We start from the raw sequence: 56,085 nt of genomic DNA, 5'->3' as shown, positions 1-56,085 counted from the left end.
GGTTCGTGCCCTTCGCGCTTCGCCTCGATGAGCTGTTCCACGGCCTCGGTGTACTGGTCGGTGAACTCTTCGCCTTCGAGGTCGTCGCGGGTCAGGCGGTCGATCAGGAGCTCCGCTTCGGCGATCTCCTCGTCGGTGAGCTCCACCGCGCCGGGCGCCAGCGCGGACGGGTCGCGGATCTCGTCGTCCCACCGCATCGCATGCAGCACGATCACGCCGTCACGGACCCGCAGCAGGCCCAGGCGTTCGCGTCCGCTCCAGGCGAACCTGGCGACCGCCACCTTCGACGACCGCTCGAGCGCCTGCGCCAAGAGCTTGTACGGCTCCGCCGCGACCTGCCCGTCCGGCTGCAGGTAGTACCCGTCCCCCACCCGGATCGGGTCGATGCTCTCCGCCGGCATGAACGCCACCAGCTCGATAGCCTTCGCCGTCGGCAGCGGCATCTCTTGCAGCTCCTCGTCGAGCACCGGGACGATCGTGTCCTTGGACAGCTCGCAGCCCTTCCCGATTTCGCTCTGTGCGACCTCGCGGTCCTCCAGCGAGCAGTACTTCCGGACGCGGACGCGGGCCATGTCGGCGAGGTGAACCTGGTGGAATCGGACGCTGTGATCCTCAGTGGCGCTCACAACGTGGATGGTCGTGGACGTTGGAGTAGGAGCCGTCCTGGATGTAGACCGGGGCGGCGCTGACGTCCGGCATCCGCCGGGCGAGGCGGGTCCAGTCCTCGTCGGTCATGGTGCCGGAGCGCATGTGGTGCAGCGCGACGCGGGCTTCGGCGGACAGGATCCGCATGCCGATCTCGTTGCGGTCGGCTTCGAGAGAGAACACGGCGCTGGGCAGGGCGTTTTTGATGCTGGCCGAGCGGACGAAGTCGAGAGCGAGGGTGGACTTGCCCATGGCGGGGCGGGCGGCGATGACGATCAGCTGGCCGGGGTGGAGGCCTCCGGTGAGGGAGTCCAGGTCGGTGAAGCCGGTGGGTACCCCGGGCAGGCTCGCGTTGCGGCCGCCGGTCGCCTCGATCCAGTCGAGGGTGTCCTCCATGACGTCGCCGAGCGGGCTGGCCGGCGGGAGCAGGGGGCGCCGGGTCGTGGCGGCGAAGATCTCCGCCTGTGCCTCGTCGGCGATGCGCTCTACGGCGTCCGGGTCGGCGTCGGATGCCAGGTTCTCGATGTGGATCGCGGCGATCTTGGTGCGGCGCAGCATGGCCACGTTCTGCACCCGGTCGGCGTTGATCTGCCAACTCCGCGCAGATGAAGGCCCGTTGACGAGGTCGGTGACGTAGGCGGATCCGCCGCACTTGTCGAGGCTGCCCTGCTGGGTGAGGCGAGCGGCCACGGCGAGCGGGTCGGTGGTCTCGCCCCGCCCGTACAGGTCGAGGATCGTCGTGTAGATCAGATCGTGGGCGGGCCGGTAGAAGTCATGCCCGTGGAGGGTGTCGACGAGGTCAGCGATCGCGTCCTGGGACAGCAGCATCGCCCTCAACACCCCCTTCTCCGCTTCGAGATCGTGCGGGTGGTGCAGTGCGGCGTCGTTGTCGTCGCTGGTCACCCCGGTCCCCTCTCCCCATGTTCATTTCCCAGGTCCCGCTCGGTCCCGCTCGCTGCGGCGCGCGGCATCGGATCAGCCTAACCACGGCCCGGCCCGCATGATCACGATTTCGGCCTGCTTACCCCCGGAGGCTGAACTGCTCAGGTTCACAGGGGAGTTGACGCGCCTTCCGGTTCAGAGCCGCCTCGATGGCGCGATCGGGCCGCACTGCCGTCGGCTCCAGCGGTGTGTGTGGGCTGTGCGGCGTCGGGGGTGGCGGCAGGACCGTGGAAGAGGCCCGCTTCACCACGCGGATATGGCGCACAGTGCCCGCACCGAGCACGTCGTTGAGCCTCTGCGTGAGACGGTCCGCCAGGAGCCGGGTCTGGGTCAGCCAGGCCTCCGTGGCGCTGGCCAGGGTGAGCGTCCCGGTCTCGGAGTCGAAGGCGGTGGGGATCACGTGCTTGGCCAGGGGGCCGGCCCCCAAATGCCGGTCCGGCAACGGCGAGGCCTCGGACACCGAACGCCAGGCTGGCAGCAGCGAGGTCCCGGACGCGGAGAACAGGTCGAGCAAGGCTTGCGCGAGGAGGACCGGCGGGGTCCGTCCCCGTACGCGCCGGCGGCGGCTGGCAGGGGCGCGCTCGGTGAAGCGGCCACGCCGGGCGTCCTCACGAGCCCGGCGCAGGGCCAGTACCGCCAGATCAACGCGTGCCTCGCTGTCCGGGCGCTGCTGGTCGTTCAAAGTAGAGTGTCCAGCGGAAGCCGTGGCGGGGGCCGGTCGTGCCAACGGTGATCCCGGCATGGGGACTGAGAACCCATCGATCCCTACGAGCAGGTCGTGGGGTAACTGCGCGAGGCGGCTGAGAAATTATCGAAGAGTTCGTTCATCATCGGCGACGGTGCGCTGGGGTCCCGGCGCTGGAGCACGGTGGCCGATCCGCGGGGGCGACCTGTTCGGGGTCCGCGTGTGGCTGCATCGGCTGTCGGATGAACAAATCCGGGATCGGTGGAGGTGGTACGCCCCGGTTCTGGTGGAGTCGGGCTGCTGGACAGTTGACTCCCCATCAGCCCCGGAACGGTTCGGCATTCCGTTCGTCCTGCACATAGGGGCCGCGTGGGAACACCTGCCACAGGAACTTGGCTTCGGCTCGGGCATGACTTGCTGGCGCCGGTTGGCTGAGAGGACCGAAGCGGGTGCGTGGTCCCGGCTGCACCAGGTCATCACCACCCTGGAGCCCTTCGGACTGGGCCTGTCGAGCTGAAGCGGAAGACGAAAGCGTGCGGGCTCAAGGGGCTCCATCGCAGTGAGGCCCGCCGGGGCGACGCCCATACTCATGAACCGCTCCGGGTCTGACGGAGGCGGTTACCGTGTGTGTTTCGGACAGGCGGAGGCGCTGATCGCCTCAGGTACCGGAGGTCGGTTCATGCAGGTCGACAGGCCCGGGCAGGCGGGCGGCCTCCTGGCGGAGATGTGTGCCGCGGTGCAGGAGCGGCTGGTACCACTGGCTGCGGAGATCGCGGACGCCATCGTGGCCGAGACTCCCCACTATGCGGCGGGGCTGCCGACGCACACCGATCTGCAGGTGACGGTGCGGGAGTTCGCGGGTGCCGAGCTGGAGGCGATCGCCGTCGGGCGGGGCGCGGTGGCGGCCGAGCTGGCGGCGGCCCGCGAACACGGGGCACGGCGCGCCCGCCAGGGGACGGCCGTCGAAGACGTGATCACCGGCTTCTACGTCGGCTACCGCGCACTGTGGCGTGAGCTGGTCGCTCTGGCGCAGGGACCCGCGGCAGCCGAGGCGCTGCTGGTGGGGGCCGAGACCTCGATGGCGTGGATGCTGGAGATCACCACCGCGCTGTCCACCGGCCATCACGACGCGCGGGTGGGACGAGACGCCCTGCTGGCCGGCGGGCGGCTGCGGCTGCTGAACCTGGCGAGCGGGACGGGTGAGGGAACGGGAGGCGGGGACGCACGGGAGCTGCGGAGCGCGGCGGAGCAGGCCGGGTTCGATCCCGGCGGCGAGTTCCGGGCCTGGGTGGCCCCGACGGTGCAAGGGCCGGGGGAACCACCGAAGTTGCAGGAAGGCAAGGTGGCACGGGTGCAGGCACGCCTCGATCTCCTGCCCGGGACGTACGCGGTCGGGCAGGAGCCGGGGGCCGTACTGGTCCTCGTACAGGGCGGGAACCTTGATCCAGTTGCAGGCGTGCTCGGTGAGCAGGGGTTGGCCTGTGCGGCCGCCGGGCTGGCCCGGACCGGTCGCTACGCGGCACGGGAGAGCCTGCAGGACGCTCGGGCGGCGGCCGCCGTGGCGCGGGGGCGGCCCGGGCGGTGGACGTTCGCGGAGTTGTGGCCGTTGGCGCTGGCCGACGAGTCGGGTGAGCGGCTGGAGCCGCTGATCGGACCGGTTGTCGCGGTGGCTCGTAGTCATCCCCACCTGGCCGAGGCGGTCCGGGCCTTCGCCGATCACGGGTTCACGGTGAGTTCCGCCGCCCGGGCGCTGAGCGTCCATCCCAACACGCTGTCGTACCGGCTGGAACGGTGGCAGGAGCTGACCGGCGTGGAGGTGCGGACCGTCGCGGGTCTCGTGGCCTCCCGTACCGCGGTGGAGCTGGTCGGCGCAGCTGCTGAGGATGACCACCGCCGACTGGAGGACGGCAACACCGGCTCGACGAAATCACGGAATCCCACGGCCTAGATTCGGGGATCCACCGATGGCCGGGCGCGGGCGGGCGGCGGCAGTCTGTGAGTGCGCGGCACGGGACCGCCGCGCCACCCTCTCCGAGCCATTCCCGTCCGGGAGCCCTTTCGTCTGCCGGAACCGCGGGACCCTTTCCCCTCCGCCAGGGAGCCGCCATGCCCACAGACCGTCCGCCGTCGCAGCCGGCCACATTGTGCGCCGCGTTCCAGCACACCCTCACCCAGGTCGACCAGACCGCTCCGGCACTGCGCACCAGCGGCGGAGGCACGACCTTCTCCTGGGACGAGTACGGCGACACCGTACGGCGACTGGCCGCGGGCCTCGCCGCGTACGGCATACGGCGGGGCGACACCGTAGCTCTGATGACGGCCAACCGGACCGAGGCGACCCTGTGCGACGTGGCCGCCCTGCACCTGGGAGCCGCGGCGTTCTCCGTCTACGCGACGCTGACGCCCGATCAGATCACCCACATCCTGGACGGCGCACGGCCCCGGCTCGTGGTGTGTGAGCCCGGCTTCATGGCCGCGCTCACGGCGGCGGGTGCTGACCTCACCGACCTCGTGGTCCTGGACTCCGGTGCGCCCGGCGCCCGTTCCTGGTCCGCCCTGCTGGCGGCGGGGGACGCGAACACCGGCTTCGACTTCGAGGTGGTCTGGCGCGCGGTCGACCCCGACGACCTGGCCACCCTGATCTACACCTCAGGTACCACCGGCCCCTCCAAGGGCGTGGAGCTGACCCACCGCCAGCTCCTCGCGCAGGTGGACGCGGTGCCCACGATGTGGCCCATGGACGCCACGGACAGCATCATCTCCTTCCTGCCCACCGCCCACATCGCCGACCGCCTGTTCAGCCTGTACATCCCGCTCTCGCGCGGCGTCGAGGTCACGTTCCTGGCCGACATGCGCGCCGTGGCCGGCGCGCTGCGGGAGACGCGGCCGACGGTGTTCGGGGCCGTCCCCCGGGTCTACGAGAAACTCAAGGCCGCGGTGGAAGCGATGCTCGCGGCCGAGGCCGACCAGGCGCGCCGTGAGCAGACCGGGCAGGCCCTCCGGCTGGGGCATCGGATCGTCGCCATGCGCCAGCGCGGCGAGAGAGTCGCTGCCTCCGATCTTGCGGCGTATGCCGAGGCCGACGCGGCCGTGCTCGCCCCGATCCGGAGGCTGCTCGGACTGGACCGGGTCCGCTGGGCGGGGTGCGGCGCGGCGCCGGTCGCCCCGCAGGTCCTGGAGTTCTTCCTGGCCCTCGGCGTGGAGATCTGCGAGGGCTGGGGGATGTCCGAGGTGGCCGGCATGGGCTTCCTCACTCCGCCGGGCGAGCAGCGCCTGGGGGCGGTGGGCCGGGCGGTGCCGGGCCTGGAGGCGCGGCTCGCTCCTGACGGGGAACTGCAGGTGCGCGGACCGATGGTGATGCGCGGCTACCGGGGACTGCCCGATCAGACCCGCGAGGCGCTCTCGCCGGACGGCTGGCTGAGCACCGGTGACATCGCCGAGATCGACGACGACAGCTACGTACGGATCGTCGACCGGAAGAAGGAACTGCTGATCAACGCGGCCGGCAAGAACATGTCCCCGGTCGCCATCGAACTCGCCGTCCGCTCCGCCGATCCGCTGATCGGCCCGATGGTGGCCCTGGCCGACGGCCGCCCGTACACCACCGCCCTGATCACCCTCGACCCCGACACGGCCCGCAGCATCGCTCCCGGGCTCGGACTCGCCGATGCCGCCCCGGACGTTCTGGCCGCCGATCCGCGGATCCTGGCCCGCGTCGCCGACGCCGTCGACGTCGGCAACAAGCGCCTCTCACGAGTGGAGCAGATCAAACGGCACGTCGTGCTGCCGTACTTCTGGGAGGCCGGCGGTGACGAACTGACCCCCACCGTCAAGATCCGCCGCCGGAACGTGAGCGCCAAGTACTCGGCCTTCATCGACGAGTTGTACGCGGCGGAGATGACGGAGCCCGCTCGCGGGCAGGCCGACGGAGAGTGACACCCGTGAGCGCATCACCGCGCGGCGTCCGCCTTGATGCGCTCCAGGGCGTCGTTGAAACCGTCGGTGGTGACGCTCGATCCGGCGAGGCGGTCGAGGTGGATGTCATCGATGTGCTTGCCGGCGACGACGCTGGGGACGGCTTTCGCGAAGCGCTTTTGGTACCAGCGTGAGACGAAGCCCTTGGCGTGGGGTGTGACGCTGACGTCGGAGACGACGCCCTCGGTCAGGGTGAGGAAGACGGTGATGTGGGAGGGGAGGCTGCCGTACCAGCCGGTGGCACTGTATTCGCCGTTTTGATACATGGGGTTCCTGTTCGGACGTACTGATGGTGCGTTGCTGGGAATGGTCTGCCGGTCAGGTGAAGAGTTCGCCGACGAAGTCGGGGGAAGCCTCGACGCGGCCGTCCGATCTCACCCGGACGTAGGTGAAGCGGTGGGCGGCGGCGAGGCGGTGGGGCTCGATGAAGAACAGGGCGGTCGCCAGGGCGTCGGCCACGGCCGCGTCGTCGGCGATGGCCCAGGTGGCGAGGACGTCACCGGTCGGCAGGCCGGTGCGGCCGTCGAGGACGTGGTGCAGGCCGGGTCCCCAGGCGCGCCGGTTGGTGGCGGAGGCGCACAGGGACTGCCGGTGCAGCTGGGCGACGCCGATCACACGGTCGGGGGCGAGGGGGTGTTCCAGCCCCACACGGAGCAGGTCCGAGCCGCTGTGGCGCAGGTCGCCGCCGGCATCGATGACGAACCGGCCGGTGCCGGCGTCCCGCAGCAGCCCGGCCACGATATCGACGAGGTGGCCCTTGCCCGCGGCACCGACGTCGATCACCAGGGGGCGGTCGGTCGTGAGCGTGGTGCCGTCTCGGACGACGTCGGCATGCCATGACGGGCGGGTGCGGGCGTGCCGGGCACGGACGGGGGCCGGCGCGGGGGTGAGGGTGTAGGTGCTGTCGTAACCGAGGAGTTCGAGGTCGCGGCCGACGAGGGGGTCGACGGCGCCGTCGGTGAGGTCGGCGAGACGGTCGTAGAGGTCGAACAGGGAGCGGCTGTCCTCGGGGAAGGTGAACCGGCCACCGGTGGGGGCGGCGGCGATGAGTGAGACGAGCGAGTCGGGCCGGAACCGGGAGTACACGGCGTCGAAGTCCTCGATACGACGGCGCAGGCTGCGCCGCAGATCGGTGTCGAGGGGGGTGTCTGTCTCGATGCGCCAGTGCGTTCCGATGGCGTCGAAGGCGAACGTCGGTCGGCTGTCGTGCCCGAGCGGGGTCGGGCTTGTACCGCGGCCGGTGTGGATCACGGGTTTTCACCTCCGTCGTGGGTGCCGGGCGTGCGATGGGAGGGGAATCCACGCCCTCTTTCGTCGCACCTGCCAGCCTGGTCGCCACGCTCACCGCGTGGCAGGCCGTGCTGTACCGGGCAGCGGTGTTCCGTGCTGTGACACGGCACCCCTGAGGCCTCGAAGGAAGACCGGTCCTGACACCAGCGGCAACTGCCGTCAGCGGTGAGCACCTGCCGCAACGCAAAGGACGCGCCTCGAACGAGGTGAACGCCCTGTCAGGCTGCCCGGGCCGGTCGGCTGCATGGTCCTGTTGACCGTCGCGGATCTCGTCCGGGTTCCGGTGGTACCACGACAGCAGCTGCTGCGGTCCGTATGAGGTGTCGTGGCCTGCGTGCTCGGCTGCCCGCCGGCTGTTCTTCCGGCCCGTCGGGCCGAGCAGGCCGCGCGCGCAGTCCCGCATCCGCCGCCCCGGCTCGACACGGCTGAACCGCCCTCCCACCCGCAGCGGCAACGACTTCGAGTCGGCATCACCCTGACGAACCGTCAAGCAGCCGGAGCACGAAACGGCTCCTTCAGCGTGGCCGTTGATCACATGACGGCATCACCGTCAGCAACGCACGGAGCGTGCATGGTGCTTGAGGACGTGCAGAGCCCTCCCGAGTGCCGTAGGCAGCCACGAAGAGGTCGGCGGGCCGACCGATCACCTTGCCTGTCGGACCCGTCCAGCGACAGGCCGTGCTGTGCCACGGAACGATATGCCGCGGAGTGACAGGGCACCCCACCCAGCCGCACCCGACCTGTACCGTCCACCTCTGTAGTTGAGCGGCGGTTCCTCAACGGCCGTTCTACGCGCGATGACTGGCGTCCCGCACCGCCCTTCCCCACCCCCCACTCCATGGAGGAATGCCGGATGCTCATCCTCACGAAGTCCCGCCACAGATTCACCACCGCGCTCACCGCGCTCGGCCTGCTGCTCGGGGCTGCCGCGATCCAGACGTCCAACGCGTCCCCGGCCCATGCGGTGCCCCCGTACCGCGTCCTGTTCGACAACGCTCACGCCGAGACGGCCGGCAACGCCGACTGGATCATCTCCACCAGCCAGCCGAACCCGCTGAACCAGGACTCCTCCCCGTCCACCGAGAGGGACTGGACCGGCGCCCTCTCCTCCTGGGGTGTGGCCTTGCAGCAGACCGGCGACTACCCCACGCTGAACACGCTGCCTTCGGGCTCCAGGCTGACGTACGGCGGTTCGGCCGCGACCGACCTGTCCAACTTCGACACGCTGGTGCTGCCCGAACCCAACACCCTCTTCACTGCCGCCGAGAAGACGGCGATCATGACGTTCGTGCGGAACGGCGGCGGCCTGTTCATGATCTCCGACCACACCGGGGCCGACCGCAACAACGACGGCTACGACGCGGTCGAGATCCTCAACGACCTGATGACGAACAACAGCGTCGACTCCACCGACCCGTTCGGTTTCTCCATCGACTCGCTGAACATCAGCTCCGGCTATCCCGCGGCGATCAGCGACAGCACCAACCCGGTCCTGCACGGCCCCTTCGGCACCGTCACCAGGAGCCTCATCGCCAACGGCACGACCGCCACGCTCCGGCCCGCCGACAACTCCGCCGTCAGGGGCCTGCTCTACCGCTCCGGTTACTCCGGCAACACCGGCGCCTTCTTCGCGACCAGCACCTTCGGCAGCGGCAAGGTCGCTTTCTGGGGCGACAGCTCGCCGATCGACGACGGCACCGGCCAGTCCGGCAACACCCTGTACGACGGCTGGAACGACACCGGCGCCACCAACGCCGCGCTCGCCCTCAACGCCACCGAGTGGCTCTCTTCGTAAGCAGGTCGGGCAGGTGAACGGCCGAGCCCGCGTCCCACCGTGCATGCGCACACCAGGGGCGCGGGCTCAGGACTGTCCAGTCGGCGCCAAGCGTGGATGAACCTGATTCTGTCGGCTTGGTCGCCGCCGCAGCCTTCGGCGTGCCGGCCGACCCGACGGCCTTGGGGCAACGAAGGGGGCGGTCGCGAGTCGGGCGGTGGCGCGCAGCCCGGCAAGGACGACGCCAAGGGGGACGGTCGACCGGCGGCAGGGCAGTGGCGGCGGAAACCGCCAGGCCGGAGGGAATGCGCACGAGGACGGCTGGGGGCGGTCGCACACGGAGCATGAAATGTTGTGCACATGTCATATCTTTGTGTACATGTCATATCTCCGTTACGCACCACCAGTCCGCCGGAAACGCGGCGGCGACAGGATTCGCCTTGGCTTTCCCGCCAACGTTCCCTCACCGCAAGGGAGTTCCCATGTCCCGATTGGGCAGCGCCTTCCTGTCGCGCAGTATCTACGCGCGTCAACGGCTCGGCTTCATAGCCGCGCTCTCCGCACTCATCGCCCTGATCGGCCTCTTCGGCCCGGCCACCCAAGCCCAGGCCGCGCTCCCCACACCGGTCAGCGCCGCCACCGCCCGCACCTACCTCGCCTCCCTCACCACCGCGACCGAGGTCAGGACCGGCTACGACCGGGACCTGTTCCCGACCTGGATCACCATCAGCGGCACCTGCAACACCCGTGAGTACATCCTCATGCGGGACGGTACGAACGTCGTCACCAACTCCGCCTGCACCGCCACCAGCGGCTCCTGGTACTCCCCCTACGACGGCGCCACCTGGACCGCCGCCTTCGACGTCGACATCGACCACCTGGTGCCGCTCGCGGAGGCCTGGGACTCCGGTGCCCGCAACTGGACCACCGCGCAGCGTCAGGCCTTCGCCAACGACGTGACCCGCCCGCAGCTCCTCGCCGTCACGGACAACGTGAACCAGGCCAAGGGCGACCAGGACCCGGCGACCTGGATGCCGTCCCTCACCTCGTATCGCTGCACGTACGTCCGCGCCTGGGTGCAGGTGAAGTACTACTACAACCTGTCGGTCGACACCGCCGAGAGGTCCGCGCTCACCAGTTACCTGGCCAACTGCTGACCGCCCCGCTCCCCCCCCCTCGCGGTGAGGGGCGCAGCGAAGGCCCTTGATACCGCCGAGGAACAACCCTGCCTTCCCTCCGTCCGTCCGTAGTCTTACGAACCGCGACTGCGACCGTGCCGGAGGGGAGGCGCACCCTTATACGCTCCGGGGCGTCGGGTTCGCCGCCCCGGAGGCCCCTCGACCGACACCACCTCGCCGTCCGCGGGGCCACTGTCATCACCGTCAGTGCCCTCGCTCCGGACGCAACAGCACCCCCACCGTGTCGACGACCAGCGCCACACCGCACGGAGGCACCACATGTCCGCGCGCTTCACCACTCACGCGGCTTGACGGACAGCAACAGGAATCACCGTGTCCGGCCGTAATACTCACAGCGTGGCAGGCCGCGCTGTACCGGGCAGCGGTGTTCCGTGCTGTGACACGGCGCCCCACGGACCCGCCATGCAGGTCAGGGCGGGGTGAGACTGAACGGTATGACGAACGAGCAGCAGAGCGGCGGCGGGGGTACCGAGCTGGGGCGCTTCCTGCGGGCACGCCGCGCCCAGGTGACCCCCGCGCAGGCGGGCCTGCCACCCGGTGCCGGCCTGCGCCGCACGCCTGGCCTGCGTCGGGAGGAGCTGGCCACGCTGGCCGGGATGAGCATCGACTACTACGCCCGTCTGGAGCGCGGCAAGGAGATGCGCCCCAGTCCTGCCATCGTCGATGCCCTGGCCCGCGTTCTCCTGCTGGAGGAGGACGAGCGCGAGCACCTGCACAGCCTGGTCGTACACGCCGCCCGAACCGCGTCCGGAGCCGCCTCGGAGGGCCCGTCGGTCCCCGTCAGCCGGACGGTGCCGGTGCCGTCCGGGGCGCTCATGCTGCTGGAGAGCATGCGGCCCAACCCCGCGGCGGTGGTCGGCCGCACCAATGACGTGCTGGCCTGGAACCCGGCCGCACCGCAGCTGCTCGTCGGGATGGAGGACTGGCCGGCGAAGCAGCGCAACTACACCCGCTACCTCTTCCTCCAGCCTGCCGCTCGCGACCTCTACGACGACTGGGACAACCAGGTCCGCGGCTGCATAGCCCAGCTGCGCGCGCTGGCCGGTACCGACCCCGACGCGCCCGACCTGGCCCGGATCGTCGGTGAACTCCTCCTGAAGAGCCCGGAGTTCGCCCGCCTGTGGGAGCGCTACGACGTGAAGGGGCACTCCCGCGGGCTCAAGACCGTCCATCACCCGGAGGTCGGCGACCTCACCCTCGGTCACCAGTCCATGCAGCTGGAGGGCACGCCCGGCCACCGCGTCCTCATGTTCTTCGCCGAGCCGGGAACTCCCGACCACGACGCGGTCGTCCTCCTGGATCTGCTCGGGCAAGAGCGCGTCCCGAAGGGCACGGCCCCTGGCGGCGGGCCGTCGGCATCCTCCTCGGACGAAGCCGGATCAGCCCTCTGACCTGCACCGCAGACACTTGGGGTGCCCTGTCACACCACGGCTCCGGACTCCACGCCACGGCAGGGCCTGCCACTCGGAGACCGGGACGACGAGGCTGATGGCCTACCGGCGACGCCGGTAGCTATCCGTCCGTCGGTGTCCCCGGCACAGACGGACGAGTGACGGGGACCGGACCGTGGGCGCGCGCACGTCCGGGAACCCCGCACTACGCCGGCCAAGCCACGCACCACAGAGAACCTGGAACGAAGAGGACCTGCACATGGAACGAGTGACTTTCCAGAACAAGGGCAACACGGTAGTCGGCAACCTGTTCAGGCCCGCCGGCTTCGAGCAGGGCACGAAGTACCCCGCGATCGTGGTGACCCACCCGTTCGGCGCCGTCAAGGAGCAGGTCTCCACGACCTACGCGAAGCTGCTGGCCGAACAGGGCTTCGTCACCCTGGTCTTCGACGCCTCTTACCAGGGCGAGAGCGGTGGCGAGCCGCACTTCTCGGAGTTCCCCTCGGCGCGTACCGAGGACATCCGCCGCGCGGTGGACTTCCTCAGCAACCGCTCCGAAGTGGACCCGGAGCGCATCGGCGCGCTGGGCATCTGCGCGGGCGGCGGCTACACGGTCAACGTGTCGCAGACCGAGCTGCGCATCAAGGCCGTCGCCGGCGTGAGCACCTTCAACATCGGCTCCGCGCGCCGGGACGGCGTCGGCCCGCTCGGCAAGCAGTCGGCGGAGTACCGCACCGACCTGCTCAAGCGGTCGGGCCAGGCCCGCACGCGCGAGGAGGCCGGCGGGGAGGTCGAGATGTTCTCCCTGATCGCCGACAACCCCAGGTTCGACATGAACGACCTGTCGACGATCCCGATGATGTACCAGGAGGGGTACAAGTACTACTCCGAGATCGACCCCAACCCCCGGTTCATGGGGACGTTCGCCCTCTCCAGCCTGAGCCAGCAGATGGCGTTCTTCCCGTTCGAGGGCATCGAGCTGATCTCCCCGCGCCCGCTGCTGCTGATCGCCGGCTCCGAGGCCGACACCCTCTACATGAGCGAGGACGCGATCGGGAGGGCGCAGGAGCCGAAGGAACTCTTCGTCCTTGACGGCGCCAGCCACATCGACCTGTACTGGAACCCCGAGTACGTCCCGCAGGTCGCCGAGAAGCTCACCGCGTTCTTCGCGAAGCACCTGTGACCGTCTGACGTATGCGAGAAGGAGTGGGGCATTCGCCCCACTCCTTCTGTCGTTGTCCGGGCAGTCGGTCCGGTGCTAGCGGGCGATGACCTCGCGCACGCCGACCAGTCGGCCGGGCTTGTCGTCGATGAAGGCGGCGCCGCCGTCGAGGTGCAGGGCCTCAGCGCTCGCCTGGAGCGCGGCGGTGGTCGCCGTCGCTCCCCAACGGCCTGTCGTCACAAGCTCGTTGACCGTGTTGACGCCCGCCACGATCTCGGCGGGGGTGAAGTTGCAGTGCCCGGCCCGGTCGACGAACGCCTGCCGGAGCAGCGCGCTGTCACCGGCTGCCTTGATGCGGGCGCGGAAGACGTTCTCGTGCTCGGCGGGCACGATCTCGTCGACGTTGTTGTGGATGTCGAGCAAGGGGACGACCAGACCCTGGCCAGTGGTCGAGGTCCGCCGCACGTGCGCGAGGGCCTGCGGGTCAGCTTTGACGTGTGCGTTGCGGGTGAGCGTGGCCAGGTCCTGGTGGAGATCGAGGCCTGTAGCCCGGTAGGTCCTGCGGACCTCGTCGGCGTGGGTGGACTCCTTCAGCAGCGCGGCGTAGTCGACGCCAGCATTCCAGGAGATGTTGCCGCCGGCCGACTGTTCGATCGCGTAGCGGGCGGTGGTGAAGAACGGGAGCAGCGAGGGGAAGTAGCCGAGCGGCGCGCCGGCGTCCGTCCATCCGGGAAGGTTGAGGTAGGCGGCGGCGAGAGTGAGCCGTGCGCGGCCCTCGGGGGTCTCCTGGGCGACGGTGACGACGTCGCCAAGCTCGGCGGCGACCTGGGCGGGCTGCGTGGAGCCGGTGAAGCCGACCATGTCGTGTTCGTTACCGGGTTCCAGCAGGGTGGCGATGGTGTACTGGCCGTCGAGCTGATAGTTGGCCACGTCGATACCGCCGCCGACGAGGCCGCAGACGTTGAGTGCGCCGTCGATGCGTCCGGCGCCGTCCCGGGCGATCTGGGAGTTGATCAGACCGCCCCATGGACTGGCCGACGGAGATGACACGGCCGGCGTGGCCGACGTTGCTCTGGAAGGCCGCCAGGGTGGCGAACTGGTCGCGCTCGGCGTCGTTGAGCGCCCACAGCGAACCGTTCGGGTTGTACGAGGAGCCGACGAGCGCGTAGCCCTCGTCGAGGAGGGCCTGGTTGGAGCCGTTGGGCGCGTCGCGGGGTTCGAGGTGTCCGAACCCGTGGCTGTAGAGCAGGACGGTGCCGTTCCACTGCTCGGGGACGTCGGCGATCCAGGTCGCCCCGTCGTCGAGGGTGCCGGTGTAGTGGCCGCTGGGGGCAGCCGACGTGGTGGCCTCGGCCGCGGTGGGGAGAGTCGCGGCCAGCACGAGTGCTGTAACGGCGAGGACGAGCCCCCGCCTGGACAGGTGTGCCGTGCGCTTGGATGGTGCTCCGTTTGTTTCTGAGGGTGGTTCCTTGCGGGCAGGTGGTCTGCGGGCCGGGAGGGGGTCCGGCGGTCACGCGGACCCGCGGCCTGCCGGGATGCGGCCGCGTGGCACCGGGTGATGGATGGGACCGGTGCCGTGGGTCAGGGGCAGGCCGGTGCCGTGGTTCGTGTGGGCGATGATCTCCGCGGTGATGGAGATGGCCGTCTCCTCGGGGGTGTGCGCGCCGAGGTCGAGGCCGATCGGGGAGCGCAGACGGGCGAGCCGGGCCTCCGGTACGCCGGCGTCGCGCAGTGCGCCGAGGCGGTGGTCGTGGGTACGGCGTGAGCCCATGGCGCCGATGTAGCCCACCGGGAGGCCGAGGGCGAGTCGTAACAGGGGAACGTCGAACTTGGCATCGTGGGTGAGGACGCAGACGGCGGTGCGGACGTCGACCTCGGTGCTGGACAGATACCGGTGGGGCCAGTCGACGACCACCTCGTCGGCGTACGGGAAGCGGGCGTCGGTGGCGAAGACGGGGCGGGCATCGCAGACGGTGACGTGGTAGCCGAGGAAGCTTCCGGCCCGGCTGAGCGCGGCGGCGAAGTCGACGGCGCCGAAGATCAGCATGCGGGGACGGGGCGCACGGGTGTGGACGAGGACAGCTGAGCTCTGCGGGCAGCCGGCGCCGTCGCCTCCGATCTCGACACGGGCCGTGCGGCCCGCTCGGAGCAGTGCGCGGGCCTGTGCGGCCACGGTCCGGTCCTCGTCCGGGCTGCCGCCCAGGGAGCCGTCGAACGCCCCATGCTCAACAAGCAGGGTGCGGCCGAGGAGTTCGCCGGGACCATCCACGACGTGGGCCACGGCGACCGGCCGTCGCTGCGCCACCGCTTCGAGGGCTGAAGTGAGATGCGGCTGGGCGAGGGGATCGACGCGTTGCACGAGGACGTCGATCTCGCCGCCGCAGGTCAGCCCGACGGCGAAGGCGTCGTCGTCGGAGTAGCCGAACCGGGCCCGTTCGGGGGCGCCATCCTCGGCGAGCACCTGCGTGCACAGGTCGTGGACGGCTCCCTCCACGCACCCTCCGGAGATGCTGCCGACGACCGTGCCCGCTGCGTCCACGGCCAGCGCGGTGCCGGGCGGCAGCGGCGCGCTGCCGCTGACCTGGACCACCGTGGCCAGAGCGAAGGAGCGTCCTGCACGGCACCAGTCGTACAGCGTGTCCGCGATGTTCAGCATGGCCGGGTCTCCGTGGGGGTGAGGAACTGGGCATGGGGCGCCGCCGGACGGTCCGAGGGTGGGGGGCGGTGGCAGCAGAGCAGGGTGTCGGTGGTGACGGGCAGGTGGCGGGCACAGGGGCGAGCGGCGTGGCAGACGGCATGGACCGGGGGGCGAAGCCCACGGTCCGGCTCGCCTTCTCCCGAGAAGGTCATTCCTCGCCCCTGGTCGCGGGCCTGGCGATCAGGCCCGCGACCAGGGCACGTGCGCGAGGTATGCGCCGGACGGGAATTCAGTGCGTATACGTGTCCGCGCAGCGGTAGTTACCGGCGTCTGCCGTGTCGCCCCGCCCGGTGTACCGGGCGACGAGCGGGTACGCGCACAGCAGCCGCGTCGCGGTCACCTTGTTGGTGCTGGGGTCGGTGAGCTCAGCGGGGAGGGTCTTCGGCGCCTTGCCGTGCTCGACCCAGTTCACGACGGCCGCCAGTGGATCGCTGGGCGCGGGCCCGGCTCCGCTGACGCAGTGCTCGGCGCCAGGGGCGAGGAAGAGGCGCGCGAAGGAGTTCGTCGCCGCGGCTCCGCCGGTGGTCTGCTGGACACGCTGGTAGTAGTCGACCGTGCCCTGGGGGAAGATCAGCGGGTCGGCGAGCCCGTGCCAGAGCACGATCTTGCCGCCGCTCTTCCTGAACGCGGACAGGTCCGGATCGTCGCTGGCGAGCGTGGAGCCGAACTCCTTGACGCTCTGGGCGAAGAGCTGGTTGAACCGGTCGTAGGTGAGCGTGTGCCAGTCCCAGTCCGGGTTGCGCTGGAGCCACGATCCCAGATAGGTGGTGGCGAGTGGCATCGGCCGACCGGTGGCGGCATCGCCGGTGGTGGTGACTACGCCCAGGTAGGAGAGGGCGGCGCCCTTCTCCAGCCCGTACCAGAGGAATCGGCCGTGCGACCGCGGTCCCTCAAGGATCTTGCTCATGACGTCGGTGTCCGTGCGTGTGATCGTGCCGCACGCCGTCTGGACCCCGATGAGCCGCTTCGGGTTCCAGTGGCACGCGTCGGGGTCGCCGATCACGCCGTCGGTGACACCGTCGAGGCTGTCGCACGCCTTGACCACGGCATCCTTGAACGCCTGTTGTTTGCAGGTCGGCAGGAGGTCGTGGCTCTCCTTCATGACCAGTTGGGGCCAGATCAGCGCGGGAATGAACCGGGTCAGGTTGGTGGCCGGCGCGCCGGAGGCGATCCCGTCGTAGTCGTCCGGGTACCGCTGGGCCTCCACGAGCCCCATACGGCCGCCGTTGGAACAGCCGTTGAAGTAGGAGTAGGCGGGCTTCTCGGCGTAGTACGCGCGGGTGACGGTCTTGCCGGTGACCGTCATGTCGTGGATGCCGACGGAGGCGAAGTTGTCCAACAGCGGGTGGTTGAGGGTCCGGTCGACGTTCAGTGCGAAGCTGCCGTCGAGCCACGAGTTGTCGTGGCCGCAGTTGGTGGATGCGGAGGCGTAGCCATTGGTCAGGGCGGTGGCCATGAGGCCGTAGTTGATGCCGCAGGCGAATCCGCCGCCCCCGACGCCCTGGAATCGTCCGTTCCACCGGTCGGGCAGCCACATCTTGAGGGTGATGTGGTCGTTCGCCGAGTCGGTCTGGGTGAGCGTGACGTCGCAGTAGGAGGGCAGGCCGGTGAACGGGCCGCCGAACTGGGACTCGACGCCGGCCGCGGGCGCGAACTTCCCGGTCGCGTTGGCCTGTGCGCTGGTGACGGTCACCTGGTCGATGTGGAGGGAGGCTCGCAGGGCGTCGGTGGAACAGGCGACCGGGCCCGCGGCGGGCTCGGCCGAGGGCTGGGTGGCTCCTGCCGCACCGCTCAGGGATGCGACGAGCGCCAGGGCGGCCGGCAGACCGTGGCGTCTCCTCCAGGGTCCTATTTTGATCATGTTTTCCTCGCGGGTGATGTGTTGATGAGGGGGCCGCCTGCCGGGATTCCAGGAGGCGGGGTCGAGCGGATGGCCGTCGGTGTGACGGGTGCGTCGCGCAGGCCGGGTCGCCGGGCCCCCTACGGGGCTCAGAGCAGCGCGTCTGCGGTGATGGGCAGGTCGCGGACACGGCGGCCGGTGGCGTGGAAGACCGCGTTGGCGAGGGCCGGTGCCACCCCGACCAGCACGACCTCGCCGAGGCCCTTGACGCCGATCGGGTCGGCCTCGCGGTCCTCCCCTTCGAGGTAGATCGCCCTGAGGTCGGGCACGTCGGCGTTGACCGGGACCAGGTAGTCCGCCAGGTTCGCGTTCACGATGCGGCCGTCGCGGTGGTCGGTGACGGTGTGCTCCAGCAGGGCCTGGCCGATGCCGCCGACCATGCCGCCCAGGGCCTGGCTGTCGGCCAGCTTGGGGCTGATCACCCGTCCCACGTCGTAGACGCCGAGCATCCGCCGTACCCGGACGAGGCCGAGCCGGGCGTCGACGGCGACCTCGGCGAACACGGCGGCGTAGGCGTCGATGGTGAGCCGCGACTGTGCCGGGGTGTAGGACCCGAGGACTTCCATGCTGTCGCGGTCGTTGCGGGCCAGCAGCCGTTCGTAGGTGTCCCCGCGCGACGGATCGCCGCTCACGTACAGACGGCCGCCCTGTACGACGACGGTGTCGGCGTCGGCGCCGTAGAGCGGCGACTGCGCATCCCCGACGGCGAGTTGGATCGCCTGCTGGCGCAGCCGGTCGCAGCCGTCCTGGACGGCGGAGCCGACGCTGGCCATGGTCAGGGAGCCGCCGTGCAGCGGGGCGGTGGGCATGACGGAGTCGCCGAGCCGGAAGGTGACCCGGCGCACGGGCAGGCCGAGGGCGTCGGCGGCGACCTGGGTCATGGAGGTGTAGGTGCCGGGGCCCATGTCGCTGGTCGCGGACTGGACCAGGGCGGTGCCGTCGGCGTTCAGGCGGACCGATGCCTGGGCCGCCGCGCGCAGGGTGTGGTAGACGCCGGCGGCCATGCCGGTGCCGATCAGCCAGTCGCCGTCGCGGGTGGAGCGGGGGGCCGGGTCACGGCCGCTCCAGCCGAACTCGCGGGCGCCGGTGGCGTAGCACTCGCGCAGCCGCCGGGTGGAGAACGCCTGTCCGTTGGACGGGTCCGTCGCCGGTTCGTTGCGCAGGCGCAGTTCGATCGGGTCGATGCCGAGTTCGTGGGCGAGTTCGTCCATGGCCGACTCGACGGCGAAGGCGGCGGTGGCGAAGCCGGGGCCGCGCATGGCCACCGGAGTGTTCACGTCCAGCGGCACGGTCCGGTACGTCTGGCTGACGTTGGGCGTGCCGTAGAGGACCTGGCCCAGCGGCAGGACGCCCCGCTCCGCGAAGGTCTCGTAGGCCGAGGTCTCGGAGCGCAGGTCGCGGACCGTGGCGCTCACGCGTCCGGCGAGGTCGCTGCCCAGCTGGATGCCGTATTCGTAGGCGGGCCGGTATCCGGCCCCGAAGTACTGCTGTCTGCGGGTCAGGGCGAGCTTGACCGGCCGCCCGGTCTCGCGGGCGGCCAGGGCGGCGACGGTGACGTGCGGCCAGGTCCGCAGACCGCTGCCGAACCCGCCGCCGACGAACGGGGAGATGACCCGCACGGATGCCAGTGGAATCCCGAAGACGGCGGCGAGTTCGGTCTGGGTGCCGCCGATGACCCACTGGGTCTTGTCCCAGACGGTCAGCCGGTCGCCGTCCCATTGGGCAGTGGTGGCGTGCGGCTCCATCGGGTTGTGGTGGTTGCGGGCGAGCCGGTAGGTCATCTCCAGGCGTACGGCTGCGGAGGCCAGGGCCGTCTGCGCGTCGCCGCGCGTGTAGGTCGTGGGGGTGTTCGTCGGGACGCTGTGGTCGCTCAGGTCGGTGGACGGCTCCTGGGCGTCATAGGTGACCTCGACCAGGCTCGCCGCGTGCTGCGCGGCCTCCAGCGTGGTGGCCACGGTGACGGCGACGGGCTGGCCGTGGAAGAGGACCTGGTCGTCCTGGAAGACCCGCAGCCTTCTGCCCGGCGGGTTGTTCGACCCGGCGTTGTCCCGGTACGGCAGGGTCGGTGCGTTGAGGTGGGTGATCACCGTCAAGACGCCGGGCTGGGCCTCGGCGGCGGTCGTGTCGATGCCGGTGATCCGCCCGACGGCGATGCTGCTGTCGACGATGACTGCGTGGATTACGCCTGTGATGTCGTGGTCCACGGCGTAGTCGGCCCGGCCGGTGACCTTCAGGCGTCCGTCGACCCGCGACAGCGGGGCGCCGACGGCGGCTTGCGGCTGGGGGCTCATGCGCTGCCTCCTACGATGCGCAGCTGGCGTTCGACGGTCCGTTTGAGCAACTCGACCTTGAAGCCGTTGTATTGGAGGGGCCGAGCACCCTCGGCCGCCTGCTCGGCCGCCGCTGCCCACAGGGCGTCCGAGGGGCGTTCGCCGATGAGGTGCGCCTCGACCCGCGGCAGTTTCCAGGGCACGGTGCCCACTCCTCCGGCGGCGACCTTCGCCTCGCGGATCACTCCGCCGCGGATGTGCAGCGCGACGGCGGCGGAGGTGAGGGCGAACTCGTAGGACTGCCGGTCACGGACCTTGAGGTAGCCCGACTGGAGCGGACGGGCGTGGGCCGGGATCTCGACGGCGGTGATCAACTCTCCCTGCTGCAGGACCTGTTCACGGTTCGGTGTGCTGCCCGGCTGCAGCAGGAAGTCGGCGAAGGCGACGCCGCGCTCCCGCCCGTCCGGGCCCAGCAGGCGCACGGTCGCCTCCAGGGCCGCGAAGGCGACGGCCACGTCCGAGGGGTGGGTGGCCACACAGGCGTCGGAGGTACCCAGGATCGCGTGGCCGCGGTTGAAGCCCTCCAGCGCGGCACAACCGGAGCCCGGCTCACGCTTGTTGCAGGCGGCGGTCACGTCCCGGAAGTAGGTGCAGCGGGTGCGCTGCATGATGTTGCCGCCGATGGTGGCCATGTTCCGCAGCTGGGCCGAGGCGCTCAGTTCCAGTGCCTGTGAGATCACCGGGTAGGTGGTGCGCACCTTCGGGTGCGCGGCGGCCTCGCCCATCCGCACCAGCGCGCCGATCCGCAGCCCTCCGCGCTCGGTGACCGTGACCTGGCGCAGCGGCAGGGCGCTGATGTCGACCAGCGAGCCGGGGCGTTCGACCGTCTCCCGCATCAGATCGACAAGAGTCGTGCCGCCGGCGAGGTACCGTCCGCCGCTGCGGCCCGCGTCGAGGGCTTCGCGGGTGTCGGCGGCCTTCGTGTACGAGAAAGGATGCACCGGCCCTCACATCCCGCCCGCGGCGGCCTGCTCGACCGCCCGCACGATCTTGACGTAGCAGCCGCAGCGGCAGATGTTGCCGCTCATCCACTCCCGGATCTCCTCGGCGGAGCCGGTGTGACCCTCCTGGATGCAGGCGACGCCGGACATGATCTGGCCCGGGGTGCAGAAGCCGCACTGGAAGGCGTCCTGCTCGACGAACGCCTCCTGCAACGGGTGCAGCCGGCCACCCCGGTCCAGGCCCTCGATCGTGGTGACCTGTGCGCCGTCGAGGCGGACCGCGAGCGTCAGGCAGGAGTTGACCCGGCGGCCGTCCACCAGGACCGTGCATGCTCCGCACGCCCCGGCGTTGCAGCCCTTCTTCGAGCCGGTGAGCCCGAGGTGTTCACGCAGCAGGTCGAGGAGCGAGGTGCGGTTGTCGATCGTGACGGTGTGCCGCGTGCCGTTGACGGTCACCGTGACCCGGCTGCTGGGCGGTCCGTCGGCGGCAGCCGCCTCCGTGGCACCCAGCGGGGCCGGGCCCGCGAGCACACCGCCTGCCACCACGGCGCCGCCGACGGCGGTGGACGCCGCGATGAACGCACGGCGTGAGGGCGCCGACAACGTCTCCGAGGGGGGCGGAACCAGTGACTCCGGAAGTTCGGTAGACATGCCCACTCTCTCTTGCTGCTGGGGGGGAAGGATGGGGTGCTACTCGCGGTGCGGGGTGTGTCAGCCGGCGGCTTCGCCCTTGATCTGCTGGAGCGCGGCGTTGAACCCGTCGGGAGTCAGGCTCGAACCGGCGACGTGGTCCAGATGCACGTCGTCGATCTTCTTGCCGACGACGAGTCGCGGGACCACGTCGGCGAAACGTTCCTGGTAGTCGCGCGAGGTCGAATCCGTCGCGTGCGGGGTGACCTCGACCGCCGTGATCGCTCCGTCGTCGAGGGTGAGGGACACCGTGATGCTCGACGGGCCGCTCCCGTACTGCCCGGTCGCGCGGTAGTCGCCGTTCTCGTACGCCGGACGCCTGCTCGTAGCCGTACTGCTGCTGTCCGGGTCCGGGTCCGGGTCCGTGTTCGTGTTCGTGTTCGTGCAGCCGACGACGGCTGCGGACACGGAGATCCCCAGCATGGCCGCGGTCGCGATCTTCTTGTTCAGGGCCGACATGCCTTCACCCTGTTGTCTGTGAGCCCTGTGTGGAACGCCGTGCTGTGCCAGGCAGTGGTGTTCCGTGGTGTGACAGGGCACCCCACGGGACCACTGGCGAGGTCACGGGTTCGGGAGACTGGGCCAGTTGGCGTGAGGGAGGACCGGGAGTTGCTTGTCACCAGCAGTTCGGGACGCGGGACACGCGCGGCGGCCCGGCCGCCCGGTGTGCCGGCGCAGGCATGGGCACGGTCGCCGCCGTGACCGATGAGACAACCGAGCCGGGTGCCGCGGACCAGGGCACGGTGGAATCCGTCCGGCCGCTGGAGCTCTTCTTCGACCTGGTCTTCGTGTTCACCATCACGCAGGTCGCGTCCGTCCTCGACGAGCTGCCGACGCTGGTCGGCGTCGGCCGGGTGGCCATGCTGCTGTCGATCATCTGGTGGATGTACGGCGGCTACGCCTGGCTGACCAACACGCTGGACCTGGACCGCACCGGGCCCCGGCTGCTCCTCCTGGCCGCACCGCGGGGTTCTTCGTCATGTCGATCACCGTCCCGAAGGTCGCCGAACGCGGCCCGTGGGCCTGACTGTTCGGCGCGAGCTACCTCCTCGTGGTCCTCATCCACCTGGTCGGATTCATCGGGACGTCGGGCCATCGCGGCATCCTGCGCGTCGGGCCGCTCAACGTGGTCATGGTCCTCGTCGTCCTGGCCGCCGGCCTCGTGCCGCCGGGCGTGCGGCCCTGGCTGTGGCCGCTGGCCTGGGTCATCGTGGTGTCGACGCCGATCATCACCGGCGTCGGTGAGTTCACGGTGGGCGTCGGGCACTTCGTCGAGCGGCACGGGCTCGCGGTGATCATCGTGCTCGGCGAGTCGATAGCCGAGGTCGGCGCCGTGGCCTCGCGCGAGGACGAGGTGACCACGATGCTCGTGGGCGCGCTCCTCGTGCTGGCGCTGAGCGAGGCGATGTGGTGGCTCTACTTCGGACGTGAGGAGCGCGAGAGCGAGGCCCGCCTGGAGCGGGTTCCGCCGGACCGGCGACCCCGCGTCGCCGTCCACTCCTTCGGCTACTCCTACTTCGTCATCGTCTTCGGTATCGCGGTCGCGGCGGTCGGGATGGAGAAGGCCATCGACGAGTTCCACGACGCGTCCGACGGTGTCCAGGCAAGGCACCTGCCCATCGGGATCGCCCTCTATCTGGCCGGTCTGGCCTGCTTCCACCGCACCCTCGCCGGCAGCTGGCCACAGGCCCGGCTGTGGGCCGCGCTCGCCGTCGCCGCCCTGGCCGCTCCGGCCGTGCTGTATGCCAGCGGGGCCGCGGCACTCGCTTGCGCGCTTGTGGTCCTCCTCGCGCTGATCCTGTGGGAGGGCCACCACTGGGAGCGCGTGGCGTGAGCGGGCGTTCGCTCACCAGGTAAGCGGACCGTGTCCGACCCGGAAGTGACGGTGGCGCGCCGGACGCAGTCCCCCGATGGAAGGGCTCCGCTACGCACGGTGTCCGTCGTCGGTGGTCACCGTGGTGCCGGTCTGGTCGGCCTGGTCGAGGGTGACGGCCCAGCTGGCGAGGAGTTTCAGGCTGTCGTGTGCGGGGGTGCCGGGTTCGGCGCTGAGGGCGGTGAGGGTGAGGCCGGGGTCGGCGGGGATGGGCATGGCCTCGAAGGGGAGGGCGAGTTCGCCGACGGCGGGGTGGTGGAAGTACTTGATGCCGGTCTGGTGCAGCCGTACGTCGTGGGCGGCCCACAGAGTGCGGAACTTCTCACTGCGGGTGGAGAGTTCGCCGATGAGGTCGGTCAGGTCACGGTTGTAGGGGTCGCGTCCCGCCTCGGTGCGCAGCAGGGCCACGGCCCGGGCAGCCTGCGTCTCCAAGCGGGGCAGGAAGTCGGCCGCACCGGGGTCGAGGAACTCGTACCTGGCCAGGTTCACGGGCCGGGCGGGAGAGGCGAACACCGGGTCGTACAGAGCGCGGCCGAGCCGGTTGGTGGCGAGGATGTCCAGGCGGCCGTTGCGGATGAACACCGGAGCTTCCGTCATCGCGTCGATCAGGTGCTGCAGGCTGGGGCGGATCGGCTGCGGGGCCCGTCGGCGCGGCGGCCGACGGGTGCTGTTCGCGGTGCGCGCGAGGTCGTCCAGGTGGGCGCGCTCGGCCTCGTCGAGCTGGAGCGCGCGGGCCAGTGAGTCGATGACGGTCTCGGAGACGCCGGAGAGGTTGCCGCGCTCCAGACGGGCGTAGTACTCGGCGCTGACGTCGGCGAGCAGGGCGACCTCCTCCCGGCGCAGTCCCTTGACGCGCCGGTTGCCGCCGAAGGCGGCCAGTCCCGCCTGTTGCGGCGTGATCTTGGCACGGCGACTGGTCAGGAACTCACGCACCTCGCTCCGGTTGTCCATGTTGTCGAGGCTACGACGGCCCCTTCAACCGTGGGGTGTACTGCCAGTACACGTATCAACGAGTCCTTCCACGCGCGCGTGAGCTGCTGTTCCATCGTTCTCGGCCTGGCCGGGCAGAACGGCGTCACCGAGGCGGAGCCCATCGAGGCGACCACCCGCATGGCGTTCTACGCCGGGTGGACCGAGCCCATGTCCGCTCTGACCGTGGCCCGGAACTGTTCCGTACGGCCTGATCCGGCCCCGTCCAGGGGCGCATCCCCCACTACGGCCTCTCCACGAGGGCCGACGCAAGGAGTAGCCACCACCATGGAGATCCTCAAGCAGCCGCCGACCATGAAACTGCCGGCGGAGATGTTCACCGGCGACGCCTGGGCGGATGTGATCTACCGGGGCGAGGAGCCCTCCCGCACACGGACCAACATGGTGCGCTTCTCACCCGGTGCCCGTACCGCCTGGCACAGCCACGGACTGGGCCAGACCCTCTACATCGTCGAGGGCATCGCCCTGGTCCAGTCCCGCGGAGGCGAGATCATCGAGGCCCACCCCGGCGACGTGATCTTCACTCCGGCCGACGAGGAGCACTGGCACGGTGCCGCCCCCGACCGCTTCATGAGCCACATCGCCCTGTGGGAGGGCGACACGGTCGACTGGCTGGAACACGTCACCGACGCCGAGTACGGCGGTGCGCGCACCCGCACTCCCGGCGCCTGCTGATCCCCCTCTCCCGGTGACATTCGGGTGGCGGACCTCCCACGCCCCTGGATCAGGCCGCCGAGGGCTACGGCCCCAAGGACGCGCGTCGCGCCATCAGGGCACTCCTGCACCCTGGAACCGGATCGCCGGCCGCCCAGGGTGTGGGTCGCCCACCTGGGCGCCCGCACACTGGAACAGCTCAACGACAGTCTCGGTGCCGTGGCTCTCACCTGTGCCCCGTCACCAGCAAGCCGGGGCAGTGGACCTAGCGGCGGAAGGAGGACAGGTCGAACTCGGGATCGCCAATGGTCGTGAACCAGGCGCGGATACGGGATTCCTCACCGCTGAAGGCAAGGCCCAGCTGGAGCAGCACCCGCGCCTTCTGCGGGGAGAGGTCGGCGGCCCCGATCACGCCGGGTGTCCCGCTGTCGTAGGTGCCCTCGCCGCCGGTGCGGGTCGCCGAGACGAAGAGGACACCCTTCTCGATCGCCCTCGCCTCGGCCGCGTTCTGCGCGGTCGAGATTCCGCCGGGACCGTGGCCGGAGGTCACAATCCCCTTGTCCCCGGCCTCCACCAGTGCGTCGATCGGGACCGCCGAGGACTCGATGTACCCGCTGACGATGTCCACCGCGGGCAGATCGCTCGCCTTCTTCTTCGACAGGTCGAAGGGCGTCTTCCAGGAACTCCGGCCGCACTTCATCACCCGGGCCGGGGCTCGCATCGTGCGGATGTGGTCCTCGTTGACGACGCCGAGGGCGCCGTAGTTGCCGCCACCGAAGGTGTCCATCCGGTAGCCGTCGGTCTTGGTGACCTCCCGGGCGGCGAAGAACTGGTCGTTCATCAGCATGACCGTGCCGTAGCAGGTCGTCTCTCCGCTGGCGGCCAGGCGGATCGAGCTGAACATGTTGGTCGCGCCGTCGGTGGTGAAGGTCCCCGACTGGTGCATCGACCCGCTGATGACGACCGGCTTGTTCGACTGCACGGTCAGGTCCAGGTAGTACGCGTCCTCTTCGAGAACGTTGGTGCCGCTGTTGACGACGACGCCGTCGATCCCGGGAAGGGCGAGCGCCGCGTCCACCGTGCGGGAGAGGTCGTACATGTTCTTCGTGGTGGTCTGGGACGAGGTTCCGGTGACATCGGTCCGTACGACCGAGACGTTGGCGACGTTCCCCAGCTCCGGGTACAGCGGCTTGAGGACTCCCTGGACGCCGTCGGCCAGGGCCGGGCCGTAGTGCAGGTAGCTGATGCGGTCCCGCGCGGTCGAGGTGATCGTGCCACCGGCGTCGACCACCACAACGTCAGGCAGTTTCGGGTTCCGGGCGGCCAGCGGCACCGGCTTGACCGTGACCTTCGGTATGCCCGCCGAGGCGGGGGCGGAGGTGCGGACGGACCGGGACGCCGTGGCGGCGGCATTCGACGCCGTGACCACGGCCAGGGCGACGCCGGCGGCCGTGACCGCGGCGAGGGGAGTCACGTGACGCTTCGTGAGACCGGGACGCATCTTGCTCCTTGGGTAAAGGGAGTTGCATGGCGTCGCAAAGTGAAGCAATCGGGATAATTCACCTTAAAGTCGATCAAGTTAATGGTTTGTAAAGCGCGATCAAGGGTCGGCGGGCGGCCGCGGTGGCCCGGAGGGCATGCCTGAGCGCGGCGCGACGGGAGCCCTGACCCGACGCACCGGACGGTCATACGCGGTGTCTATGCGCGTATGACCGTCCTCATCCCTCCTGCCCTTGCCCACGGTGCCCGGACGGGGGGACAGGGGCTTCTTCCGGTGTCTTCGGTGCACGCCCTCGTGACGGGCCACTGTCGTGCGGGACCGGGTGGTCCGCGGTGAGGTCGAGGAGGACGAGCGCGTCGTGGGAGGGCGTACCGGGCTCGGCGTAGTAGGTCACCAGACGGTGGCCGGGGGTGCCCTCCAGGTGCATCCCCTGGTAGCCGAGGGTGAAGGTGCCGACGTCGGGGTGGTGATAGGTCTTGCGGCCGAACGCGTGCGCCTTGACCTCGTAGCGCTCCCACAACCGGGCGAAGTCCGGGCTCTTGAGCAGGAGTTCACCGACGAGCGCGGTCAGATCGGGTGCGTCGGGGTCGGTGCCGGCCAGGGCCCGCAGCCGGGCGACGCAGCCGCGCAGGGTGTGTTCCCAGTCGGCGAAGACCTCGCGGGCGGCGGGGTGAAGAAAGGCGTAGCGGGCGAGGTTGCGCTGCTTGAGCGGCCACTCCTCGATACCGGCGAACAGACGCAGCCCGGCGGGGTTCCACGCCAGCAGGTCATTGGTGCGGCCGGCCACGTAGGCGGGGCTCGGCCGCAGGCTCTCCAGCACCAGCTTGACGCCGGGCCGCACCGTCCTGCTCGGCGCGGCGGGAGGATCCGGTGCGGTCCGGGCGGCGTGGGCGGCCAGGGTACGCAGGTGCTCGTGCTCGTCCGGCGTCAGCTGCAGGGCGCGGGCGAGTGCGTCGACGACGGACGGGCTGGGGCGGGTCTCCTTGCCGCGCTCCAAGCGGGCGTAGTAGTCGATGCTGACCCCGGCCAGCGTGGCCAGCTCCTCGCGGCGCAGCCCCGGGGTGCGGCGCAGCCCGGCGCCGGGGGCCAGGCCCGCCTGGGCGGGGGTCACCTGGGCGCGGCGCGCCCGCAGGTAGCGGCCCAGCTCGGTGCCGCCGCCGGTCGGCTGCTGCTGGTCACGTGTCATGCCGTCCAGTCTGCCGGTCCTGTGACCTGCACGGCAGGCGTGTGGGGTGCCCTGTCACAGCACGGAACGCCACTGCCCGGCACAGCGCGGCCTGCCACTCCGGACCGCCGAGGGGGAGGCTGGGTGATGTTGCGGACGGCCTCTCCGGTTGATGGGCCGACTCCGCACGGCGCGAAGGGCCTGACACAGAGAGGGCCCCGGATGCACTGCTCCGTGGCGTAACACCCGGCACCCCAGGGGAGCCGAGGAGGCATCCGTCGGCGCCCTGGAAACGAAGGAATCGCCAACCGTGAAGCACATCAAGCTGGGCAGCCTGGACGTGTCCCGGATCGGCCTGGGCACGATGGGGATGAGCGGCGTCTACACCGGGCACGGCACGGACGACGCCGAGTCCGTCCGCACCGTCCACCGCGCACTCGACCTGGGTGTCACCCTCCTCGACACCGCCGAGATCTACGGACCTTTCGTCAACGAGGAACTCGTCGGCAGGGCCGTCCGGGGCCGCCGAGACCAGGTCGTCCTGGCGACGAAGTTCGGCCTGGTCTCGCACACGGCCGCAGGCGACGGCACGCCGGGCACGCCCGACAGCAGTCCAGCGAACATCCGCGCCGCGGTCGAGGGCTCTCTCCGGCGGCTCGGCACCGACTACATCGACCTGTACTACCAGCACCGGGTCGACCCGGCCACGCCGATCGAGGACACCGTCGGGGCGCTCGCGGAGCTGGTGGCCGAGGGCAAGATCCGCCACATCGGGCTGTCCGAGGCGGGCCCCGCCACGATCCGCCGCGCCCACGCCGTCCACCCCGTCGCCGCCCTGCAGACGGAGTACTCCCTGTGGACCCGTGACATCGAGGCGGAGATCCTTCCCGTACTGCGGGAGCTCGGCATCGGCCTTGTGCCCTGGGCGCCGATCGGCCGCGGATTCCTGACCGGCAAGATCCGCTCCACCGACCAGTTCGACGCCACCGACCGGCGCCTGACCAACCCGCGTTTCACCGAGGAGAACTTCCGGCGCAACCTGGCCCTCGTCGACGAGGTCGAAGCGGTCGCCGCGGAGGCAGGCGCCACCCCGGCGCAGGTGGCCCTGGCCTGGCTGCTCGCGCAGGGCGACGGCATCGCCCCCATCCCCGGCACCAAGCGGGTCTCCCGCGTCGAGGAGAACACCGCCGCCGACGCGGTCGAGCTGACCGCCGAGCAGCTCGGCAAGCTCAACGACCTCACCCCGGCCGCGGGCGACCGCCTCGAAGCGGAGATGAGCCAGCTGGTCAACCTCTGAACCTCGACCCCGTACACACGTACCTCCGTGCACAAGGAGTTCAGACATGGCACACGAGCCAACCCCTGCCCAGAAGGCGCTCGGAGCCTTCGCGCCGAAGCTGGTCCAACTGACCGACGAGGTGCTGTTCGGAGACGTCTGGGAGCGTCCGGGTCTCTCCCCGCGCGACCGCAGCCTGATCACCGTCACCACCCTGGCGGCCCTGTACCGCCCGGAACAGCTCGACAACCACCTGCGCCGGGCACTGCAGAACGGGCTCACCGAGGACGAGCTGGTCGAGACCTTCACCCACCTGGCGTTCTACGCCGGATGGCCCAGCGCGATGAGCGCAGTCACCCAGCTCAAGAAGATCGTCGAAGGCCAGGACAACGGCTAGCAGGAGGCCGAGCAGTCATGCGCACCACCACACTGGGCTCCGGCGGCCCCGAACTCGGCGTCCTGGGCCTGGGCTGCATGGGCATGACCCATGCCTACGACACACAGACCCCGCGCGACGACACCACCTCCGTCAAGGTGATCCACCAGGCCCTCGACCTGGGCATGACCCTGATCGACACGGCCGACGTGTACGGGCCGCTCACCAACGAGGAACTCGTCGGCCGGGCACTCAAGGACCGCCGTGACCGGGCGGTGCTGGCCACCAAGGTCGGCGTCCTGTCCCGGGATGCCGAGGGCCGCCCCGTACGCGGCCCCAACGGCCGGCCGGAGCACGTCAGGCTGTCGATCGACGAGAGCCTGGGGCGGCTCGGCACCGACCACGTCGACCTCTATCAGCTGCACCGCGTGGATCCTGCGGTACCGATCGAGGAGACCTGGGGCGCCCTCGCCGAGACCGTGACCGCCGGCAAGGCCCGTCACATCGGCCTGTCCGAGGTCACCGTCGAACAGATCAAGCGGGCCCAGGCCGTCCACCCGGTGGCCTCGGTGCAGTCCGAGCTGTCGCTGTGGACCCGCGACTGGCTGGACGAGGTGCTGCCGTACTGCCAGGAGCAGGGCATCGCCTTCCTGCCGTACTCGCCCCTGGGCAGGGGCTTCCTCACCGGCCGGTTCACCACCTTCGACGACCTGCCCGCCGACGACTTCCGCCGCTCGCTGCCCCGCTTCCAGCAGGACGCGCTGCGCACCAACCTGGCCCTCGTCGCCAGGGTGCGGGAGATCGCCGAGCGGATCGGCGCCAGCCCGGCGCAGGTGGCGCTCGCCTGGGTGCTGGCCCAGGGCGAGTACGTCATCCCGATCCCCGGGACCAAGAACCCGACGTACCTGCTCGACAACGCGGGCGCCGCGGACGCGGAGCTGAGCCCGGCGGACCTGGCCGAACTGGCCGCCCTGCCGACACCGGAGGGCGGCCGCTACTGAGCCGCCGCACTCCGTCGACCACCCCTCACATCAAGCAAGATCGGAAGAGTTTCATGCGCGCAACCATCATGTACGGTGCCGGCGACGTCCGTGTGGAGGACGTCCCCGACCCGAAGATCCAGAACCCCACCGACGCGATCGTCCGGGTGGTCCTCGCCTGCGTCTGCGGCAGCGACCTGTGGCCGTACGCCTCCATGCCCGCCTCCGAGGAGGGCCGGCGCATGGGACACGAGTTCCTCGGCATCGTCGAGGAGACCGGTTCCGACGTGTCCGGTGTGAAGGCCGGTGACGTGGTGGTCGCGCCCTTCCTCTGGGCGGACAACACCTGCGTCTTCTGCAAGGAAGGTCTGCACGTGGCCTGCCCGCACGGCGGTCAGTGGGGTCCGAACGGCGTGGACGGCGGCCAGGGCGAGGCGGTCCGCGTCCCGCAGGCCCAGGGCACCCTGGTCAAGCTGCCGGTGGCCGAGGACTCCGCCCTCCTGCCCTCCCTGCTCAGCCTCTCCGACGTGCTGTGCACCGGCCACCACAGCGCGGTCAAGGCCGGTGTCGACGAGCGCACCACCGTCACCGTGATCGGCGACGGCGCGGTCGGCCTGTCCGCCGTCCTGGCCGCCAAGCGGCTCGGTGCCGAGCGGATCATCCTGATGGGCCGGCACAAGGACCGCACCGACCTGGGCGTCGAGTTCGGGGCCACCGAGGTCGTCGCCGAACGCGGCGAAGAAGGCATTGCCCGCGTGAAGGAGCTGACCGGCGGCATGGGCACCCACGCCGTGCTGGAGTGCGTCGGCGCCCTGTCGGCCCTCCAGATGGGCCTCGGCGTGGTCCGCCCCGGCGGCGCGATCAGCCGGGTCGGCGTACCGCAGTACGGCGATATCCCCTTCGGCTTCATGGACTTCGCGAAGAACGTCACCATCACCGGCGGTGTGGCCCCGGCCCGCGCCTACATGGAGGAACTGCTGCCCGACATCCTGGAGGGGAAGATCGAGCCGGGCCGGGTCTTCGACCGCACCGTCGGCCTGGAGGACACCGCGGACGCCTACCGCGCCATGGCCGACCGCGAGGCACTGAAGGTCATCGTCAAGCCCTGACGCCGGTCAGGGGAGCCGACCACGGTCAGCTCCGCTCCTCCTCGACACGCTCGGAGGCCGCTTCGGCGGCCCCCTTGTCGAGGAGGAGCATTTTGGCGTGTTCGGCGGTACCGGGTTCGGCGAAGAACACGACGAGCCGGTGGCCGGGAGTCCCGTCGAGCTGCATCGACTGGTAGCCGAGCGTGATGTCGCCGACCTCCGGATGGTGGAAGGTCTTGTCGCCACGCGGGTGCGGCTGCACGTCGTAGTCCGTCCAGCGGCGCACGAACTCCGGGCTTTCCCGCCTGAGTTCGTCGATGAGTTCGGACAGGCCGGGCGCGTCCGGCTCGGTACCTGCCAGGGCGCGGATGCGGCCCACGCACGTGCGGACCTGCTCGTCCCAGTCGGCGAACAGCTTCGGCGCGTGTGGGTCGAGGAAGAGATAGCGCAGGGCATTGTGCCGCTCGGGCGGCCAGTCCTCCGCCCCGGCGAAGAGACGGACCGAGCCGGGGTTGCCCGCGAGGATGTCCATCGTGCGGCTGATCACGTACGCCGGGTTGGGGCGCAGGTTCTCCAGCATCAGCTCGATGTCGGGCCGCAAGGTCCGCTCGGAAGCAGCAGCCGGTTCCGGCGCGGACCTCCTGTCGGCTCGCTCGGCGAGATCGCGCAGATGCCGGTACTCGTGCGCGTCCAGCCGGAGGGCACGGGCAAGGGCGTCGACCACGGCCGGGCTGGGGTTGGTCTCGTGGCCGCGCTCCAGGCGCGCGTAGTAGTCGATGCTGATCCCGGCCAGCGTGGCCAGCTCCTCGCGCCGCAGCCCCGGTGTACGCCGCAGCCCGGCATTGGTCACCAAGCCGACGTCCTTGGGCGTCACCCGGCTCCGGCGGGTGCGCAGGAAGATCCCCAGCCCGCTGCCGTCGGCGCTCTGCTGCTCGCGTGCCATGTGGTCCAGTATGCAGCCGGGACCACGGCCCGATCTGCTGTCCGCGCTGCCGTAAAAGCCCGTCGGACGGGGCTGCGGACGGTCGGCGGTTCCGCCGCAGCCCCTCGTAGGCGGCCGTCGACGCCGTGCCCTCCACGCTGCCCAACATGGAGATCGTCAGCGGGTTGTCCGGGCCGACGGTGATGTTCTTCGGGAGGTCGCCGTCGGTGCGGCGTTGGCGAACGGACAGCCGTTGATCTCAGCGGCCAGGAAGCGGCGCGTGTTGCCGTTGAGGTTGGTGCTGGTGAGAGAGCCGGACCGGGCGTGAGACCTGCCGGTGGGGCGCTGTCTCGCATCGCTCTGGTGATTCCCGTCGGGAGTCACCAGGGCAGTTCCGCGCCCGCGGCCGGGGCGCCGTCGCGCCAGAACCGCCCGCTCGGACCGTCGGCCGGCAGTGTGGCCAGCGCGACGCTCACCAGAGCGCCCTGCTCCGGCGTGCGGGAGCCGGTGTGGCTGGTGAGGTCGGTCGCGCAGTGGCTGGGGTTTGCGGCGTTGACCTTGATCGGGGTGTCCCGCAGCTCCTTGGCGTACATCACGGTGACCATGTTCAGCGCGGTCTTCGACGCCGGGTAGGGAATCGTGGCCAGCTGGTGGAGCGGATGCTCCGGATCGCTCATGAAGGTCAGCGAGCCGACCTCGCTGGAGACGTTGACGATGCGGGCGGCCTCGGCGTTCCGCAACAGCGGCAGGAAGGCGTTGGTGACCGCCACCACGCCGAACACGTTCGCCTCGAAGACCTGGCGGAGGGCGGCCCGGGTGGCGGCGCTCGGTCCGCCGCGGGCGCCTTCGACGTCGCCGACGATGCCCGCGTTGTTGACCAGGACGTCGAGGCGTCCGTACGCGGCGTCCAAGTGATCGGCCGCTCGCTGGACGGACGCGTCGTCGGTGACGTCGATCTGGAGGAAACGGGCGTCGACGCCGCCCTCGCGCAGCGCCGACGCGGCCTTCTGCCCGAGTTCCTCGTTCCGCGCCCCGACCAGGACGGTCATGCCGCGCTCGCCGAGCAGACGGGCGGTCTCGTAGCCGATGCCCTTGTTGGCACCTGTGATCAGCGCAATCAGTGTCATGCCCCGACCCTGCGGCGCCCGTGTCCGGCCCACCAGAGACCTGGTGAAGCTGGTACCGGCGATACCACCCACGGCCGCCAGAGCTGGGGCAGCATGGAGGCATGATCCTTCGCGAGGAACTGGCGGCGTTCCTACGGGCTCGCCGGGCTCGTCTGAAACCTCGTGACGTCGGGCTGCCGGACGGTCTGCGCCGCCGCACGCCCGGTCTGCGCCGGCAGGAGGTCGCCCAACTCGCCGGAATGTCCATCGAGTACTACATCCGGCTGGAGCAGGGCCGTGGCCCGAACCCGTCCCGGCAGGTGCTCTCCGCGTTGGCCCGGGCACTGCTGCTCACACGCGACGAGCGCGACTACCTCTTCCGCGTCGCCGGCGAAAGCCCACCCCCCGCCGTCGGCCCGGTCCGCGAACTCACTCCCGCCGTGCGGTGCCTCCTCGACAGCATGCCGGAGGTGCCGGCCTACGTCGTCGACGCGAAGTACGACCTCCTCGCCTGGAACGCGCTCGCGACGCACTTCATCAGCAGCGTCGTGCGGGCGCCGAAGGACGACCGCAACCTTGTCCGCTGGATGTTCCGCGAGGCCCTCGACCACCATCGCTGGGACGACGAGTCGGCGATCACGTTCGCCCGCGCGACCGTCGCCGACCTGCGCGCCTCCTACGCCCTCCACCCCGGCGACCTCGGGCTCGAGGGGCTCGTCACCGAACTCCTCGGCACCTCACCACGATTCGCCGAGATGTGGGCGACCCATGACGTCGAGGTGCGGCGCCGGGTCATCAAGAAGATCGACTCCGCCACCTTCGGGCCACTGGAATACGAGTGCCAGGTACTCCACATCCCCGAGACCGGTCAACGCCTCATCGCCTACTGCGCCGAGCCGGGCTCCGCGACCCGGGAACTCTTCAGCCGTCTCGCTGCCACGGCCGTCTGAGCGGAAGCCCACGTGGCTGACTAGGTCGGCAACGCCCGCAGCCGCGCTTCGGCCGACGCCGCTTCGCAGTCTCGGCCTTGCCGGCGGACTGCGAGTTCCGCCAGTCGAGGGGCTGGCGAAGCAGGTCAGGACGGCCTCGTGTACGCGCCGACCCTCCAGCGCCGATAGCTCCGCACGGTCCTCCCGGCAGGCAAGCTCCGAAGCCGCCCCAGTCCCCGTCAATCTGCCAGACCTCGCCCGCTCGTGGGCCGTTCAGGATCAGCCGGACGTAGATGCCGCAACCCTGGTCAGCCACCATGAGTGTGCCCCGGGTCAGCGCATCGGCCGGCGTGTTAATGCGGCCAGGCAGGGGTTCAGTGAGGGGGAAAGGCGCGGCGAGTCGGCCCGGCAGCCGATCGTGTTCCCACTCGTCGTCCATGGCCCACTCCTCGCCGCCTGCCTGGGGGCGACCAACGGCATCACTCCGTGACCGGGACCGGCGGGGCCGTTTCCCACCTGCGCGACGAAGGACCGGTACTCCACCGGAAGATCGATGCCGTGGGCTTCCTCGAACGCACTGATCTCCGCCTCCAGCAGCGGCGGTGCCAACTCGTACCGGTGCGTGTCGGCCCCGAAGCGCTCCCGTCCCGGGTCCTGTGCCGCCATCTCCAGCATCCGAGCGCGTACGTCGTCCTCATCCCAGCTCACCATCCAGCGACCGTAACAAGGACGTCCACGCCCGATCCGCCGCGCCTGCGCGCTCCGTGGCTGCCAGCGCCCCAGCGTGTTCACCTCACACGACTAGATTCGCTGGCAAGGAAGCCGGAACCACTGGGTTCGCTGTCGATTGGATGACAGCGGACAGCTGATCGCCAAGGGGCGCTGTCCCGTCTCAACCGCTCTGGACCCGGTCTGAGTTGATCTGGTCCGATTCGAGGGCCGTCTCAGGTGAAGGGGCCTGGCCGGACAGCCAGCAGCGCTTTCGTTCAAGGGATCGGCAAGGTCGCGTCCGGTCGGTCAAGTTGTGGAAGGCCGCGGGCTGTTCGCTGTCAGAGCCCCAGGGGAGGATGCGAAAAGTCGATCATTCGAATGGGGTGGGCGCTGTGGCTGATGGCAATGGCATTGGATGGCTCCTGGAGCCGTACGTAGTTGACTGCGTGACGCTCGCGCGTGGTGTCGAGCCGGTTGATCTTGCCTCACGGTTGGGAGCCCGCTCGCGGCAGGAGCCACGGCTGTCATCCGCGGAAGAAGCGGTGGACCTGCTCACCGACCCGGGCATCGACGGTGTCGCCAGGGTGGGCCGGGCCGGCGACTGGGCCTTTGCCGTTGAGTACGGCGACGCTGCTGGTTATACGGAGGCCGGATTGCGTGCCGTCTCACGCGACGGGGCGGAGGCGATCAACTTCCTGATGACTCCGTGGAATCCGCCGTCGATGTTCGCCTACTACGAGGACGGGATTCACATCTGCTCCTTTGGTATTGGTGAAGAGACCCGGCGGTGGGGACGGGAGTCCGACCTGCTGGTTCCGGGCCTGGAGAAGGTCGGCGTCCTCCCCGGGTGGCAAGCGTGCGATGCCGACAGACAGCGCGGTCAGCGATTGAGCATGATGGCGATCGAAGAGCACTTCGGGCTGCGGCTGCGAAAGCGGGACATCGTCGCCGGCAGGCTCCCGCTGTTTCGAGTGCGGGAGCAGTAGGGGCGCACGCGGTCGGACCATTCATGCCGGGAGCCGCAGCCGGACTGCCGTCACTTCGAAACGACACCGACAGACCACATTGCTCGGGACGACGAGTAGCATCCGCACGCGCTGGACCAGATCATTTGAGATTTCGGACTGCTACCTGTCCCAGTCGAACTGGTCCCCGCAGGTCACAGCCCTGGCTTCGAGCCAGACCCTCTCAGACAGGACAGGCGCGGTAGAACTCTCCCCACTTCATCAAGTGCCCGCGCTAGCGCGGGCTGGCCCCAGGGGCCCGACCCCTCTGCGCCTTCGGCGCCGGGGTCAGCCCCTGGGGCCGCAGCAAGCAACGGCTCATGAGGAGAGACCTGGACGCGGAGCGCCCCGGTCAGAACCATGCCTCCAGCGGGGCGCTCAGGCTCCGAGATGGCGGGGGCGCCGTTCGCGAGTGCCGGCCGAGTGTGGCGTGCGCAAGGTGCTTCCATCCCGTCTGCCATCGACCCAGGCAGAGCCGAGCAGTCGCGGCCCAGGGCGTCAAGGTCGTTCGTCCAGCAGGGCGCTCCACCTTGACGCCCTGAACCACGCCCGCTCCACGGTGTGTGGGTCGACGGCAGACGGGATGGAAGCTGGGGTGAGTGGTGGGCTGGAGAAGCCATCTGGCCGGGCGTTGGTTCGGCTGTCGCCATGGAGAACCCCGCCTGCGATCATTCGGGCATGACTTACGATCTTGCCGTTTGGGAGGGAGTGCCCCCGCGCGACGACATCCAAGCGGGCTCCGTCTACGACGAGCTGTATGAGCGCTACCTGGAGTCGGACGACGTTGCCGTACCACCGTCTGCGCGTATCGAGAGGTACATAGAGGCGCTCATCGAGCGTTATCCCGAGGATGATCACGACGGCTACAAGAGTCCCTGGGCGTCCCCACCGTTGATCTCCGAGGCGTCCGGACCGATGGTGTACCTGCTGATGTCCTATAGCCAGGCCGAAGGAGTCTCGGAATTCGCTGCCCAACTGGCCCGGAGTCACGAATTGGTTTGTTTTGATCCACAGGGTGAGGACTTGCGGCCTTGACGTTCGCTGACGGAAGCGCGGCCGCGACCCCGGGTGAGCCGGCGCGGTACAGCAGCGAAGTACAGCAACCACCGCGCCCGTGACCGACCGCCACCAGTCCCAGGCCCCCGGCCCCGGCCCCGGCCCCGGTAGACCTCAGCAACCCCTGCGCTCAAAGTTCCCATCGAGGGGAGGCGCCGTGCCCCTCTCGTGCCCGATCGAGTGGGGAACAACGGGGAACGACGGGCACTCACGGACAGCGCACAGCACGACGGCCCCTGGCCGATCTACCTGGTCAGGAGCCGTCCATCTGCGGTGGGTCTGGGATTTGAACCCACGATGACTCGCGCCACGACGGTTTTCAAGCCTTCTCCCGGCGCTTGAGCTGTGCTTTGGTCTCTTCCTGCATGATCTCGCTACAGGCAGTACGGCTATGTGAGCCAGGACCAGGGGACGGACCGATTGACGGCAGCGCTTCGTGACTCGGAATCGGAATCGTGGTCTCGAAGAGCCACGGCCGGCCGACAGCTTGCGGCGTGGGCCGAGCGGGAAGAGGTCGGCCCAATCCTTGAGCGGCTCCTATTGGACGCCCACGACACCGCAGTTACGCAGGAAACGGCGCAGGCCTTGCTCGAACGGAGGGACCTGGTCGGTCTGCGCGCGGTGCTGGCGGCGCTGTCGCGGGCTGAGGAGTGGTGGACCGCCGACCAGCTCGACGGCGAAGTGTTCGGCTACCAGAGTTGGATGATCGCCGACGACCGGACGGACGAGTTCGTGGACCAGCTTGTGAGACTCGCCGCCGATCAGGACAAGGGAGTCCGGCTGCTGACACCAGCGGTTGACACCAACAAGCGCGAACAGCAGCGGTCGACGCCGGACCTCCGTGGACGATCGGCCGAGGCGTAGCACCGGTGGGCCGACGTCGACGGTCCCCGGTGATCGACCTGATAAGGACGCGCGCCAACCTCAAAGCCTGCGCGCGACCGTGCCGCCGAACCGGCGCATCACTTCCGGAAGAACTGATTGTTGGAGTCGACGCGGCCCGCAGTGAGCCCTAGCCTCACGCCATGAGTGACGCAGTCGAGGCAGAGGACGCCGTCAAGAACCGCTGCCTGCGAGCAGCCCGCATGCTTGCCCCATGCGTGAGCTACTTCGTCGAACGGGTCTCGTTCGGGGCCGTGGACGGCGGTGATTGCGTGGATGTCTTCCTCAGGGAGGGTCCGCACAAGCCAGACGTCGTGATCTCGCTTACCTATCTGCACCACGTCGAGACAGGAGATCCGATCGCGGTCCAGGGCTCCTTCATCAACGAGATCTCGGTGGAGTACCTCCCGCGGCTGCCACACCCATGGCCTGACGATGCCATGGGTCTCATCGACCGCTCTGCCGATCTCCCCGAGTTGGTGCGGCTCCGGATCGCAGGGCCTTCGGAGGTCGATGTCATCGCATCCTGCCTCACCGTCTACACCGCGATGAGCGACGACGAAGCGAGCTTGCCGCTACCTGGATGAGCAAGGCCCAGGCGGTTGCTGTACCGCAGCGAAGTACAGCAACCCCAGCAACCGACCCCAACCATCAGCGCCCTGCCAAGGCCGTGGAGGGGCTGGTATGACCGTCAGCGACCGATCTCTGTAGAGCTACGGACCAGAAGGCTTCTGACATCCGCGGCTGACATCAACGCCACCAGACGGAGGCGTACACCAGCGCCTCCGTCCGGCCATCGCACCAGCCGATGACCGCAGCCGAAGCAAGGTCGGAGCGAACTTGGGGAGGGGCGGTCAGCGCACGCGCTGTACGGCGATCCCCGGCGACTGCGTGACGTGCCCAGTAGACCTCAGTGGCCACCGTGCCCGTGGTCCGAATCAAGGAGCTCACGTGCCCGCTGGCGCCCGTTCCGAGGAGACGTAACAGGGGGCTCCAGGGCACCTTCTGGCTAGGCTACGGGCATGATGGAGCATCCTGGCTTCGGTGCGATGCTGGCGTGGTTGCTGGACCACAGGGCACTTGGCGTGCAGGAGTTGGCCGACCGCGCAGGGGTGACGGGAGACGAGGTCAGCGCGGTGCTCGCAGGGGAGCGCCCAGGCGAGGAGCTGCTTCGACGGCTTGCGCCCGCGCTGGGTTTCCACGCCGTCGATCTTTTCATCCTCGCGGGGTTGGCGGTCCCGGACGATATTGCGCCGTTGGACGACATGGCCGCGAGCTTGGTGGCGAACACCGTGACGGAAGCGGTGCGCCTCCCCGCAGCGGGACGCCGTGAACTCCTGACGCTGATCCGCTCACTACCGCAGGAGGACCGGCGTTCCAGCTTCGCCCCGAAGCCGCTCATGCCCCTCACCGGCGGTCCGGGCTCTTGGGTGATCCGCATGCTCCAGTACCGCAACCTGAACTGGATGGGCATGGCGAAGACGCTTGCCTTCGTGACGCCCACATACCTGTCGGCGGCCACCTACGGGGTGATCGGCTCCGGTCGTAAGGAGCTGACCCCACGCCTGGTGACGGACTTCGCTGTCCTGCTGGGGATCGAAGCCCGCGAACTGGCCGCGCTGACGGGCGTCTACCTGCGTGGGGTGCCGCTCTCTCCGTCTTTGGAAGCCGTGGACGCCGCAGCGCTGCTGTGGGAGGCACGACGGCTGTCCGCCGTCCAGGCGCGACACGTCGCCGAGCTGACACGCGCTCTGCGGGACAATTCCCGCGCCGGGTAGCTCGTCAGCCTGCCCGGAACGGTCGGCGCACCCGCCGTCGTCGCTGACTGTCGTCGGCTGAGGCTCAGACCTCCAAGACTGAGCTTTTGCCCAGGGTTCTCCAGAGAGGACCGCCCGTGCCATTCGCGTGCCAGATCCTGCGGGGAATCACGGAAAACAGCGGGGACCGGCCACCAGCGTGGCTAAGGCTTGTCCCGCAATCGATCTTGCAGGCGTGCCAGGCGTACTGATTGCTGGGGCGGTGGCCCGGCTATCCAACTTGGAGCAGGTTGTGGAGGCGGGCGACGCCAAGCATGGCGTGGTGGACGCCTTCGCCCTTGAGTCGGCAGTCACGCAGGATCTTCCAGGTCTTCATCCGGGCGAAGACGTGCTCGACCCGAGCCCGGACTTGTTTGTGAGAGCGGTTGTGGTCCTGCTTCCACTCGCACAGTTCACCGCCGGCCGGGCGGCGGTGCGGGATTACGAGTCCGGTGCCCTGGTAGCCGCCGTCGGCGATCGTCGTGGTCCTTCCTACGGCTTGCTTGGCCCCGGATTCGGCCCACGCCTTGCAGTCGTTGCGGTTGCCGGGCACTGGTCGTCCGACCGCGACGACCAAGCGGGTGTCGGCATCGATGACGACCTGGTGGTTGGTCGAGTAGCGGTAGTTCTTGGACTGCTCGGCGATGGTGTGATCGCGGGTCGGCACGAGGGTGCCGTCGACGATGAGCACGGTGTCCCTCTGGAAGCGCTGCCGCTGTTTGAGGGCGAGCTGTGGCCCCGTGTGGTCGATGATGCGGTCGGCGCTGGACTTTGAGATGCCGAACAGGGGCGTCAGTTGCCGCAGCGTCAAGTTGGTTCGCCAGTAGGTCGCGACCAGGAGCACTCGGTCCTCCAGTGGCAGCGACCAGGGGCGCCCCGGACGAGTTCGTTCGGCTCCTTCCCGTCGCAGACTGGTGATCAGCTTGCGAAAGTCGCGCGGGCTCAGCCCGGTGAACGGGGCTATCCAGGACGGTTCCGACGCCGTGATCACACCAGCCACGCCAAGATCATCTCATCGCGAGCGATTGGATCGTGAAGCGTGGCGCTACAGCTTGATCTGCCCTGTCAGCCACCATTCGAGGTACTTGGCCAGGCTCGGTGCCACCCAGGTGCGGCTGTCGTCCTCATGGTTCCAGACGAAGACATCGGGCCGGTCGATCCTGGAGAGGAGCGCGAACAGGTCTCCGTTTCCCGCGTCCGCGAAGAAGAGCAGCGGATCGAACGGCATGTAGAGGGTGGCGAGCTCAGCGTCCTCGCGAAGGCTCTGGTTCTCAGAGGCGATGCGCTCGGCAGACCAGATGAGTCCGTCTCCGTACTCGCCCTCGATGCCGTTGCTCTCGCGGAGGAGAGCAGCAAGGTCCTGAGACAGTGGATGGCCGAGGATCGTGGTGCAGCGGATCAGCGACGACTCCGATGCAGGGGACTGGAAGACGACCGTGCTGGGCAGGGCCGCAACGACTTCGGACCACACAGTTGATTCGACCTCCATGAGCCTGGCCTGGATCGAACCGGCCTACAGCCCGTCGGCGCCAGCCGGGGCCCGCCCCTCGACCAGCGTGACTGATCAACGAGCGAACCGTACGGCCCCGGCCGAGCCGGTCACTCACCGCCCCCGGCAATGCGGGACAGCCCTTAGGCTCCAACGCCGATCCACCGCAGGTCAGCGCAGCAACTGCCGCCAGAAGGCCCGAGCTTCCGAAGCTCAGAGCGGAGCGCGAAGACGACCAGGATCCAGAGTAGGGAGGCCGCTGGTCATTTCGGCTGCGCTCCCCGTGTCTGTACCGCGCTCGGGCAGAATGCGGGTGTGTCCCTCAATGCCGTCGACGCCGTGAACTGGTCCGCGATACCCAACCCGACGGCCCACCCATCCGATGATCCGGAGCGCGTAGCCCACGCGCTGCGGCGGCTGACGGTTTCCACCACCGCCAACGAGACAGGTGACGCGGCATCCCTCCTCGCCGGTGGCGGCTTCGTCTGTAGCCACGCCGGCATGGTGTTCCCGGCCGCCTACGCGGCCACCCCGATCCTGCTCGATCTTGTCGAGCACGGCCGACGAACGCGCATCAAAGACGCAGCTCTCGGCCTCCTCTTCGACGCACTGTGCTCCTTGCCGCCCGCCGGCCACAATCGGGTGAACACCCCCCACGGCACCAACGCCCCACTTTGCTGCGCCATAGCGCGGCGCATCCGCGGCCGTCACACTGTCCTTCGCGCCCACGGGCGTTTCGGCAGGCAACTCCTCACAGAAGCAGAGCTTCACTGGCAGCTGACCATCGAGGAGACGGAACTCCAACCCGACGGCACTCTCACGGCCATCGCCGTCCTCGAAGGCACGCCGCTCCCACCGCCGACTGAGGCCGAACTGCACGTGCCGCCCTTCGTCCAACCTGCTGCGACGGTAAGTATCGAAGCCCTGACGGTCGACTCGTCCGGCGCCGCGTGCATTCAACTCAAGCAAACACCGACCGAGATCATCCCGGGATCAACCCTGTACGCAGCCGAATGCGGCCTCCGCGAACACTGAACGCCGCGCCACCCACCCTCTGAACAGCCGCACCACAACCGCACCAGATCGAGCGGGGAACAGCGGCGACTCACGGTGAAAGCAACCGAGCCCCCAGAGCCACGCATCAGCCCTTCGCCCAGTTCAGTCCACCAACTGACCTCAGAGTGCCCCAGCTTCCCAAGCTCAGAGCTTCAGTTGGATGCCCGGTGCGGTTGTCGCTCCTCGGCGTTCAACGCGTTGCTGATCTCCCGCAGGCGCCCTTTGGACAGGGCGAAGGCGTTGCGGGGGTTTCGGTAGGAGTGCCCGCCGTCGTTGATCCGGACGCCGTCTGCCGACCTCCAGTGAGCAAGCTCCCATTGGCCCTGGTTCTCCAGGAGCATCCCCGCTACTTCGGCGGGCTCTTCGATCAAGGTGAGAGCGGCAAGCGCGGCAGTGAGGGGAACCGCCGCGTCGTCCGGGAGCCGCGCATCGCCGAGCGTCGGGAAGAGCAACAGGAGGCGAGCGTCGGTATCGCCGACGCCCTCTGGTGCAGGCTGGCGAGCAGCGGACAGCAGTTCCGTCCAGGCCGTGCCGGGCCCCATGAAGTGGCCGTCGTCCACTGCGAGGGTTTCCGCTGCGGGCCAAGCGGGGTGATGCATCAGGTAGTCCACCCCACGGTCTCCCTCGAAGTTGCGGTAGACGACGTAGATGGTGTGGCCGGAGCGCAGGGGCACGCTGAACACCGGCCATTCATGGTCGGCGGAGAGTGCGCGGTACAGCTCCATGGCCGCGTCCCAGCCGGCACCGAACGCGGCTCGTTGCGCGTCCTCACCGCGCAAGCAAGTACCGAGGTGTACCGGCCAGAACAAGGGGGCGTCCAGGTAGGCGCTCCCCGCGACCAGAGGGCCGCCTTCGTATCCCGGGATCTGCAGCACCTGAGGATCATGGCACGAGGCGCGGAGACTCCTACTTCTGTGCCTTCGACAGGATGCGCATACGGCACCGCACCATAAGCGCACCAGAACGAGCGGGGAACAGCGGGGAACCACGGTGAAAGCAGCCGAACCCGACGAGGCCGCTCCCCCACCGTTCGCCCAGGTCAGCACCCGAACCGGCCCCGAACGCCCGCAGCTTCCCAAGCTGAGGTCACATCGCTGTCTTGGCCCTTCAGTCCAGCCAGACGAGCACCGCGTCGTCCATCCCAGCAGCAGCCTCGAAGAACTGGGTGAGGCCGTCGTACCAGTGACGCCCCCACTCCATTGCGCCGGGCTCACTCCATCCCAGGGGGTACACCTCGGCACTGGTCAGTTCAGCGGGATCCATATCGTTGATGAGCTGCGTGTAGGTAGTGGCCCGCAGGGCTTCTGCCGCGAGCCGGACCCGCTCAGGCCGCAGGTACCTCGGAGGCCCGTACCCCCAGTCCTCGTCCTCGGCGAAAGGCTCCTCACCGTGGATCACGTTCACGGGGAATTCGGCGCGCGCCAGCAGGAAGCGGAGCAGGTCCCAAGTCTTGTATGTGCTGAAGTGACGCGCCTCGGCCGGCGCAGTCTCAGACTCCTCCTCGGCCTCCTGGACCTCCTCAACGAAGTCCGACGCATAGTCGGGATCTTGGATAGCTCGTTCAAGCTCAGCAGCCGTGACACGCAAGTACTCACCGATCATGCTCATGGCCGGAGACTAGGCGAGACGACTGACAACGACCCCGGCGCCCGTCTCGCTTTCCGTCTCATTCAGCACCGTTCACCGACGTTCAACCGGGACCCGGAGCCGCACCCGAACCAGCACTCAGCCGCCCATGAACCCAGGTGAACGCCCCGGACGACGCCCAAGACCCCACCAACACAGTTGGAAAGCGTGGTGGGACCTCAAGCGGTGCCGGCCGCTTGCCTCGCGGAGGATGAGGGGGGTGGGGATCCACGGCCTGCAACATAGTCCCGAGGTGGCTCCCGGGGACCTTTGTGCCCACCCCCCTTGACCGCGGACCTCGAAGGTTCTCTGACCGGTCTCACTCCACTAGGCAAACTAAGCAGTACTGACAACGACCCGGCAGCAGGAGGACCGACCCACGAGATCCCCATCAAGCGGTAGCCCACCTCAACTCCCCAGGTTCGGCCATCCGTCCCTGTTGGAGTAGCTCTCGAAGCAGTACCGGGTCGAGCGGTCCCACTCCTTCCCGGTAGCGAGTTCGTATGCCCGATCCGGCACATACAGCAACCACTCCCCGTCACACTCGGTGGAGGTGTACGGGGCGAACTTGTCGACGTCAAAGAAGACGCCTTCCCATACGGCTTGCCCTGCGGCGACAACAGCGCAACGGGCGTACAGGAACCCGTCGGCAGACTGCGGGAAAGGCTCGCCGTTCCGGCCCGTCATATCGGCAACGGGAAGCATCCCGAACTTCTCTTGGTCCAGACGGTAGAGAGCCTCGGCATGTCGTTCCGCGAAGCCAATGACGTCGGGGACGGAACGGCGGCTCAGCTCCTCGGCCAGGCGCCGACAACTCGCCTGCGTGGCATTGCCGTTCAGAGTGGCTATCAGCGCCCAGAAGGCGGCCCATGTCATTCTCACTGGCGCAGGATGCCAGAGTCGTCTGACATCCACGGCTGACATCAACGGGGCCGGACGGCGGCACACACCAGCACCCCCGCACGACCGTCGGACCAGCCGCCGACGGCCCCGGGGGCGGGCGTGGATCGAACTCCTAAAGCGGCTGTCGCAGGTTCGAATCCTGCCGGGGACACCAGCCAGGACACGCCGGACCGATCATGGTCCGGCGTCTCGGTGAGATACCTGAGCTCCGGACGCACCTCGCTCTCGTCATAAGGTCCGTCCCATGACGACGCGTGCTTGGTTCGAGATCGATGATCCGGACGACGACTTCGAGTTCGACGATGCTGAGAGAGCTTTCGTCTCCGCACTGAGCGGGCGGTGCACGGCTTGGACGCTGGCTGATGTTGTCGGGGAAGTCGGACGCCCGGACGACTCGGAAGCGCTCCTCACTCATGTCAGCCTGTCCGACCAAACAGAGCCCCGCCGACACTTGGTCAATCTGGGCGTGCACCTGGTCGATGACCACGTCCGAGGTGACCGTCTACACAATCAGCTGTATCTACTCCCAGATCGTCCCAGTCTCTGGGCACTTGATGCCACGGGCTCCACGGAACGGCTCGCCGAGCTTGCCGCCGAGTGGTTCCGTGCGGTCCTGGACAAGCCGATCGTGTTGTACGTCTGGCTCCACGACGGCTACGCCTACGCTGCCCGCTACGCGTTCGCCGACAGCGGCGAGACGATCTGCCAAAGCTACGCGGAGAGCATGGCCCCACACGACCAAGCCGCGGAACTGAAAGCCGCCGGCCACGTGCACGGCAAGGGCTGGATCCAGACCATCGGATTGCCGACACCCTCACTCTATCTGCACATCCGGGGCGACCTCCAAAGGGGCAGCACCGTACCCGGCGTTCCGGCAACGACCAAGCGTGGACCGCTTCCCGGGCTTTGGTACGAATGATCGCCTGCCTCCCGTTGGCCCACGCCCATGCCCTACGCCGCACCACAACCGCACCAGATCGAGCGGGGAACAGCGGGGAATCACGGTGCAAGCAGCCACGCCCGACGGAGCCGCTCCCTCACCGTTCGCCCAGGTCAGCGCCTCAACCGACCGCAGGGAGTCGCAGCTTCCCAAGCTGAGTGTCCGTTCACTCAGTTCAGCCACAGCATCACCGACGTCGTGCTCAGGAAACGTGCAGTCCCTGGACCGCCTGGCGCCAAACAGCGGCGCCCTCCGCTAGTCGGCGGTAACCCCCCAGTAGCCAATCTGTGCGGGCTGGCCGTCGCGGTAGAGCACCGTGCAGTTCCCCTGGGCACGGCCAGGAAAAGCCAGCTGCCCCGCGTCGAGGGCCTCTTCCCACTCGGCGTAAGTGGGTCGGCCGTGGGAAGCCCACGCACGCACCTCGTCATCGGTCAGCGGCCGCATGAACGGACCGTCATCCGTGTCAGAGGCATCGATCATGAACGGGAAGTCCAGAACGGTGGCCGTACCACCAGTGAAGACATACTCATGCCACTCCTCATCGCGCCACAGCTCCTCGATGGTCTGGCCTTCGAAGCCGTAATTGTCCCGCGCCAGTGTCTCTTCCTGCGCCCGCCGGAACGCAGCCACTAGATCAGGCTGATACGGACCCGTGTGACTCCATGCGTTACCGCCCATCCCCGCCCCTCCCTGTTTGATCAAAGCAAGCGTAGGAGATGGCATCGACAGGCTTCCCGCCGATGCTGTCACGTTGGCCGCCCGTGGGATGATCTTGGGGTTGGTCATGCTGGAGGAGGGTGTCCGTGCAGGACGCGTCGCCGTCGTACAAGGGGCGCCGGTACCCGGCCGAGATCATCTCCCACTGAGTCGGGCTGTACTTCCGCTTCCCGCTGTCGTTTCGCGAGGTCGAGGAGCTGATGCTCGAGCGCGGTGTGATCGTCTCGCACGAGACGGTCCGGCGCTGGTGTGGGAAGTTCGGGCAGCAGTATGCCAATGCGCTGCGCCGCCGACAGCCCCGGCCCGGGGACACATGGCACTTGGACGAGGTATTCATCAAAGTCAACAGGGACCGGAAGTACCTGTGGCGGGCCGTCGACCAGGGCGGGATGGTGCTGGACGTACTCGTTCAGTCCCGCCGGGACAAGGCCGCGGCCAGGCGTTTCTTCCGCAGGCTGATGAAAAAGACGCGTGCGGTGCCGCGGGGGGTCGTCACCGACAAGCTCCGCTCTTGTGGCGCGGCCCACCGCGAGGTGATGCCGTCCGTCGAGCACCGCTCCCACAAGAGTCTGAACAACCGGGCGGAGAACAGCCACCAGACAACAAGACAGCGCGAACACGCCATGAAGGGCTTCCCGCTCCGTGGACAGGGCGCAGCGGTTCCTGTCGGCCTTCAGCGGCATCTCACCCCACTTCCGACCCCTCCGCCACCTCATGACCGCACCCGACTACCGGGCCGAAATGACCCTCCGCTTCGCCATCTGGGAGAACATCACCAGCGCCGCCGGCCAGCCCGTCGCGCCCTGAGCACAGGACCAGAACCGGGGCCCACAACGCCCCGACACACCGTCCGACGCCCACGCACCCAACAACGTGACAACGCCCGCGCAGCGTATCCTCGCCAAGTACACCCAGCACTACAACTCCGGTCGGCCGCACCGAGCTCTACAGCTTCGCGCTCCTGCCGACGACCCCGACGCCATCCCCTTCCCCGCGCAGCACATCGAACGCCACGACCTCCTCGGCGGGCTCATCCACGAGTACCGCGACACCCGGTAACGAAGATCACGGCCTGGCGCGAGAACGTCCAGGCCAGGGCATGTACGAGACTTCTGGCACCCCACACGGGTCGGTGCTGGGGTCGTGGCGCATGACCAGCCGTTCGCCCTGGCCGCCGAAGACGATCTCGGTGGTGACCACGAAGCTCGGCAGGCGCACGGAGTGGATACGGCTGCCGGCGACATTCGCTCCACGCGCCTCCACGGGGCCATGCAGATCCTCAAGAGGCACCGCTGCCTCGGGTGTTCTGATGGCACCGAGCGTCTCGGCCACCTCTCGCGAAGTCCCACTGGGGACATCCGGCTTGGTGTCACTGGCGTAGTCGATGATCTCCCAGTGGTCGAGATGCTCGGCGGCCAGGGCTGCGGCGCGGCGCAGCACGGCGGCCATGACGGAGAAGTTCCCGGCGGCGATCACGCCGACCCGGTGTTCGCGGGCGAGCGCGTCGAGTCCGGCGTAGTCGTCGGCGGTCAGTCCGCTGGAGCCGACCGCCACGTGCTCCCCCGCCCGCACGGCCGTCCACACGTTGTCCCTGACGGCGGCGGCGCTGGTGTAGTCGATCAGCACAACCGGGGTCTTCGATCTTAAGCGGTGCGCCAGCTCAGGGTCTCTGACGTGGCGTCATTCTCAGTGACAGCACCGGGTGACTGCTGCCAGGGCCGTAGGCGCGCCGGGAGTTCAGGACTACGCGGCCGCGAGTGCTCTCTGCGACTACGGGTACAGCTTCTCGCCCTTCGCCAGCATTGCTACGTACTTGTCGATCCGTCGCGCCCGGGTCTCGGCCTTCTTGGCGTCCTGCATCCGGTACAGGATCGCGTAGCGGTTCTGCCGGTCCAGCGTCTCGAAGAACGCCGCCGCGGCCGGGTCGGCGGTCAGGGCTGCCGCGAGGTCGTCCGGCACAGTGGCGGTCTTCGCGCCGTCGTAGGCGGCCTCCCAGCGGCCGTCCGTCTTGGCGCGGTCGGCCTCGGCCTGCCCCCGCGAACGCATCCGGCCCTGCTCGATCAGGGCGGCCACCTTGTCCCGGTTGGCCTTGGACCACTTGCTGCTCGGCTTGCGCGGGGTGAACCGCTAGAGCCACCGCTGGTCGTCGAACTTGGCCTTCTGGCCGTCGATCCAGCCGTAGCAGAGTGCCACGTCGAGTGCCTGGGCGTGATCCAGCGCGACAATTCCGGGGCCCTTCTTGCGAAGCTTGAGCCAGATGCCGGACGAGACGGCGTTGTTCTCACCGAGCCATGCCTCGAATGCCTCGGCGGATTCAAATGCGACGGTCTCCAAGTCATGAGTCACCCCAGCAGCGAACCACACCCGGCCGCTTGTCATGACGCATTCGGGTGCGGCCCCGGATGGCCGCAGCGCCATATGCGCGTCCTGCCCGGTCCCCAGGAGAAGTCGGGACCGGGCCCGTGCACGACAACCACGTCAGGACGCTGCCGCATACGGGCCCTGGCGAAAGCCGGCTCAGGGTCCAAGGAGGCCCAGGCGGGGCTGCCTTCGAGCCAGAGAGCTCAGCTGCGACCGACAGGTGTCCACCTGAATCGTCCCCTGCCCAACCCGTTCGTCAGCGCGGGGCCCCTGCCGATCACGCTGGCGTACTTGCGCAAGAGGGACACCAGCGCAACGACCAGTACGTGAGACATTTCCAGGCTTCCGGACCCTTCAGTCCCTTGGACCCTTGTTCAGTGCGAGCCGGCCCTTCGCGTCCTCAGCCGAACCGGGACACCACGCTGTCCCGCGCTGCTTCCAGAACAGAGAGCCAAGAGGCGACGTCGGGCTTGCGCCGTAGCAGAACTCTGCGCTCCCGCTCGGTCATGCCACCCCACACCCCGAACTCGATACGTTCATCGAGCGCCTCAGCCAGACACTCAACGCGCACCGGACACCCCATACAGATCACCTTGGCCCGCTTCTGCCTCGGACTATCCGCGAACAGCTCCGCCGCATCGGAGCTGCCGCACGAGGAGTTCCCTCTCCAATCGGTCTTCGCACTCGTCATGCTTCCCTCTCCCCCAAGGCTAACCCAGTTGATTACGCTGGTGCTGGTTGCTATCTCGACTCATCCCGGCCGCACCCTCCCACTCCACCACTCCCCGACGCGGCATCGTCGTCCTGCGCCCGGCCTGCGAAACGCCTCTGCCCAGAACCACGGCCCTTTCTTGACCGTCTAGCCCGATATACGCGACGCGACCCGTTTCCTCTCACGCTCGTTGAAGGCTGCAATACACCAACTGACCGGTGACCCAGCGCGCGAATCGAAACGGGTCTGCGAGTACCGATAATTCATCTTCCCAGGTCACGGCCTCGATCACCGGTCGTTGGCGGACCTCACCGCTCGCCCCCAATGCGGTCACGTGCGCAGAGCACCGGCAGCATCATGACCTGTCGTGCTACCGCGCTTGACCTATCTCCCTGCGACCAACACCCTGACGCTCCTGCGCCTGCTCCCGATGAGCGACCGCGACAAGGACATCGAGATATCTCCGCTGCGGCACCAACTCCTTGTCCTGCAGCGCCAAGCCCAAAAGCCGGTGTTCAACGAGACCGACCGCGCGACCCTCGCCGGCCTCCTGCACCAACTCCCCCAAGACAAGCTGCGGCACCACCCGCTCCTGGTACGCCCCGACACGATCCTGCGCTGACATCGCAACCTGCTCAAACGACGCCATGCCACGACCTGCACGCCCAAACGGCGCCAACACCCGCCCACATCCGCTCGGTCCGCGCGCTGATCCTGCGCCTCGCCCAAGAGAACTCCTCATGGGGGTATCGCCGGATCCACGGTGAACTCGCGACCAGTGGGCGAAACGTCGCCCACGTCGGCGTGGGGCTGCCGTCGAACGGCGAGCGGACGCCTGGGACCGTCCGCCACATGACCGCGGACCGGGCCGCCTGCACAGGGGCCGGCCGGAGGATCCCGCAACGATGGTCAACAGGCGGCGTTGCGAGGGAGAATGGCCGCCATGACGTACGAAGGCTCCTCCATCGACCCGACCAGGCCCAGCATCGCCCGCGTCTACGACTACCTGCTGGGCGGCAAGGACAACTACGCCGTGGACCGGGAGATCGGCGACGTGTTCAAGCGCGACCTGCCCGGTTCGGTGGCCATCGCCTTCGCCAACCGCGCGGCCCTGACCCGGGCGGTCGGGGAGATCGCGAAGACAACCGGCATACGGCAGTTCATCGACCTGGGCAGTGGTCTGCCGACCGCCGACAACGTCCACCAGGTCGCGCAACGGCACGCTCCCGAGTCACGGGTCGTGTACGTCGACACCGATCCGCAAGTGCTGGTCCACGGTCGGGCGCTGCTGGAGAAGAACAATCAGACCCGGGTCGTCGCGGTCGATGTGCGCAACCCCGAAGGCATCCGTACCCACCCGGACACCCTGGAAATGATCGACTTCGGTCGTCCCGTGGCCGTCATTTTCAGCGCCATCCTTCACCACGTCAACGATGAGGAGGACCCGGCCGGCATCGTCCGGTACTGGCGCGACCAGGTGCCCTCCGGGAGCTACTTCTTCGTGAGCCACTTCCGTTCCGGCAACAACCCGGAGACGGCGGAGGCCGAGAAGGTCCTCCAGGAGACGTTCGGCCGCGGCCGGTGGCGCACCGACGCGGAGATCGCCTCCCTGCTGGACGGCCTGGAGATCCTCGAACCCGGGATCGTCCCCGCACCCCTGTGGCGTCCTGAGGAGGTCGACAGCCCGTGGAACAACGGTGAGGAACGGGAACTCACCGTCTGGGAGCGCCTCATCGCCGCCGGACTGGCCCGGAAAGCCTAACGACGGGGTGCGCGATTGAGGGCTGGGGGTGCCGGCCTGGCGGTTCGGCTGATGGGTGATCACCTCTCGGCGGCGCGCGGTCGGATACCAGGCCGGCCACTCCCGAAGAACACCGAAGGCATCCGGTACAAGCTGAAACGCCTGGTCACACGGGGCATCCTCACCGAACCCGAACCCGGCCTGTTCACTCAGCCCCGCGCCTGACCACCAACCCACCCCGCCGACCAGGGCCCCTTACCCAACCCCAAGACCGAAGTGGGCATTACCTCACGTACCGCACTCTCAGAGGCGACCGAACCGGATCAACGCTGTTGCCGCATTGCTTCCTCGACCCTTGCCCTGGTCCGCCTTATCGCCCATGGGCCAGCTATCAGGACCGCAAGAGCAACCACACCCGAACTGACCAAGGTTTCGGTCCAGGGTGTTCCGCCCTGCCTCCACACCACGATCGTCGACGCAGTAACCACAGCGTCGACCCCGAGCAGGACTGCCCATAGGCGGCCCGTAGACATCGATCTATCAGACATAGGCCGTACCTTACGACGTGGTGCGTGATAATGATCGAGGCACTGCCGAGGCATGAAGTAGGCCGTGCGGCTTGAGTGTTGTTGTGATGCAATACCTGCGGGGAGGCCGGCACCGGAAAGTATGCGCTGGTCCGGGCCGTGCACCGGCATGCGGCGCCTACGGAACCGCTCCGTGTGCACGACGCGGCCGAAGCGCGGGGTGGGGCGGCGCCATGGTTACAAGCCGTCTTCCAGGATCTCGCCGAGGACCGCGGCACGGTCGTGCTGCGGCATATCGATCTGCTGCCGGCGCACGTGCTTGGGCAGCTCGACGGGGTGCTGCGCACCACGGCCGGGCGCTCCGGTTGGGTGGCCGTGCTGCTCACCCATGGCGGGCCCAGGCTGCCCGCTGCCGACGGGCAGGGCGTGTCACGACAAGTGGATCCGGCCGCCACGGTGCGGGCGCGGTTCGGGGCCGAGGTCACCGTCCCGCCACTGCGGCGCCGTCCCGCCGACATTCCTGCCCTCGTGGCGTGTCTCCTGGCCCACCACGGCGGAGGCAATGCAGGTGTCCGGTGCACCGACAGTGCGCTACGGGCCCTCTCCCAGGCGCCGTGGCCGGGCAACGTCCGTCAGCTCGACGGCTCGCTCCGTTATGCCGAGGCGCATCGTTCGGGCTCTCTGATCGAGGAGTCCGATCTCCCGCCATCCCTGCTCTCCCAGACCCAAAACCCCTTGTCCGCCTGGGAGTCCACGGAACGTGACCTGACCGTCCAGTCGCTCCTCGACCACGGTGGCGACAAGGCGAAGGCGGCCAAGGCGCTGAGCATCTCCCGGGCGACGATCTACCGCAAGATCACGGCGTACGGCATTCGGCTGGGGCCGGAGAAGGGGTGCCGCCGGGAGGGTACGTAGACGCCCGTCAGCGTCGTGTTCCCCCCCTCGCTTCCCCGGTCCGTGTGTTCCACAGCCACAGGCCGAGCGCCTCCCAGCAGCCGAGAACCACACCCGCGAGGGCGACTCCAGGCCCGGCCGACGCGCCCGCCACCGTGGCGACCGCGCCGCACACCGCCAGCAGGGCCCCGAACCCGCCCAGCATCAGCAACCGTTCGCGGTGCCCCCACAACCGTGTCCTCATCTCCGACCTCCCACTCGTCGCACCCGCGTCTTTGGACGTCGTCATGAGCCTGGCGGAGGGCTCCACCGAGCGGAGTCTCACGGTGAGACGCTCGCCCTGACCACCGTCTCGGCACCCGTCGCCAGTAGATGCGATCACGCCAGGTCCCGTGGACCAGCTCGCCACCGAGCAGGGTTGCCTGCACCTCGGTCACGGGGAGGTCTTCAGGCGGGCAGCCGAGCGGATTTCGGTCGACCACGCAAAGGTCGGCCCAGTTGCCGGGTTTGAGCAAACCGAACGCCGTGCGCGCCGAGCTGGGCCAGCCAGGCCGCGTCCGAGACGGCCGTCTTGCGGCCGGGCAGGTTCTTGACCTGGCGTTGCGTTGCCCAGGATCACTTTCAACTCGTCGGCCGGCAGGTGGTAGAAGGGCTTCCAGTAGTCCGAAGTCGCCTCGATCACGACCAGGGTGACCCCGGCAGCTAGCAGGTGCTCGCGCAGGGCCGGGACCAAGATCCGGACCAGCGACCCACCAGCTGCCTCAACCGTCCATGTTTCAGCAGGTCAGTAGCGCAGCAACCCTTTAGCACCAGCAGACCAAGCACCTGCTGGCGCTCTCCTCGAGAGTCGCGCGCTCGACCGCCACTCCCCGTGGATGCTGCCGCTTCCCTACCAAGCGGGGGCAACACGCCGCACATGTTTGTGGGGGCACAAGCCTTGAGGACCGTGAAAGAGTCATCGGCACAGGTCAGGAGCCTGCCCCCACTGCATCTCCGTAGCCCAGGGCCATTCGGTAGACGACTTCAAGAAGATCTCTCCGCACATTTCTCGACCTCTCAGTCATGCCGGAGCCGCTGCCATGCACCGAATCCAACGATCATCGCGCTGGGGTGCGACCACAGCGACCCGTGACGAACGGGCCGCACGGGAAAGCCGCATAGGACAGCGGGAAAAAGGGAAGGGGCGCTCAAGCATCCGCCCACGTTGTCACCACCGGACGCAACCGCTCTCCGTAAACATCCGGCATACCGACCAGCAGCTCTTACCGCAATGCAGGATCAACACTAACCGCGGCCTCCCGGTTCAAGAATGACCCTCGCGCTGAGCCGGCATCTTCGCTCGAATCGGCTCCAGCGCACTGCGCAGGGGCCACCGCAGGGGTTGTCGGCCGCGGGCGGGCTCCCCGACTGGCCTGATCGCCCAAGACGGCCTGGGTATACGGCACTTCCGCGGCCCCTCGATTCATCGGTCCCCCACCGTGGAAGCCGACCGGCCGTTCGCCGGGACGCGCCGCCCAATCGGGGCTGAATTCCGTCGGTACCCGGGCAAACATCGCGCGGGCTCGATCATCGTATCGAGTTAATGTCGCCGACTTCCCTTGGTCCACGGGGTGCAGCGGCCATTAGTGTTCACCTGAATCTGGACGGATTCCGCTTCGAATGCCCCCTTTCCCCCTGTTGCCCGATGGCGCCCACATACGTGCCCTGACCGCCCTGAGCAAGGAGAGCTCGCCCGATGACTGTTGACTCGAGCCAGGAAGCGCGACTGGAGCCACCCCGGCAGTCCAGCCTCGGCACGGTGGCCGCCCGCAACCTCGCCACCACCACCAAGTCCGCCCCACAGATGCAGGAGATCACCTCTCGCTGGCTGCTGCGGATGCTCCCCTGGGTGGAGACCAAGGGCGGGGCCTATCGGGTCAACCGTCGCCTGACTTACACCGTCGGCGACGGGCGCGTGGAGTTCGTCCAGGACGGCGCCGATGTCCGGGTGATCCCCCGTGAGCTCGGTGAACTGGCCCTGCTGCGCGGCTTCGACGACGTGGAGGTACTGACTGCCCTCGCCGATCGGTGCGTCCAACGCGACTTCCGGGTCGGCGAGACGCTGGTGGAGCGCGGTGCGCACGCGGATCAGCTCCACCTGATCGCCCACGGCCGCATCAGCCAGACCTCCGTCGGCGAGTACGACGACGAGGTCGCCCTGGATGTACTTGCCGATGGCGACCGGTTCGGGGACAACGCCCTGCTGGACGGGGACGCCCAGTGGGAGCACACCGCCACCGCCGAGACCTCGGGCACCCTGCTCACCCTGTCGCGCGCCGACTTCGAGGCCGTGCTGTCCACGGCGCCGGGCCTCCGCGACCACATCGAAGAATTCAAGTCGCTTCCCCGTCAACGGCAGAACCACCGCGGCGAGGCGGAGATCGCGATGTCGGCCGGTCACACCGGCGAGCATGAGCTGCCCGGCGCGTTCGTCGACTACGAACTGAAACCGCGCGAGTACGAACTCTCGGTCGCGCAGACCATTCTGCGAATCCACACGAGGGTCGCCGACCTCTACAACGGGCCGATGAACCAGACCAAGGAGCAACTCAGGCTCACCATCGAGGCGTTGCGCGAGCGACAGGAGCACGAGCTGATCAACAACAGGGAGTTCGGCCTGCTCCACAACGCCGACTTCAAGCAGCGCATCCAGACTCACTCCGGCCCGCCGACCCCGGACGACATGGACGAGCTGCTCTGCCGCCGCCGCGGGTCGAAGTTCTACCTCGCGCACCCCAGGACCATCGCGGCGATCGGGCGTGAGTTCAACGCGCGCGGGCTCTGTCCGGACCACGTCGACCTCGGTGGTCAGCAGGTCCCGGCCTGGCGCGGGGTTCCGATCCTTCCCTGCAACAAGATCCCCATCACGAAGGAGAAGACCAGCTCGATCCTCTGCATGCGTACCGGCGAGGACAACCAAGGCGTCATCGGTCTTCATCAAACGGGTCTGCCGGACGAGTACGAACCGGGTCTGTCAGTCCGATTCATGGGCCTCAACGAGCAGGCAATCACCTCCTACCTCGTCAGCGCCTATTACTCCGCCGCCATCCTCGTGCCGGACGCGGTCGGCGTGCTGGAGAACGTGCAGATCGCCCGCTGGCCCAGGTAACGGGCCCAGCCTGCAAGGCATGGTGCGACACCCCGGACCT

At 68.8% G+C, this 56,085-nt stretch carries 53 protein-coding genes and 4 pseudogenes (1 of these 57 running past the window's edge); 28 read left to right on the top strand and 29 right to left on the bottom strand.

The features are described from left to right. From ku to ACZ7M2_RS27000, 3 genes are all read right to left on the bottom strand, one after another. Window positions 1–635: the 5' portion of a non-homologous end joining protein Ku gene (gene ku, locus ACZ7M2_RS27010; protein ID WP_471597481.1), read on the bottom strand. Its footprint begins 229 nt before the window's first position; the window shows 635 of its 864 coding nt (coding positions 1–635); it begins with the start codon at window positions 633–635; its stop codon lies off the left edge, out of view. Then, window positions 613–1,548: a replicative DNA helicase gene (locus ACZ7M2_RS27005; RefSeq protein WP_471597446.1), complete on the bottom strand. Its 936-nt coding sequence runs from the start codon at window positions 1,546–1,548 to the stop codon at window positions 613–615. The genes ku and ACZ7M2_RS27005 overlap by 23 nt, the downstream gene beginning before the upstream one ends. Window positions 1,549–1,666: 118 nt before the next feature. Further along, a complete protein-coding gene (locus ACZ7M2_RS27000) occupies window positions 1,667–2,269 on the bottom strand; it encodes a DciA family protein (RefSeq protein ID WP_471597445.1) in 603 nt (200 codons plus the stop codon). A gap of 340 nt (window positions 2,270–2,609) precedes the next feature. Between ACZ7M2_RS27000 and ACZ7M2_RS26995 the strand changes: the two are divergent. From ACZ7M2_RS26995 to ACZ7M2_RS26985, 3 genes and pseudogenes are all read left to right on the top strand, one after another. After that, a pseudogene (locus ACZ7M2_RS26995) lies at window positions 2,610–2,750 on the top strand (transposase); the annotation flags it as partial. 201 nt (window positions 2,751–2,951) lie between these two features. Next, a complete protein-coding gene (locus tag ACZ7M2_RS26990; protein ID WP_471597444.1) occupies window positions 2,952–4,220 on the top strand; it encodes an RsbRD N-terminal domain-containing protein in 1,269 nt (422 codons plus the stop codon). 158 nt (window positions 4,221–4,378) lie between these two features. Continuing rightward, on the top strand, window positions 4,379–6,208 hold the full coding sequence (locus ACZ7M2_RS26985) for an AMP-binding protein (protein WP_471597443.1): 1,830 nt from the start codon (window positions 4,379–4,381) through the stop codon (window positions 6,206–6,208). Between the two features lie 14 nt (window positions 6,209–6,222). Here ACZ7M2_RS26985 and ACZ7M2_RS26980 read toward each other — a convergent pair whose 3' ends face one another. Both ACZ7M2_RS26980 and ACZ7M2_RS26975 read right to left on the bottom strand, forming a co-directional pair. Then, window positions 6,223–6,513, bottom strand: coding sequence for a hypothetical protein (locus ACZ7M2_RS26980; RefSeq protein WP_471597442.1), 291 nt, complete (start codon window positions 6,511–6,513; stop codon window positions 6,223–6,225). Window positions 6,514–6,565: 52 nt separating this feature from the next. Beyond that, window positions 6,566–7,498 (bottom strand): FAD:protein FMN transferase, encoded by a 933-nt coding sequence (locus ACZ7M2_RS26975; RefSeq protein ID WP_471597441.1) that lies wholly within the window; start codon window positions 7,496–7,498, stop codon window positions 6,566–6,568. Window positions 7,499–8,390: 892 nt separating this feature from the next. On the opposite strand from ACZ7M2_RS26975, the gene ACZ7M2_RS26970 reads away from it, so the two are divergent. The 4 genes from ACZ7M2_RS26970 (at window position 8,391) to ACZ7M2_RS26955 (ending at window position 13,084) form a co-directional block, all read left to right on the top strand. Continuing rightward, window positions 8,391–9,332: a hydrolase gene (locus tag ACZ7M2_RS26970; protein WP_471597440.1), complete on the top strand. Its 942-nt coding sequence runs from the start codon at window positions 8,391–8,393 to the stop codon at window positions 9,330–9,332. 461 nt (window positions 9,333–9,793) lie between these two features. Beyond that, window positions 9,794–10,468 (top strand): HNH endonuclease family protein, encoded by a 675-nt coding sequence (locus tag ACZ7M2_RS26965; protein WP_471597439.1) that lies wholly within the window; start codon window positions 9,794–9,796, stop codon window positions 10,466–10,468. Between the two features lie 476 nt (window positions 10,469–10,944). Further along, window positions 10,945–11,901, top strand: coding sequence for a helix-turn-helix transcriptional regulator (locus tag ACZ7M2_RS26960; RefSeq protein WP_471597438.1), 957 nt, complete (start codon window positions 10,945–10,947; stop codon window positions 11,899–11,901). 259 nt (window positions 11,902–12,160) lie between these two features. Then, the gene (locus ACZ7M2_RS26955) at window positions 12,161–13,084 is read left to right on the top strand and encodes an alpha/beta hydrolase (protein WP_471597437.1); all 924 of its coding nucleotides are present in this window, start codon (window positions 12,161–12,163) and stop codon (window positions 13,082–13,084) included. A 75-nt stretch (window positions 13,085–13,159) separates the two neighbouring features. On the opposite strand, the gene ACZ7M2_RS26950 is transcribed toward ACZ7M2_RS26955, so the two are convergent. The 8 genes from ACZ7M2_RS26950 to ACZ7M2_RS26915 all read right to left on the bottom strand — a co-directional run bounded on the left by ACZ7M2_RS26950 (window position 13,160) and on the right by ACZ7M2_RS26915 (window position 22,081). Then, window positions 13,160–13,993 carry a hypothetical protein gene (locus ACZ7M2_RS26950; protein ID WP_471597436.1) on the bottom strand — a complete coding sequence of 278 codons (834 nt, stop codon included), beginning with the start codon at window positions 13,991–13,993 and terminating at the stop codon, window positions 13,160–13,162. Then, window positions 13,935–14,444, bottom strand: a complete 510-nt coding sequence (locus ACZ7M2_RS26945; RefSeq protein ID WP_471597435.1) for a hypothetical protein — start codon at window positions 14,442–14,444, stop codon at window positions 13,935–13,937. The genes ACZ7M2_RS26950 and ACZ7M2_RS26945 overlap by 59 nt, the downstream gene beginning before the upstream one ends. A gap of 129 nt (window positions 14,445–14,573) precedes the next feature. Then, window positions 14,574–15,719, bottom strand: coding sequence for an XdhC family protein (locus tag ACZ7M2_RS26940; protein WP_471597434.1), 1,146 nt, complete (start codon window positions 15,717–15,719; stop codon window positions 14,574–14,576). 271 nt (window positions 15,720–15,990) lie between these two features. Continuing rightward, on the bottom strand, window positions 15,991–17,622 hold the full coding sequence (locus ACZ7M2_RS26935) for a tannase/feruloyl esterase family alpha/beta hydrolase (RefSeq protein ID WP_471597433.1): 1,632 nt from the start codon (window positions 17,620–17,622) through the stop codon (window positions 15,991–15,993). Window positions 17,623–17,750: 128 nt separating this feature from the next. Next, complete coding sequence (locus ACZ7M2_RS26930; protein ID WP_471597432.1) at window positions 17,751–19,952, bottom strand: xanthine dehydrogenase family protein molybdopterin-binding subunit; 2,202 nt, start codon at window positions 19,950–19,952, stop codon at window positions 17,751–17,753. Continuing rightward, window positions 19,949–20,932, bottom strand: coding sequence for an FAD binding domain-containing protein (locus tag ACZ7M2_RS26925; protein ID WP_471597431.1), 984 nt, complete (start codon window positions 20,930–20,932; stop codon window positions 19,949–19,951). The genes ACZ7M2_RS26930 and ACZ7M2_RS26925 overlap by 4 nt, the downstream gene beginning before the upstream one ends. Before the next feature lie 6 nt (window positions 20,933–20,938). Further along, entirely contained in the window at window positions 20,939–21,583 is a 645-nt protein-coding gene (locus ACZ7M2_RS26920; RefSeq protein WP_471597430.1) for a (2Fe-2S)-binding protein, read from the bottom strand. A gap of 60 nt (window positions 21,584–21,643) precedes the next feature. Beyond that, window positions 21,644–22,081, bottom strand: a complete 438-nt coding sequence (locus tag ACZ7M2_RS26915; RefSeq protein ID WP_471597429.1) for an FMN-binding protein — start codon at window positions 22,079–22,081, stop codon at window positions 21,644–21,646. 221 nt (window positions 22,082–22,302) lie between these two features. Between ACZ7M2_RS26915 and ACZ7M2_RS26910 the strand changes: the two are divergent. Beyond that, window positions 22,303–22,521: pseudogene (locus ACZ7M2_RS26910) on the top strand (low temperature requirement protein A); the annotation flags it as partial. 128 nt (window positions 22,522–22,649) lie between these two features. After that, window positions 22,650–23,456, top strand: a complete 807-nt coding sequence (locus tag ACZ7M2_RS26905; protein ID WP_471597480.1) for a low temperature requirement protein A — start codon at window positions 22,650–22,652, stop codon at window positions 23,454–23,456. Between the two features lie 90 nt (window positions 23,457–23,546). Here the strand turns inward: ACZ7M2_RS26905 and ACZ7M2_RS26900 are convergent, their stop codons facing one another. After that, window positions 23,547–24,446: a helix-turn-helix transcriptional regulator gene (locus ACZ7M2_RS26900; protein WP_471597428.1), complete on the bottom strand. Its 900-nt coding sequence runs from the start codon at window positions 24,444–24,446 to the stop codon at window positions 23,547–23,549. A gap of 306 nt (window positions 24,447–24,752) precedes the next feature. Here ACZ7M2_RS26900 and ACZ7M2_RS26895 point away from each other — a divergent pair, with 306 nt between their 5' ends. After that, window positions 24,753–25,160: a (R)-mandelonitrile lyase gene (locus ACZ7M2_RS26895; protein WP_471597427.1), complete on the top strand. Its 408-nt coding sequence runs from the start codon at window positions 24,753–24,755 to the stop codon at window positions 25,158–25,160. Between the two features lie 244 nt (window positions 25,161–25,404). Here ACZ7M2_RS26895 and ACZ7M2_RS26890 read toward each other — a convergent pair whose 3' ends face one another. Both ACZ7M2_RS26890 and ACZ7M2_RS26885 read right to left on the bottom strand, forming a co-directional pair. Then, window positions 25,405–26,640, bottom strand: a complete 1,236-nt coding sequence (locus tag ACZ7M2_RS26890) for an asparaginase (RefSeq protein ID WP_471597426.1) — start codon at window positions 26,638–26,640, stop codon at window positions 25,405–25,407. 217 nt (window positions 26,641–26,857) lie between these two features. Then, window positions 26,858–27,826: a helix-turn-helix transcriptional regulator gene (locus tag ACZ7M2_RS26885; protein WP_471597425.1), complete on the bottom strand. Its 969-nt coding sequence runs from the start codon at window positions 27,824–27,826 to the stop codon at window positions 26,858–26,860. Window positions 27,827–28,115: 289 nt separating this feature from the next. On the opposite strand from ACZ7M2_RS26885, the gene ACZ7M2_RS26880 reads away from it, so the two are divergent. The 4 genes from ACZ7M2_RS26880 to ACZ7M2_RS26865 are packed head-to-tail and all read left to right on the top strand — an operon-like array spanning window position 28,116 to window position 31,546. Next, window positions 28,116–29,102 carry an aldo/keto reductase gene (locus tag ACZ7M2_RS26880; RefSeq protein WP_471597424.1) on the top strand — a complete coding sequence of 329 codons (987 nt, stop codon included), beginning with the start codon at window positions 28,116–28,118 and terminating at the stop codon, window positions 29,100–29,102. A 46-nt stretch (window positions 29,103–29,148) separates the two neighbouring features. Continuing rightward, window positions 29,149–29,478 carry a carboxymuconolactone decarboxylase family protein gene (locus tag ACZ7M2_RS26875; protein ID WP_471597423.1) on the top strand — a complete coding sequence of 110 codons (330 nt, stop codon included), beginning with the start codon at window positions 29,149–29,151 and terminating at the stop codon, window positions 29,476–29,478. Between the two features lie 17 nt (window positions 29,479–29,495). Further along, window positions 29,496–30,458, top strand: coding sequence for an aldo/keto reductase (locus ACZ7M2_RS26870; RefSeq protein ID WP_471597422.1), 963 nt, complete (start codon window positions 29,496–29,498; stop codon window positions 30,456–30,458). Window positions 30,459–30,511: 53 nt separating this feature from the next. Beyond that, the gene (locus ACZ7M2_RS26865; RefSeq protein ID WP_471597421.1) at window positions 30,512–31,546 is read left to right on the top strand and encodes a zinc-binding dehydrogenase; all 1,035 of its coding nucleotides are present in this window, start codon (window positions 30,512–30,514) and stop codon (window positions 31,544–31,546) included. 25 nt (window positions 31,547–31,571) lie between these two features. Here ACZ7M2_RS26865 and ACZ7M2_RS26860 read toward each other — a convergent pair whose 3' ends face one another. Further along, window positions 31,572–32,468, bottom strand: coding sequence for a helix-turn-helix domain-containing protein (locus tag ACZ7M2_RS26860; protein ID WP_471597420.1), 897 nt, complete (start codon window positions 32,466–32,468; stop codon window positions 31,572–31,574). A gap of 359 nt (window positions 32,469–32,827) precedes the next feature. Further along, window positions 32,828–33,574, bottom strand: a complete 747-nt coding sequence (locus ACZ7M2_RS26855) for an SDR family oxidoreductase (RefSeq protein ID WP_471597419.1) — start codon at window positions 33,572–33,574, stop codon at window positions 32,828–32,830. A 101-nt stretch (window positions 33,575–33,675) separates the two neighbouring features. On the opposite strand from ACZ7M2_RS26855, the gene ACZ7M2_RS26850 reads away from it, so the two are divergent. Further along, window positions 33,676–34,503, top strand: a complete 828-nt coding sequence (locus tag ACZ7M2_RS26850) for a helix-turn-helix transcriptional regulator (protein ID WP_471597418.1) — start codon at window positions 33,676–33,678, stop codon at window positions 34,501–34,503. Between the two features lie 312 nt (window positions 34,504–34,815). Here the strand turns inward: ACZ7M2_RS26850 and ACZ7M2_RS26845 are convergent, their stop codons facing one another. After that, the gene (locus tag ACZ7M2_RS26845) at window positions 34,816–35,193 is read right to left on the bottom strand and encodes an SMI1/KNR4 family protein (protein WP_471597417.1); all 378 of its coding nucleotides are present in this window, start codon (window positions 35,191–35,193) and stop codon (window positions 34,816–34,818) included. Window positions 35,194–35,585: 392 nt separating this feature from the next. On the opposite strand from ACZ7M2_RS26845, the gene ACZ7M2_RS26840 reads away from it, so the two are divergent. From ACZ7M2_RS26840 to ACZ7M2_RS26820, 5 genes are all read left to right on the top strand, one after another. Then, a complete protein-coding gene (locus ACZ7M2_RS26840) occupies window positions 35,586–36,179 on the top strand; it encodes a DUF6461 domain-containing protein (RefSeq protein WP_471597416.1) in 594 nt (197 codons plus the stop codon). Between the two features lie 666 nt (window positions 36,180–36,845). Next, complete coding sequence (locus tag ACZ7M2_RS26835; protein WP_471597415.1) at window positions 36,846–37,232, top strand: hypothetical protein; 387 nt, start codon at window positions 36,846–36,848, stop codon at window positions 37,230–37,232. A gap of 414 nt (window positions 37,233–37,646) precedes the next feature. Continuing rightward, a complete protein-coding gene (locus ACZ7M2_RS26830; RefSeq protein ID WP_471597414.1) occupies window positions 37,647–38,117 on the top strand; it encodes a hypothetical protein in 471 nt (156 codons plus the stop codon). Between the two features lie 161 nt (window positions 38,118–38,278). Next, window positions 38,279–38,722, top strand: a complete 444-nt coding sequence (locus tag ACZ7M2_RS26825) for a hypothetical protein (RefSeq protein ID WP_471597413.1) — start codon at window positions 38,279–38,281, stop codon at window positions 38,720–38,722. 435 nt (window positions 38,723–39,157) lie between these two features. Then, window positions 39,158–39,913: a hypothetical protein gene (locus ACZ7M2_RS26820; protein WP_471597412.1), complete on the top strand. Its 756-nt coding sequence runs from the start codon at window positions 39,158–39,160 to the stop codon at window positions 39,911–39,913. 250 nt (window positions 39,914–40,163) lie between these two features. On the opposite strand, the gene ACZ7M2_RS26815 is transcribed toward ACZ7M2_RS26820, so the two are convergent. Both ACZ7M2_RS26815 and ACZ7M2_RS26810 read right to left on the bottom strand, forming a co-directional pair. Continuing rightward, window positions 40,164–40,931, bottom strand: a complete 768-nt coding sequence (locus ACZ7M2_RS26815; protein WP_471597411.1) for a transposase — start codon at window positions 40,929–40,931, stop codon at window positions 40,164–40,166. Window positions 40,932–40,976: 45 nt separating this feature from the next. Continuing rightward, complete coding sequence (locus ACZ7M2_RS26810; RefSeq protein ID WP_471597410.1) at window positions 40,977–41,402, bottom strand: SMI1/KNR4 family protein; 426 nt, start codon at window positions 41,400–41,402, stop codon at window positions 40,977–40,979. Between the two features lie 333 nt (window positions 41,403–41,735). On the opposite strand from ACZ7M2_RS26810, the gene ACZ7M2_RS26805 reads away from it, so the two are divergent. Further along, entirely contained in the window at window positions 41,736–42,455 is a 720-nt protein-coding gene (locus ACZ7M2_RS26805) for a hypothetical protein (protein WP_471597409.1), read from the top strand. Window positions 42,456–42,628: 173 nt separating this feature from the next. On the opposite strand, the gene ACZ7M2_RS26800 is transcribed toward ACZ7M2_RS26805, so the two are convergent. From ACZ7M2_RS26800 to ACZ7M2_RS26790, 3 genes are all read right to left on the bottom strand, one after another. Then, window positions 42,629–43,351, bottom strand: coding sequence for a hypothetical protein (locus ACZ7M2_RS26800; protein ID WP_471597408.1), 723 nt, complete (start codon window positions 43,349–43,351; stop codon window positions 42,629–42,631). Window positions 43,352–43,583: 232 nt separating this feature from the next. Beyond that, window positions 43,584–44,084: a YfbM family protein gene (locus ACZ7M2_RS26795; protein WP_471597407.1), complete on the bottom strand. Its 501-nt coding sequence runs from the start codon at window positions 44,082–44,084 to the stop codon at window positions 43,584–43,586. Window positions 44,085–44,510: 426 nt separating this feature from the next. Further along, window positions 44,511–44,978 carry a DUF4240 domain-containing protein gene (locus ACZ7M2_RS26790; protein WP_471597406.1) on the bottom strand — a complete coding sequence of 156 codons (468 nt, stop codon included), beginning with the start codon at window positions 44,976–44,978 and terminating at the stop codon, window positions 44,511–44,513. Between the two features lie 271 nt (window positions 44,979–45,249). Here ACZ7M2_RS26790 and ACZ7M2_RS26785 point away from each other — a divergent pair, with 271 nt between their 5' ends. Further along, window positions 45,250–45,924 (top strand): hypothetical protein, encoded by a 675-nt coding sequence (locus ACZ7M2_RS26785; RefSeq protein WP_471597405.1) that lies wholly within the window; start codon window positions 45,250–45,252, stop codon window positions 45,922–45,924. Between the two features lie 276 nt (window positions 45,925–46,200). Here ACZ7M2_RS26785 and ACZ7M2_RS26780 read toward each other — a convergent pair whose 3' ends face one another. Further along, window positions 46,201–46,731, bottom strand: coding sequence for a hypothetical protein (locus tag ACZ7M2_RS26780; RefSeq protein WP_471597404.1), 531 nt, complete (start codon window positions 46,729–46,731; stop codon window positions 46,201–46,203). Between the two features lie 17 nt (window positions 46,732–46,748). On the opposite strand from ACZ7M2_RS26780, the pseudogene ACZ7M2_RS26775 reads away from it, so the two are divergent. Both ACZ7M2_RS26775 and ACZ7M2_RS26770 read left to right on the top strand, forming a co-directional pair. After that, window positions 46,749–47,469, top strand: a pseudogene (locus tag ACZ7M2_RS26775) (IS6 family transposase). A 66-nt stretch (window positions 47,470–47,535) separates the two neighbouring features. Next, complete coding sequence (locus ACZ7M2_RS26770; RefSeq protein WP_471597403.1) at window positions 47,536–47,721, top strand: integrase core domain-containing protein; 186 nt, start codon at window positions 47,536–47,538, stop codon at window positions 47,719–47,721. Window positions 47,722–47,727: 6 nt separating this feature from the next. On the opposite strand, the gene ACZ7M2_RS26765 is transcribed toward ACZ7M2_RS26770, so the two are convergent. The 3 genes and pseudogenes from ACZ7M2_RS26765 to ACZ7M2_RS26755 form a co-directional block, all read right to left on the bottom strand. After that, window positions 47,728–48,321: a dihydrodipicolinate reductase C-terminal domain-containing protein gene (locus ACZ7M2_RS26765; RefSeq protein ID WP_471597479.1), complete on the bottom strand. Its 594-nt coding sequence runs from the start codon at window positions 48,319–48,321 to the stop codon at window positions 47,728–47,730. A gap of 111 nt (window positions 48,322–48,432) precedes the next feature. Continuing rightward, window positions 48,433–49,041: pseudogene (locus tag ACZ7M2_RS26760) on the bottom strand (YdeI/OmpD-associated family protein). A 382-nt stretch (window positions 49,042–49,423) separates the two neighbouring features. Continuing rightward, entirely contained in the window at window positions 49,424–49,714 is a 291-nt protein-coding gene (locus ACZ7M2_RS26755; protein WP_471597402.1) for a WhiB family transcriptional regulator, read from the bottom strand. A 400-nt stretch (window positions 49,715–50,114) separates the two neighbouring features. Here ACZ7M2_RS26755 and ACZ7M2_RS26750 point away from each other — a divergent pair, with 400 nt between their 5' ends. The 3 genes from ACZ7M2_RS26750 to ACZ7M2_RS26740 all read left to right on the top strand — a co-directional run bounded on the left by ACZ7M2_RS26750 (window position 50,115) and on the right by ACZ7M2_RS26740 (window position 52,918). Continuing rightward, on the top strand, window positions 50,115–50,357 hold the full coding sequence (locus ACZ7M2_RS26750; RefSeq protein WP_471597401.1) for a hypothetical protein: 243 nt from the start codon (window positions 50,115–50,117) through the stop codon (window positions 50,355–50,357). A gap of 321 nt (window positions 50,358–50,678) precedes the next feature. Then, window positions 50,679–51,497: an SAM-dependent methyltransferase gene (locus ACZ7M2_RS26745; protein ID WP_471597400.1), complete on the top strand. Its 819-nt coding sequence runs from the start codon at window positions 50,679–50,681 to the stop codon at window positions 51,495–51,497. A 701-nt stretch (window positions 51,498–52,198) separates the two neighbouring features. Next, window positions 52,199–52,918 (top strand): AAA-type ATPase lid domain-containing protein, encoded by a 720-nt coding sequence (locus tag ACZ7M2_RS26740; protein WP_471597399.1) that lies wholly within the window; start codon window positions 52,199–52,201, stop codon window positions 52,916–52,918. A 7-nt stretch (window positions 52,919–52,925) separates the two neighbouring features. On the opposite strand, the gene ACZ7M2_RS26735 is transcribed toward ACZ7M2_RS26740, so the two are convergent. After that, window positions 52,926–53,141 (bottom strand): hypothetical protein, encoded by a 216-nt coding sequence (locus ACZ7M2_RS26735; protein WP_471597398.1) that lies wholly within the window; start codon window positions 53,139–53,141, stop codon window positions 52,926–52,928. A 1,491-nt stretch (window positions 53,142–54,632) separates the two neighbouring features. Here ACZ7M2_RS26735 and ACZ7M2_RS26730 point away from each other — a divergent pair. Further along, window positions 54,633–56,045, top strand: coding sequence for a family 2B encapsulin nanocompartment shell protein (locus tag ACZ7M2_RS26730; RefSeq protein ID WP_471597397.1), 1,413 nt, complete (start codon window positions 54,633–54,635; stop codon window positions 56,043–56,045). The last annotated feature ends 40 nt before the right edge of the window (window positions 56,046–56,085 follow it).

The sequence above is a fragment of the Streptomyces sp. NPDC111507 genome (assembly GCF_055638955.1).
This window is presented reverse-complemented; position numbering and strand designations above follow the sequence as displayed.

Bases quoted from the DNA above. Each gene is read 5' to 3' on its own strand.
- ACZ7M2_RS26985 (WP_471597443.1), top strand. From the start codon at position 4,379: ATGCCCACAGACCGTCCGCCGTCGCAGCCGGCCACATTGTGCGCCGCG.
- ACZ7M2_RS26875 (WP_471597423.1), top strand. From the start codon at position 29,149: ATGGCACACGAGCCAACCCCTGCCCAGAAGGCGCTCGGAGCCTTCGCG.
- ACZ7M2_RS26960 (WP_471597438.1), top strand. From the start codon at position 10,945: ATGACGAACGAGCAGCAGAGCGGCGGCGGGGGTACCGAGCTGGGGCGC.
- ACZ7M2_RS26735 (WP_471597398.1), bottom strand. From the start codon at position 53,141: ATGAGGACACGGTTGTGGGGGCACCGCGAACGGTTGCTGATGCTGGGC.
- ACZ7M2_RS26940 (WP_471597434.1), bottom strand. From the start codon at position 15,719: ATGCTGAACATCGCGGACACGCTGTACGACTGGTGCCGTGCAGGACGC.
- ACZ7M2_RS26870 (WP_471597422.1), top strand. From the start codon at position 29,496: ATGCGCACCACCACACTGGGCTCCGGCGGCCCCGAACTCGGCGTCCTG.
- ACZ7M2_RS26890 (WP_471597426.1), bottom strand. From the start codon at position 26,640: ATGCGTCCCGGTCTCACGAAGCGTCACGTGACTCCCCTCGCCGCGGTC.
- ACZ7M2_RS26980 (WP_471597442.1), bottom strand. From the start codon at position 6,513: ATGTATCAAAACGGCGAATACAGTGCCACCGGCTGGTACGGCAGCCTC.
- ACZ7M2_RS26730 (WP_471597397.1), top strand. From the start codon at position 54,633: ATGACTGTTGACTCGAGCCAGGAAGCGCGACTGGAGCCACCCCGGCAG.
- ACZ7M2_RS26780 (WP_471597404.1), bottom strand. From the start codon at position 46,731: ATGACCAACCCCAAGATCATCCCACGGGCGGCCAACGTGACAGCATCG.
- ACZ7M2_RS26795 (WP_471597407.1), bottom strand. From the start codon at position 44,084: ATGAGCATGATCGGTGAGTACTTGCGTGTCACGGCTGCTGAGCTTGAA.
- ACZ7M2_RS26845 (WP_471597417.1), bottom strand. From the start codon at position 35,193: ATGGTGAGCTGGGATGAGGACGACGTACGCGCTCGGATGCTGGAGATG.
- ACZ7M2_RS26915 (WP_471597429.1), bottom strand. From the start codon at position 22,081: ATGTCGGCCCTGAACAAGAAGATCGCGACCGCGGCCATGCTGGGGATC.
- ACZ7M2_RS26755 (WP_471597402.1), bottom strand. From the start codon at position 49,714: ATGACGAGTGCGAAGACCGATTGGAGAGGGAACTCCTCGTGCGGCAGC.
- ACZ7M2_RS26865 (WP_471597421.1), top strand. From the start codon at position 30,512: ATGCGCGCAACCATCATGTACGGTGCCGGCGACGTCCGTGTGGAGGAC.
- ACZ7M2_RS26855 (WP_471597419.1), bottom strand. From the start codon at position 33,574: ATGACACTGATTGCGCTGATCACAGGTGCCAACAAGGGCATCGGCTAC.
- ACZ7M2_RS26885 (WP_471597425.1), bottom strand. From the start codon at position 27,826: ATGACACGTGACCAGCAGCAGCCGACCGGCGGCGGCACCGAGCTGGGC.
- ACZ7M2_RS26785 (WP_471597405.1), top strand. From the start codon at position 45,250: ATGACGACGCGTGCTTGGTTCGAGATCGATGATCCGGACGACGACTTC.
- ACZ7M2_RS26745 (WP_471597400.1), top strand. From the start codon at position 50,679: ATGACGTACGAAGGCTCCTCCATCGACCCGACCAGGCCCAGCATCGCC.
- ACZ7M2_RS26930 (WP_471597432.1), bottom strand. From the start codon at position 19,952: ATGAGCCCCCAGCCGCAAGCCGCCGTCGGCGCCCCGCTGTCGCGGGTC.
- ACZ7M2_RS26970 (WP_471597440.1), top strand. From the start codon at position 8,391: ATGCTCATCCTCACGAAGTCCCGCCACAGATTCACCACCGCGCTCACC.
- ACZ7M2_RS26820 (WP_471597412.1), top strand. From the start codon at position 39,158: ATGATGGAGCATCCTGGCTTCGGTGCGATGCTGGCGTGGTTGCTGGAC.
- ACZ7M2_RS26990 (WP_471597444.1), top strand. From the start codon at position 2,952: ATGCAGGTCGACAGGCCCGGGCAGGCGGGCGGCCTCCTGGCGGAGATG.
- ACZ7M2_RS26935 (WP_471597433.1), bottom strand. From the start codon at position 17,622: ATGATCAAAATAGGACCCTGGAGGAGACGCCACGGTCTGCCGGCCGCC.
- ACZ7M2_RS26825 (WP_471597413.1), top strand. From the start codon at position 38,279: ATGAGTGACGCAGTCGAGGCAGAGGACGCCGTCAAGAACCGCTGCCTG.
- ACZ7M2_RS26965 (WP_471597439.1), top strand. From the start codon at position 9,794: ATGTCCCGATTGGGCAGCGCCTTCCTGTCGCGCAGTATCTACGCGCGT.
- ACZ7M2_RS26895 (WP_471597427.1), top strand. From the start codon at position 24,753: ATGGAGATCCTCAAGCAGCCGCCGACCATGAAACTGCCGGCGGAGATG.
- ACZ7M2_RS26920 (WP_471597430.1), bottom strand. From the start codon at position 21,583: ATGTCTACCGAACTTCCGGAGTCACTGGTTCCGCCCCCCTCGGAGACG.
- ACZ7M2_RS26955 (WP_471597437.1), top strand. From the start codon at position 12,161: ATGGAACGAGTGACTTTCCAGAACAAGGGCAACACGGTAGTCGGCAAC.
- ACZ7M2_RS26790 (WP_471597406.1), bottom strand. From the start codon at position 44,978: ATGACATGGGCCGCCTTCTGGGCGCTGATAGCCACTCTGAACGGCAAT.
- ACZ7M2_RS26850 (WP_471597418.1), top strand. From the start codon at position 33,676: ATGATCCTTCGCGAGGAACTGGCGGCGTTCCTACGGGCTCGCCGGGCT.
- ACZ7M2_RS26900 (WP_471597428.1), bottom strand. From the start codon at position 24,446: ATGGACAACCGGAGCGAGGTGCGTGAGTTCCTGACCAGTCGCCGTGCC.
- ACZ7M2_RS26860 (WP_471597420.1), bottom strand. From the start codon at position 32,468: ATGGCACGCGAGCAGCAGAGCGCCGACGGCAGCGGGCTGGGGATCTTC.
- ACZ7M2_RS26835 (WP_471597415.1), top strand. From the start codon at position 36,846: ATGGAGAACCCCGCCTGCGATCATTCGGGCATGACTTACGATCTTGCC.